The following is a 48,189-nucleotide window of genomic DNA, read 5'->3' as shown; positions in this document are numbered from 1 at the left end:
TGTCGAACTCGGGTGCTACGCGTGCGGCCGGCACAGTTGACGATCACCCGAGTTTCGGGATCGGGCACCAAGTCGTCGACCCTGAGCGTCAGTTCGGCACCCGGCACGCTCACGCCTCCCGGGATGCTCATGGTGTGATACTCATCGAAACGCCGGGCATCGAGGATCGCGATGTTTTCTCCCTCATCGATCAACCGCTTGACCTCGGCCGATAACGATTGCGTTCCTTGTTGATGCTCCACCAGTTCACCGAAGGCCTTGCTCGGGGCATTAACATCGCGGAACAACTCGCCTCCTGCTTCACGCCATCCCGCCACCCCACCCGCCAATATCGCGACGTTCCGATACCCAAAGTCGCGTAGTTTTCGCACCGCTCGCTCGGCCAACCCTTCGCCATCGTCGTAGAGAGTGATAGGCGTCTCCGATCGGGGAATACGCGCGTAGATGTCGAGTTCCAGTCGCGACAAGGGGATATTCACCGCAAACAACGGATGCCCCTCGGCATAGCTGGCTTCCTCGCGAACATCGATCAATGCCAGTTCCTGCTTGTCGAGCAAAGCCTGGCGAATCTGATGATAATGGCGTACGGGGTAAGACATGGAATAGAGCTCCTGAAAACAAGGCCGACTTATGACGCCTTTTTATTTTTATTAAATGACATATGACAATAACCAAGAAAAATTCATGACTCATCACCTATCGACCTTAACAAAGGCTCAACCAAATCATCTGCAAATATTTAGTATAAATTTATTTGGATTTCGATATTGATACTCTAAAAAATTCACTTTATTCAGCAGGGTAATAAGTTAATCGACAAAATGTCGGAGCCAGTAGCAACGGATGGCCGATCTACGCTACTCCTCCAGATTTTTTTCGAAAGTCCTCGATGCCATAAAATATTCAGCAGCATTCTTCACTGGCGAAATTTTCGACGTGGGACTGAGAAGTCTATACCACCATTCATCCCTGACATAGCCAGAATGACTTTGAATAAATACTGAATTACTTTTCATGAATTGCTATTTAGATCTAAAACCATCCGCTGTATATCCAATTCTTTATTTCTCATTTAGCCGGCGCTACCGGACGCTGTTATTTTTCCTCGAGCCTTCACGACATCATGACTCTGCATCGAGGAACACGCAGATGGTTTCGATCAATCGACGCACGCTGGATAGCGCCCTCCCCTGGCTTGTCCCAATCGCCATAGTGCTCATCTGGCAACTGGCGGTATCCTCCGGTTGGATCTCCAGCCGTGTCATGCCCGCCCCTTCCGCCGTCATCGAGGCAGGCTGGAGTCTCACCAAGAGCGGTGAGCTCATCCATCATCTCCTCATCAGCTTCCAGCGGGCAGCATTGGGGTTTCTCATTGGTGGTGGCATCGGCCTCATCCTCGGATTGATCAGCGGTCTCTCGTACTGGGGAGAAAAATTGCTCGATAGCACAGTGCAAATGATCAGGAACATTCCGCATCTGGCGCTGATTCCCCTGGTCATTCTGTGGTTTGGAATCGATGAGACGGCGAAGATATTTCTGGTCGTACTGGGCACGGCCTTCCCGATCTACCTCAATACTTTCCACGGTATCCGCAGCATCGATGCCAACCTCATGGAAATGGCCCGCAGCTACGGTCTATCCGGTTGGTCCCTATTCACCAACGTGGTTCTTCCCGGTGCCATGCCATCCATCCTCGTCGGCGTTCGCTACTCCTTGGGCTTGATGTGGTTGACTCTGATCGTCGCTGAAACGATTTCCGCCAATTCAGGGATCGGCTATCTGGCCATGAACGCACGCGAGTTTTTGCAGACCGATGTCGTGGTACTTGCCATCGTGCTCTACGCCATTCTCGGCAAACTCGCCGACGAGGCCGCGCGTTTCCTCGAACGCCGTTGGCTGCGCTGGAACCCCGCCTACTCTCAGGGAGCCGCCACATGAACGCCTACAGCGCGACGCGAGATCGTTTCCAAGCCACTGATGTTGCCATCGAGTCTTACCATCCACGTCGTCAGACAGAGAAGAACAACGCCACCACACTGGACCTTACCGATGTCGGCAAGCGCTTCGGCGAGCTCCAAGTTCTGCAAGGAATCGATCTGCATGTGCCCGCCGGACAGTTCGTCGCCATCGTGGGACGCAGTGGTTGCGGCAAGAGCACGCTGCTGCGGATGCTGGCCGGGCTCGAATCGGTCTCCAGCGGCAACATTGCCGCCGCAGGCATACGACTCGGCACGCACTCGGCCGATACGCGCCTGATGTTCCAGGATGCCCGGTTGTTGCCCTGGAAGAGTGTGCTGCACAACGTTGGCCTGGGCCTCAAAGGGGATTGGAAACCCCGTGCGCTGGATGCGCTTCGGGAAGTGGGACTGGCTGACAAGGCGAATGTCTGGCCGGCACAGCTATCGGGCGGCCAGAAACAGCGCGTGGCCCTGGCCAGGGCGCTGATTCATCAGCCCAGGCTTCTGTTACTCGACGAGCCCCTCGGCGCCTTGGATGCGCTGACGCGTCTCGAGATGCAGAGCCTGATCGAGCGGCTATGGCAGCAACACGGCTTCACGGTGCTGCTGGTGACCCACGACGTGCCGGAAGCGGTGCAATTGGCCGATCGCGTCATCGTGCTCGAGCAGGGTCACGTCGGCATGGATATCGAGGTTCCTCTCCCCCGGCCGCGCGAACCCTCTTCACCCGGCGTTTCCGAAATCGAGACGCGAGTGTTGCGCCGGGTACTGGGGAAGCCCGCGCCCGGTGACGAAACGACCGTCGATATTCCTCGCACGGCGACGGCGGGCGTGAAATGACCCCGATCCATACCCCCACTGCCGAGCACGTCGAAGCACGGTATTCTCGAATCGCACCGCTGACGGACTTCGTCCGCCATGCGACATCGATCGTCGAGCTCGAATCGAACGACACCGGGCGTGTTCGGCGCCTGGCACCGCTGCTATCGCGACTCATCGAACATGATGACTGGTTGCCGGATACATTCTCGCGCCCCCACCCGGAGCATTATCAGCAATATCTGCTCCACTGCGATCCGCTGGAGCGATTCTCGGTCGTCAGCTTCGTTTGGGGTCCCGGGCAAAAGACACCGATTCACGACCATACCGTCTGGGGTTTGATCGGCATGCTTCGAGGCAGCGAAATATCGACGCCTTATCGACTCGTCGACGGTGAATTGACACCGGGCGAGGCGGTTCGGTTGATGCCCGGTGACGTCGAAACGTTGTTGCCGGAACGTGGAGACATCCATCGGGTCGAGAATGCCTTTCGTGATCGCGTCTCCATTAGCGTGCACGTTTACGGTGCCAATATCGGCAAGGTGGAAAGACATGTCTTCGAGACTGGCTCGGGGAGCACGAAGACTTTCGTCTCCGGTTTTTCCGCCTCGGTCACCCCCAATCTCTGGGAATGACAGCCGTCATGTATCCCGAGTTCCCGTATCGCCCGGACAGCGTTTCGAATCCCTCTTCATTCCGACGACAATCCTCGAGAGGTTATCGCCCCCATGCGCGTTTCATTCCGGTCACTACTGGCCGGCCTTGTTGCCATTACCTTGACCACTACGGCGGTCTCCAGCCAGGCCGACGACGACACCGTCCGCATCGGCTACCAGCGTTCGTCCACCTTGATGGGGCTGATACGCGATAGCGGCGTGCTCGATGAGCGCCTCGCCGAGCAGGGCGTGGAGATCGACTGGCATGAGTTCACCAGTGGACTACCGATGCTGGAAGCGCTCAATCTCGGCGATCTCGATCTGAGCGCGGACGTGGCCGATACCGTGCCCATCTTCGCCCAGGCGGCCAACGCCGATCTGACGTTCTATGCCACTGAAACGCCCTCCCCGGCCGGCCAGGCGATGATCGTCCATGCCGACAGCGACATCGAGAACGTCGCCGATCTCAAGGGCAAGCGAGTGACGGTGACACGCGGTGCCGGCAACCACTACCTGCTGCTCGCCGCTCTCGACCGAGCGGGCCTGACGCTGGACGACATCCAGGTCGCCTATCTCACGCCGTCGGATGCCCGTGCCGCATTCGTGCAGCATAACGTGGATGCCTGGATCCCCTGGGAGCCCTATCTCTCCACGGCACGCGCCCAGGACGAGACCCGTACCATCGTGGACGGCAGCGACGGACTGGCAAGCTATACCCGTTTCTACCTTGCCTCTACTCCCTACGCCGAGTCCCATCCGGAAGTCGTGGCGACCGTCTATCGCACGTTGAAAGAGACCGGTGATTGGGTTCGCGCACACCGAAGCGAAGCGGCACAACGCCTGAGTCCGATCTGGGGCGGCATCGAGCCGCAAATCATCGAAGCGGCGCTCGGCAATCGCAGTTATCAGGTCGAACCGGTCACGCCGGCACAATTCGACGAGCAGCAGCGCATCGCCGATGCGTTTCTTGACGCCGGCATACTGCCGCGCGAGGTCGATACCCGCAATGCGCACATCTACGCCCCCTCGGGCGAGGAGCAATGATCATGCCTACACCTGCGAATACGACAGAGTCCAAGCTCAAGGTGCTCTGGTTCCTCCCGACCCATGGCGATGGCCATTATCTCGGCACCTCGAAAGGCGGTCGTAATGTCGACATCAACTATCTACGCCAGATTGCCCAATCCGCCGATCAGTTGGGCTACCACGGGGTGCTGCTGCCGACAGGCCGCAGCTGCGAGGACTCCTGGGTGGTTGCCTCGGCCCTCGCACCGTTGACGCAACGCCTGCGTTTTCTGGTCGCGGTCAGACCGGGACTGCAATCTCCCGCAGTCGCCGCCCGCATGACGGCAACGCTCGATCGCATCTCCGGTGGCCGTCTGCTGATCAACGTCGTCACCGGAGGCGATCCCGTCGAAAACAAAGGCGATGGTATCTTTCTCGATCACGACGAGCGCTACGAGGTGACCCGTGAGTTCCTCGACGTCTACCAGCGCCTTCTCGCCGGAGAAACCGTCAATCACAGCGGCAAGCATCTACGTATCGAGGATGGCAAGCTCATCTTCCAGCCACTGACGCCCAACGGCCCGCCGCTTTACTTCGGCGGCTCATCGGCATCGGCGATCGATGTGGCGGCCACCACCATCGACAAGTACCTGACCTGGGGCGAACCACCGGCGCAAGTCGCCGAAAAGATCGCCACCGTCCGCGAAGCGGCAGCCAAGGCGGGCCGCGAAGTCACGTTCGGCATTCGCCTGCATGTCATCGTCAGGGAAACCGACGAAGAAGCCTGGCGCGCGGCCGATAGATTGATCGAACATCTCGATGACGAGACGATCGCCGCCGCCCAAAAGGTATTCTCGCGCATGGACTCCGTTGGCCAGTCGCGCATGGCCGAACTGCACCGTGGCGATCGCAGCAAGCTGGAGATCAGCCCCAACCTGTGGGCCGGCGTGGGCCTGGTACGAGGCGGCGCCGGCACCGCACTGGTCGGCAGTCCCGAAACGGTTGCCGCTCGGATGCGAGAATATCAGCAACTCGGTATCGACACCTTCATCATGTCGGGCTATCCGCATCTGGAAGAAGCTTGGCGATTCGGCGAATCCGTGTTGCCGCTGCTGCCGTTGGAGACGCAGGTCGATACTCAGGATATCGTCGCGAACATGGGTCCCTTCGGGGAGACCATCGCCAATATGGAGCGCCCCAAAGAGGCCTCTTCTGGCTAGACTTTGTACGAGAACTATCTGCATGCATCGACTTTTTTCACACCCTTGATGGAAAACGGCGGTATGCCGGATACCTAAAAGACAAACGTGACGGGCGATGTTTTTTTGGCTGCCTCGGCAGCCTTTTTTTGTCCTTACGACGAATTGTTCTTGCGATGAATAAGGATGTTGCATCAAATGATTTCACTCCGGCACCGGGACACCTTACGGTCAATCTCCCGAACATGACCTGGCGATCCCAAGGAGTCGATGATGACCCGACATCAAACACAAAAATCCGACGACCATTACCATCCAACTGCTGCCATGAAACTCATGAACTCATTATTGAAATCCTTTGTTACCGCGAGCATCGTCATCGCTGTGACCAGCGAGATCGCCGTCGCAGAAGACAAGCCTGAAAGCGTGCAGATCGGCTTTCAGAAAGCCAGCATTCTCACTCTGCTGAAGGCTAGAGGCACCCTGGATGAGGCATTGAAAGCGCGCGGGATCGACGTACAGTGGATCGAGTTTCCCGCTGGCCCTCAAATGCTCGAGGCCTTGAATCTCGGTAGCATCGATTTCGCGACGGTGGGTGACGCTCCCCCTATCTTCGCCCAAGCCGCCAAGGCGGATCTCGTCTATGTGTCGAGAACCCCCGCCAATCCAAAAACGGAAGCGATCCTGGTACCCAAAGACTCGTCGATTCATTCGCTGAAGGACCTGGAAGGTAAATCCGTGGCGCTCAACAAGGGCTCCGACGTGAATTACCTGTTGGCAATCGCCCTGCAATCAGCTGGATTGGAATACTCGGATATCACACCCCGCTATCTCAAACCGGCCGATGCCCGTGCCGCGTTCCAACAAGGCTCGGTGGACGCTTGGGTCATCTGGGACCCGTACTATGCGGAGGCGGAAACGAATGCCGACGCTCGGCTTCTGTCGGACGCGACGGACTTGGTACCGCATTATAGTTTTTATCTTTCGAGTCGAAATTTCGCCGAGGAGTATCCCTCGATCATCGATCTTTTCAATCAACAGATCGATGACGTCAGCCAATGGACTACGTCCCATCCCGATGAGGCGGCCCAGATTCTCTCCCAGGCAACGGATCTCTCGGTACCGATCTGGAAGCGGTCCATAGAACGGACGAACTATGCGCTGGAACCCGTCACCGACGACATTCTGGCCGAGCAACAAACACTCGCGGATACTTTTTATTCCATCGGGCTGATACCGACCCAGGTCGATGCGAGCAGCGCCAAGTGGGAAAACGCCAGCGAACAGTAGCATTCATTCGACGCATCATCCTGCCACCAGGTCGAGGGATCGCGAGAATTGCGGCAACCGCCAGGCAACGACATAGGCCCCGCCAAAAAACGACCGACGGGGCCGGCCTCCCTCTGGCTAGACCAGGACTTAAACCAACGGCGCCTCGGTAATGACGCGCTCGATCCACTCACCGCTGACGAAATCCGGTTCGAAACGAGAGACTCGTCCAAGATCTCCCGGCTCATTGAGACCCGGCCACCATACCTCCAGCCCGCCACGCTTGGCATGGCGGGTCCACTCATCGAGCCTCGGAAAGCTCAGATTGCCTTCCCGGGCATTCGCCAAGGCATCGGACCCCGGCGAGACCCAACGTACACCGTGCTCATATAGCAAATGCCAGTCTCGCTCTGGCGTATCGGTGGCAACATCCGCCGCCAATAACGGATAGCCGCGCCGATGAAAGCTCTCGGCCGCATGGCGGGCGTGAGCATGATTGAGCAGCGCCTCCCCCTGAAGACGCAGAATGACCCGGTCCGGCGACATGCCTAGTCGCGCCAGCAAGCCTTCGTAGACTGCCCCATGAGAATCCTCGACGGCCTGGATATGGCGCCAATGCACGTCGACGATCAGGCGCTGCTTGGCTTCGGGATCGGCGCCGAGATGATTGAGTGCGTGGAGGACGCGTTGGAAACGATCGACGAAGACCACATCTTCCCGATCCCAGGCGAGAAAGTAGAGGGAATCGGCGATCAAGCGATCGCCAGTGGCGTCGCGAATCTCCGTATACGCCTCCCTGGCTTCGTGATCGAGACGGTTGAGGGAGTAAACGGTCCGTTGCCCAGGATGCAGTTGGCGATCGAGCAGCGTCCCCCATACGGCCCCACCCTGGTAATGAAAGCGTGCGTGATCGGACAGTGTCGATCGCGGATTGAAACTGTCGAGATGACGATTGAAGTAATCGATGACTTGAGTGAGCGGCATATGACGTTCTCCTGCAAATGAATCGGTAACAACGCTTCAGCCAGGGTTCTGCATCCCCCATCGACGCACGGTCATCTTTTCCAAGCTCTCGAAGACCAGATTCTCGGCCAACAAACCGATGAGAATGACGACGGCCAGACCCGCGAAGACGTTGTCGGTGTAGAGTTCGTTGCGGTTCTGGAAGATGTACCACCCCAGACCGCCACCGCCGGAAGACGCACCAAACACCAACTCGGCGGCAATCAGGGTCCGCCACGCAAAAGCCCAGCCAATTTTCAGCCCCGACAGAATCGACGGCAGCGCAGCGGGTATCAGCAGCAGGAACACGTAACGCAACCCGCGCAGACCATAGTTGCGTCCTGCCATCTTCAGCGTCTCGGAGACGCTCAGGAACCCGGCATGTATGTTGACCGCCATGGCCCACAGCACCGAGTGGATCAACACGAAGATAAGGCTCCCTTCCCCCAGGCCAAACCACAGGAGCGCCAGCGGCAGCAGCGCTATCGCCGGCAAGGGGCTGAACATCGATGTCAAGGTTCCAAGCAGATCACGCCCCAGGCGCGTCGAGACCGCCAGGGCCGTCAACGCCAGGGCACCCAAGGCCCCCAATGCGTAACCCTTGATCAGCACTGACAAGGAATTGGCCACTTTCGACGGCAAGGAGCCATCGAGCATGCCGGCCCCTAGCGCTCGCGCCGTATCCACGGCGCTCGGCAGCATCAACGGATTGTCCTGATAACGTGCCAGGATTTCCCATAACACGACCAGCACCAGCAGAATCATCCCCTTGCGAATGGCGGCACTGTCCCACAAGCGCTGCAAAATGGAACGGGGATGGATCAGTTCCCGCTCGTCCACGGGCGCCAGTTCGAAATAACGATCCTCACGTGACGTCGCACGTCCTGAGTTCTGCATCATATCGGTGTCTCGAACAGTAAACGGTGGATGCGCTGACCACGCTCCTGCGTCGCCGGACTCCCCAGGCTCTTCAGCGTATCGCCACTACAGTCGAGTTCCGCACGGACTCGCCCGGGATGCGGCGACAGCAGAAGCACCCGGTTTCCCACGATCTGGGCCTCCTCGATCGAGTGGGTGACGAAGAGCAGGGTCGATGACGTCTGGTCGCACAGCGCCAGAAGCTCCTCTTGCATCCTGCGTCGCGTCAGCGCATCCAGGGCAGCGAACGGCTCATCCATCAACAGAATCTTTGGCTCCATCGCCAGCGCCCGGGCAATCGCAACCCGCTGCTTCATGCCACCGGAGAGCGTGTGAGGATGGGCATCGGCGAATTGTCTCAACCCTACTTTCTCCAGCGTCAACAGAGCCCGCTCGATAGCCTCCCGGCGATCGAGACGCCGGGCGATCCGCAGCGGAAAAGTGACGTTCTGCAGCACGCTTTTCCATGGCATGAGCTGTTCGAAATCCTGGAACACCACCAGCCGATCCGGGCCAGGTCCACGAATGGATTCTCCGTCGAGCCGGATCTCTCCCGCGGCCGGTTTCAAGAATCCGGCCACGGCCTTGAGCAGGGTCGACTTGCCGCATCCGGACGGTCCAAGCAACACGAAGCGATCCGCCGGAAGAACATCGAAGCTGACCGACTGCGTCGCACGCACTCGCTGGCGCGGCGTCACATAGTCGATAGTCACTCCATCGACGGCGAGCCGGGGGATCAGAGTATCCTTCACGACATCGACGCCATGCACTTTCAACGGCTCGGCCAAGGTCTCCACTCAACTGCCCTCCCAGCGAGACGCATCCTCGATGAAGTAGTCCTGCCAACTCGTCGGCTCATGTCGGATCGCTCCCACCTGATGAAGAAACGTCGCCAGGGGATAGGTATTGCGGGGGATGGGCGTATAACGAATGTCGGGATCTTCAATGATCGACTGGAGCGTCGCCACATCGAGTTTCGAGTTCGTCACTCGGCGATAAATTTCAGCGGATTCCCGAGGATGTTCACTGATGAAATGGTCGGCTTCCTCCAGCGCCGCGAGGAACACCCGATATACCTCCGGCCGATCCTGATAGAAACGGCTCGTCGCGTAGATCAGCGTCGGCGTAAGCGGCCCCCCGACGATATCGTAGGAACTCAGGACGCGGTGTACGTCGGGATCCTGAAGCTCCTGGTATTGATAGGGAATATTGGAGAAGTGAGCCGTGATTTCCGTACCGCCGGATACCAGCGCCGCAGTCGCATCGGGATGCGGGAGTGACACGGTCAGGTCGTCGAGCCGATCGTATTGATCCTCGCCATGGATCTTCGCCACCGCCATTTGCAAAAGCCGCGACTGGACCGAAACCGTGACCGCGGGAACGGCAATTTTGTCTCCGGGACCAAAATCCTCGAGCGTCTTGACATCGGGGTCGTTGGTCACCAAGTCATTGGGAAACTCTCCCAGAGCCGCAAGCGCCCTCACGTCCAGACTGCCATAGGTACGATCCCAGGCAGTCAGCAGCGGCCCGACACCCGCACTGGCGATATCGATGCTATCAGACAACAGTGCACTATTGACATTGGCGCCTCCGGAAAGCTGCACCCAGTCGACATCGAGGTCGATGCCCGCCGCTTGCGCTTTCTCTTCGAGCAGGCCCTGGTCGCGGATGACATGAAGAGGCAGGTAGACGAGCCCATACTGCTCGGCGATTCTTAGCGTCTCCGCACCGGCCTCCTGGCTTTTGGCCATGCCGAGCACGCCAACGGCAAGCGCGACCGTCAGAACCGAATTTCGAAAAAACACTGAATTTCGCAGAAACATAGCACGGTGATGCAATGTCATCCTGGTCATCCTCATGCCATCGCTCAAGGAAATCATGGGGATGTCCCCAATTCATACATGTGGCCACGGTACGCAAGCACGATCGCCACCACCAATCAGAGTTTTGGCATTGCTAATCGGAAATACCGTTAAGAAGAACTCGTGCTTTTCTTCTCTGGAAAAGAGATTTAACAACCGGATTCGACTGATCGAACATATCGACCATCATCTTCCCGTACGATCTTCTCGCAAGGAGTTTCGCGATGGCCTACAAGACGTTGGACGTCCGGCCCGCTTCCGGCCACATCGGTGCCGAGATCGTCGGCCTGGATTTATCGAAATCGCTCTCTGCTCCGCAGTGGGACGAACTCAAGCGGGCCTTTCATGATCATCAGGTACTGTTCTTCCACGATCAGCACCTGACCCGCGATCAGCACATCGCGCTGGGGCGACGCTTCGGCGAGCTACACATTCATCCCATGACGCCTGGGCCCGAGGGCTATCCGGAGATTTTCCCGATTCATGCCGATGCCGGTTCCTCGGACGACGTGCGCGAGATTCGCCAGGGTAAACGGCGTGCCGTCAACGGCAACCACTGGCACTCCGATGTTTCCTGCGACGAGGAGCCGCCACTGGGCAGCCTGCTCTATTTGCGGGAAGTTCCTCCGGTCGGGGGAGATACGCTGTTCGCCAGTGGCTACGCGGCATTCGAGGCACTTTCTCCAGCCATGCAGCAATTCCTGTCGGGGCTACGGGCAAGGCATTCGGGAGAGGAGAACTACAAGTTTCGCTATGCCGGCTTGAAAGCACAGGATCGCAGCGCATTCGGTTTTTCCAACGACAGGGAGTATCCGGAAGCGATCCACCCGGTCGTGCGCACGCATCCTGAAACCGGACGCCAGGCGCTGTTCGTCAATCCCGGCTTCACCGCCGAGATCGTCGACCTCTCTCCGGAAGAGAGCCGCGCCGTACTCGATTTTCTCTATCGCCATCAAACGACGCCGGAATTCACGGTGCGGTTCCGCTGGCAGCCGAACTCGCTGGCACTGTGGGACAACCGCTGCGTGCTGCATCGAGCGATCTACGATTACGCTGGTCAGACACGCAGCGGCGAACGAGTCACCGTGAAAGGCGACAGACCTTTTCACTCAGCCACGAATTCGCAATGGTCGCCTGCCGATGTCGTCTGCGGTTGAGACGCTGAAACTCGGGGCCGAGATTCGTCATGACGTATTCGATATCAACGGTCTGGTGCTGTCCAACACCTCGAGCCCGCCTCGAGCCATGTTACAACAGCCACTCCACCGGCAATTTGGAGACGAACCACACCAGGCCGCGTTGCCACCAGTGTGAATTCGGCTCCTGAGTCAAGCGTCGTGTCGAATCGCCTTCCCGGGTTTCCCAGACCAATCGTCCATCCGGCGACAACTCGACATGGTAGGCCATTTGCGGCACGCGCTGGTCGAACGCCTCGCGAATCCTTGTGGCCAGGTCCGGATCATCGATGATGAATCCCTGCTCGGTATTGAGTCTGGCCGAACGCGGATCGAAGTTGAACGATCCGATGAAGACACGCCGATCGTCGATCGTAAACGTCTTGGCATGGAGGCTGGAGCCGGAACTACCCAAGGGACCGGCATTCCCGCCCGCCGTCGAGGTCGTCATCTTGAGTTCGTAGAGGTCGACACCCGCTTCCAGCAACGCCCGACGCTGGCGGACATAGCCGGCGTGAACCGCAAGCACGTCCGTCGCCGCCAGCGAGTTGGTCAATACCTGGCTCGCAACACCTCGCTTCGCCAGTTCGCGAAATGCCCGCGTACCGGCCTCGGTGGGGACGAAATAGGGCGATACCAGGCTGAACGCCTCGCTGCTGTCGCCAATGATGTCCTGAAGGTGCGAGGTCAGTAGATCCGCATCATCGGCCTTGCCCAGTCCTTTGGCAGGATCGTCGCTCAGCATGCGGACTCGCGACCAGCGTAGTTCCAACTCGCCTTGGGCCAGACTGTGAATCAGGTCGGTCTCCCGCAGCGCCGCCATATAGCTGGTCGCCCGGGGTTCGCGCTCGATTTTTTCCGCGCGCTGCGACAGTTCGACCAGTTTCCCTGTGCCTGCCGGATCGAGTAGACCGGCAACGGGATAGGCGGACTCGCTGGCCCAGTAGAGATCGAAATCCCGCGAAACGTCAGGTACCACGGCTCCCACCGCCATCACGTCGAGATCCGCGAACAGCACGCCGTCGGTAGCGCCAAAGTACTCATCACCGATATTGCGCCCTCCGATGATCGCGGCCTGGTTATCGGCGATAAAGGATTTGTTGTGCATGCGTCGATTGGCGCGTGAGAAATCGGTGACATAACCGAGCCATTTGGCACGGCGGTAGCGGAACGGGTTGAACAGCCGTACCTCGACATTGGGGTGAGAATCCAAGGCCGCCAGCGTCTCGTCCATGCCGCTGATGCCGTTGTCGTCCAGCAGCAGACGCACTCGAACCCCACGGTCTGCAGCGGTATGCAACGCTTCGAGCAACAGCGTCCCGGTCAGGTCGGGATGCCAGATATAGTATTGAATATCGAGAGTCCGCTCTGCCGTCTGGGCAAGGAGCATGCGCGAGGCAAAGGCTTCCCGGGGCTCAGGCAAGGGGCGAATGCCGCTGAGGCCGGAGTCTGCCTGGCGCAGGTACGGCAAGATGGCCCGGCCCAGCCACGTCTCCGCCGTCGCCTCCGGGGGTACGGCCCGGGATTCGGAGCGCTCTTCCAGGGAAGGCAACTCCTGGCACCCCATGATCAAGCTCATCACTACGCTCCCCATCAGCCAACGACCCATTCGTCCCCCGCCGCGGGAGGAACGGATAGTGCGAGTTCCATGTCGTGCCATTATCAGCGATCGATCCAAGTCAGCCCCATCAACCCCATGAGGTTGGTGAAGGTGGTGTCGGCCTTCAGAACGGCGGGCGCCCCCTGGTTCAGAGGGTGTTTACAAGCGTGAGGGTACCATCGTTGACGCGACGATGGGGGCGGTCGCGCCCTCCACCGGCTTCCTGGAGCCAATCCAGGCGTGCCGGGGCCTGTCAGTCATCATGGCCCGTCTGTCGGGCCATGATCTCGTCTGCCGCTCAGCGCTTGGCGTAGAGCCTTTCGGCGTGATAGCGCAGGTGCTCGTCGATGAAGCTGGCGATGAAGAAGTAGCTGTGGTCGTAGCCGGGGTGGCGACGCAATGTCAGCGGGTGATCATGCTCTTTGCACACAGCCTCCAGCCGCTCCGGCTTGAGCTGCTCGTCGAGAAAGTTGTCCGCCTCGCCCTGATCGATGAACAGCGGCTGACGCGACGAGCCCTTGGCCACCAGCTCGCAGGCGTCGTACTGGGTGCGTAGGCCGACGTCGTCGCCGAGATAGTTCTCGAACGCCTTCCGGCCCCAGGGCACCTGCGTCGGGTTGACGATCGGCGCGAACGCCGAGACCGCGGCATAGCGTCCCGGCTGACGCAGCGCCAGCACCAGCGCGCCGTGCCCGCCCATCGAATGTCCGCTGATCGACTCGCGACCGTTGACCGGGAAGTGCAGCCGCACCACCGAGGGCAATTCCTCGGTGACGTAGTCGTACATCCGGTAGTGACGCGACCACGGCTCGCGCTTGGCGTTCAGATAGAAACCGGCGCCGGAACCGAAGTCGTAGCTGTCGTGCTCGCCGGGAAGATCCAGACCGCGCGGGCTGGTATCCGGACAGACGATCGCCAGGCCGAGTTCGGCGGCCATGCGCTGGGCGCCGGCCTTCTGCATGAAGTTCTCGTCGTTGCAGGTCAGCCCCGACAACCACCACATCAGCGGCACCCGCCCCTCCTCGGCCTGCGGCGGGAGGTAGATCGCGAAGATCATGTCGCAATCCAGCGCCCGCGAGCGATGCTTGTAGCGCTTGACCCAGCCTCCGAAGCTCTTGGTGGCCGAGACCAGTTCCAGCTGCTCGCTCATCGACATGGCTCTCTCCTTCTCGTTAAGCGCCCCGGAACCGACGCCAGAAGTCTATGCGCCCCGAAACCGGCGCCTGAAATGCTCTATATGCGTCACGCAACCAACGCTCTCGCTTTTGATCTTCGCCCTTGGCTCGTAGCTCGTAGCTCGTAGCTCAATAATGCAATACGGTACGGATGCTCTTGCCCGCATGCAGCAGTTCGAAGGCTTCGTTGATCTGGTCGAACGGCATGTCGTGAGTCACGAATTCGTCGATCTTGATCTCGCCATCCATGTAGCGCTGCACGTAACCCGGCAGTTCGGTACGCCCCTTGACCCCACCGAAGGCAGAGCCTTTCCAGACGCGACCGGTGACCAGCTGGAACGGGCGGGTGGAAATCTCTTCGCCCGCACCGGCGACCCCAATGATGATCGACTCGCCCCAGCCTTTGTGGCAGCACTCCAGCGCCGAGCGCATCACGTTGACGTTGCCGATGCACTCGAAGGAGTAGTCGACGCCGCCATCGGTGAGATCGACGATGACCTGCTGGATCGGGTCGCTGTAGTCCTTCGGGTTGACGAACTCGGTGGCACCGAACTGGCGCGCCAGTTCGAACTTGTCCGGATTGACGTCGATGGCGATGATGCGCGAGGCCTTGGCCATCTGCGCGCCCTGGATCACCGCCAGGCCGATCGCGCCGAGACCGAACACGGCGACGGTGGCACCCGGCTCCACCTTGGCGGTATTGAGCACCGCGCCGATACCGGTGGTGACACCGCAGCCGAGCAGGCAGATCTTGTCCAGCGGCGCTTCCTTCGACACCTTGGCCAGCGAGACTTCCGGCAGCACGGTGTACTCGGAGAAGGTCGAAGTCCCCATGTAATGATGCAGCGCCTTGCCATCCTTGGAGAAACGGGTGGTGCCGTCCGGCATCAGCCCCTTGCCCTGGGTCGCACGCACCGCGCCGCACAGGTTGGTCTTGCCGGAAAGGCAGAACTTGCACTTGCCGCACTCGGCGGTATAGAGCGGAATGACATGGTCGCCCGGCTGCAGGCCGGTCACGCCCTCGCCCACTTCCTCGACGATACCGGCGCCCTCGTGGCCCAGAATCGAGGGAAACAACCCTTCCGGATCCTTGCCGGAGAGCGTGTAGGCATCGGTATGGCAGACGCTGGTGGCGACGATTCGTACCAGCACTTCACCGGCCTTGGGGCCTTCGACGTCGATCTCTTCGAGCGAAAGCGGCTTGCCTGCTTCCCAGGCCACGGCGGCACGCGATTTCATCATCTGGTCTCCTTGGGGATTGCTGGCCGCTCGCCACGCGAGCGTGACATGGCGGCTGGTTTTGGTTCAGTCTAGGCGCTCCCCGTCAGGCAATAAAGCAGGCGTCCGACACATGATTATTGCCATGCAGCAAAAATCGCTGCCGTCGAGATCGATGCCGCTGAAATCGGTTTCTTCGAAAAGAGGTCAATGATGTCGCGCTGGGATGGTATCGAGGCTTTCGTCGCCGTAGTCCGGCTGGGCACCTTCTCGCGAGCGGCGGCGGCGCTCAAGGTCTCCAGCTCGCACGTCAGCCGCCTCGTCAGCCAGCTGGAACAGCAACTCGGCACGCCGCTGCTCTACCGCACCACCCGCCAGATCCGGCTCACCGACAGCGGCGCGGTCTATTACGAGCATTGCCGCTCGTTGCTCGACGGCTTTCGCGAGGCCGAAGCGGCACTCAACGAACTGCAGTCGCAACCCCGGGGGCGCCTGGCGATCAGCTGCGCCACGACCTTCGGCGAGCGCTATATCGCGCCACTGGTCAACGAGTTCCATTGCCGCTACCCGCAGCTCGATGTGCGGCTGCACTTCACCAACCGCACCGTGGCGTTGATCGACGAAGGATTCGACATCGCCATCCGCATGGGCGTGCTGAAGGATTCCAGCCTGCTGGCACGCCGCCTGTGCGACCGGCGCGAATACGTGGTCGGTTCGCCGGCCTATTTCCAGCGTCTGCCGGCGCCCCACAGCCTGTCCGAGCTGGCCCACCACAACTGCCTGGTCGGCTCGCGGGACAGCTGGCTGTTTCAGGTCGACGGCCAACGACGGGAAATCCGGGTTTCCGGCAACTGGCGCGGCAATTCCGGTCCGGCACTATTGGATGCCGCCAGCAAGGGAATCGGCCTGGCACAGTTGCCGGATTACTACGTCGAAACGGCGATCGCCCGCGGCGAGTTGACGGCGGTGCTCGACCGCTACCAGTTCACCGATACTGCGGTATGGGCCGTCTATCCGCGCCACCGCCAGCTCTCGCCCAAGATTCGCCTGCTGGTGGACTTCCTCGCCGAACGCTTGCCGGCGACGATCGCCGCGTGGTGAGCGTGCCGCCGGCCACCGGATTCAGTGATTGAAGAAGTGGTCGACGCCGTCGTTGAGATAGGCATCGCCGAACTCCGCCTCCCGCGCCAGCGCATCGGGGTCCGGCAACTCGATGCGCTGGCGCGAGCGCAACACCAGTCCTTCCTCGCGGAAGGCGGTCAGCGTGCGGCTGACATGCACCGAGGAGAGTCCCAGGGCATCGCCGAGGTGTTGCTGCGAGAGAGGCAGGCGGATACTGTTGCCCTGGCGGGAGCTGGTGCGCTCCAGACGCACGTACATCTCGTAGATCAGATGGGCAAGGCGCTGGCGGGCGCTGCGTCGCGCGAGATTGACCAGGCGCTCGGTGAGCAGCGCCTGCTGGTGGGAAGCGATGGCGAAGAAGATCGTCGACAGCTTGAGCGATTCGCGGAAGACATTGACCAGACGGCGGTGAGGAAAATGACATACCACGCCGTCTTCCAGCATGGCGACACCGGTCAGACGTTCCCTGAAGGCGAATTCCCGCAGGCCGATGATGTCGCCGGGCAGGTAGATTTCGAGAATCTGGCGCGAGCCATCTTCCATGTGCCGAAACGAATAAGCCCAGCCCTTGCTCAAGGTGCAGAATTCCCGCGCGGGGTCCCCCTCCTGCCACAGCACGTGGTCGCCCTTGACCTCCGTAGGGCTCTGCTCCAGGTCCGCCAGCAACGACTCGTCATTCTTGGATAGTTCACCGTAATGCTTGAAGTGACGGATGATACAGCTGTCTTCGCTCATTTCCCTTGCCCTATCGTCCTGATGCGAATGCGTCGTGGCACCGATTAAGGAAATCGATATTGGCACAGCTTTTGAGCGCTGTCGTTATCCGCGGTAATGGTAGCCTCAGCATTCGATGGTGTTGACCGCCAACCCGCCGCGCGAGGTCTCCTTGTATTTGTCCTGCATGTCGCGCCCGGTGTCGCGCATGGTGCGAATCACCTTGTCGAGCGAGACGAAATGCTCGCCGTCACCGCGCAGCGCCATCTGTGCGGCATTGATCGCTTTCATCGAGGCGATCGCGTTGCGTTCGATGCAAGGCACCTGCACCAGGCCGGCGACCGGATCGCAGGTCAGCCCCAGGTTGTGTTCCAGACCGATTTCAGCGGCATTTTCCACCTGCGCCGGCGTGCCGCCCAGCAACTCCGCAAGACCGGCCGCCGCCATCGCGCAGGCCGAGCCCACTTCCCCCTGACAGCCGACCTCGGCGCCGGAGATCGAGGCGTTGGTCTTGCACAAGATCCCGATCGCGCCCGCCGTCAGCAAGAAGCGCACCACGTCCTTCTCGCAGGCCGCCGGTTCGAACTTCATGTAATAGTGCAGGACCGCCGGCACGATGCCCGCCGCGCCATTGGTGGGCGCCGTGACCATGCGCCGGCCGGCGGCGTTTTCCTCGTTGACCGCCAGGGCGAAGAGATTGACCCAATCCATCGCCGAGAAGGTGCTGGCGATCAGCCCCCGGTTGCCGTCCAGTGCCTGCAGATGGCGATATAACGACGGTGCCCGGCGGCGCACATTGAGTCCACCGGGCAGCACGCCGTGCTGGTCGAGCCCGCTGTCGACACACGCCTTCATCGCCTGCCAGATCCGCCACAGGCCGGCACGAATCTCCGCTTCGCTGCGCCAGGCTTGCTCGTTGGCGAGCATTACGTCGCTGATGGAAAGCCTCTCACGACGGCAGATATCGAGCAGTTCGACGGCATTCTTGAACGGGTAAGGCAACTCGACCGTCGGTGTCGCGGCCTCGCCTTGGGCGGCCCGTTCGGCATCGACGACGAAGCCGCCGCCGACGGAATAATAGGTGTTGGCATGGACCACGCCGTGGTCGTCGAAGGCTTCGAGGCGTAGCGCGTTGGCGTGGTAGTCGAGACTTTCGTCGCACCACGCGATGTCCCGCGCGACATCGAACGCCACCGCATGGACATCGGCAAGCCGCAACTGGCCGTCCCGCTCCAGCGCCGCCAGCTTCAACGCCAGTTCGTCGGGATCGACCGAGACCGGCCGCTCACCCATCAACCCGCCGAGCACGGCACGATCGGTATTGTGGCCCTTCCCGGTGGCGCTGAGGGAACCGTACAGCGTGACGGAAACCCGCGTCACGGCACCCAGCAGCTCCCGCTCGCGCAGTGACATGACGAAGTCGTACGCGGCCTGCATCGGCCCGACGGTGTGCGAACTGGACGGGCCGATGCCGATCTTGAATAGGTCGAACACACTGAGAGTCATGGCTCACCTCCATTCACGCTTCACGCTGTCGCTGACGAATCACCAGGAGTCGCTCTGTGAACAGGTGCTTGATGTAGTTTGACTTCAGTGTGCTGGGCGGTTACACCAGCCTCAATCGATTATATCTGCCAAGCGTTTTAGCCTGACTAAATCATGGTCCAATCACTCAATGCCCAGACCCATGCCTGGCTGAAGGTATTCGCGGTAAGCGCACGCCACCTTTCCTTCACGCGCGCGGCGGAAGAGCTTCACGTCACCACCGGCGCCGTCAGCCAGCAGATCAAACAGTTGGAGGAGCGTCTCGGGTTTCGTCTGTTCCGACGCCTGCCGCGTCAGTTGGCGCTCACCGAAGAGGGGCAACGTCTGGCCGACGTGGTCGCCCAGGCCTACGACGCGGTAGGAATGGAAGTCGACCGCCTGCGTGGCGGGGTCATGAGCGGTGTGCTGCGGCTGCGCTGCCTGCCCTCGTTCCTGGCCAAATGGCTGATGCCGCGATTGCCGCGCCTGCAGGCGCGGTTCCCCGATATCGAACTGCACTTGAGCGCCGAGGACAGCAATCTGTCGCTGCTCGATGGCGGCTTCGACCTGGCGATCGATCTCAACGACGGCCACTATCCCGGCCTGCAGACGACGGCGCTGATCGACGAGGAGATCTTCGCCGTCTGCTCACCGCAACTGCTGCGCCGGCGCCCGCCGCTCACGCACCCGGACGCACTGGGCTATTACCCCTTGCTGCACGATGTCACCGCCTGGCGCGGCAGCCATGATTACGCCGAATGGGAACATTACCTGCAGGCGATCGGCGGCGAGCGGGTCAATGTCCGTCGCGGCTATACCTTCAACCGCAACCAGCTCACGGTGGAAGCGGCAATCGCCGGCATGGGCGTGGCGATCGCCCGGCGCACCCTGATCGGCAATGAACTGGAGAGCGGCCGCCTGATCGCCCCCTTTGCCGGCTCGGTGGCTACCGGCAAGCGTTATGGCCTGGTCTATCAGCAGGGCGCGCTGGACGATCGCCGCGTCCAGGCGCTTCACGACTGGCTGGTGGAGGAGGCGCGGCGCTCGCTCGAGGTGGCGGCGCCGCAGGCGGCCGGGGATGAATGACGGCTCAACGGACGACACCGCGCTCGCGTAGCTCGGTCAGCTGCTCCCCCGCGACGCCCAGGGTCGCCAGCACCTCTTCGGTATGCTGGGCGAATATCGGCGCCGGCCGGCGAATCTGCGGCGGCGTCTGCGACAACTTGCTGGCGAATCCGATGGTCTGCATGCGTCCAATGATCGGATGCTCGAATTCCTGCACCATGCCCCGCTCGCGATAGTGAGGATCGTCCATCGCCTGGGCGAAATCGTTGATCGGCCCCGCCGGCACCCCGGCCTCGTCGCAGAGCGCCAGCCAGTGATCCATGTCCTGGCCGCCGAAAATCTCCTCGAGCAGGGTTTCCAGCGCCTCGACGTTACGGCCACGGTCGCTGTTGGTGACGAAGCGCGGATCCCGGGTCAGTTCCGGCCGCTCGAGCACGTCGTTGCACAGCCGTTCCCAGGTGCGCTGGTTGGCACAGCCGAGCATGATGTAGCCGTCCCTGACCTTGATCGCCTGATACGGCGCCGAGACGCGGTGGCGCCAACCCGTCGGTTGCGGCACCCGCCCCTCGGCGAAATAGGCCGCCGCTTCCCAGGTGAACCAGGGCAGACCGCATTCGGCGATCGCCACGTCGACCAGTTGCCCTTCGCCGCTCTTCTGCTTGTGGATATAGGCCGCCAGAATCGAGTAGATGGCGGTGATGCCGGCGCCGATGTCGTAGACGGCGACCCCGGTCTTCAACGGCCGGCGTCCCGGCTCGCCGGTCATCGACATCAATCCGGTCATCCCCTGGGCGACCAGATCGAAGCCGCCCTTGCGGCGGTAGGGTCCGGTCTGGCCGTAGCCCGAGATCGAGCAGTAGATGAGCCCCGGATTGAGTGCCTTGAGGGTGTCATAGTCGATCTTGAGCGACTGGGTCACGCCGGGGCGGTAATTCTCGACCACCACATCGGCATCGCGTGCCAATCGATAGAACAGCTCCAGCCCCTCGGGCTCCTTGAGGTTCAGCGAAATACTGCGTTTGTTGCGGTTGATCTGGGCGAAGCAGGTCGATTCGTCATTGACGTAGGGCCCCATCTGGCGGCTGTCGTCGCCCCCATTGGTCTTCTCGACCTTGATCACGTCGGCTCCCATGTCGCCGAGCACCATGGTGCAATACGGACCGGCCATGATCTGCGAGATATCGAGCACCTTCATGCCTTCCAGCGGTAACATGCGTGTCTCCTTACAGTCGTCGAGTCATCGGTTTTTCGAGACGCACCTTCCCTGTCACGCGCATACGAGGCGCGTGCTCTAATGCCAATAGATCCGGTGCGGCTATTTATTAAGGAGACACTGATTTATGTCGCGAGCGATGAGAGGTTGGTCGCCGCCGGAGCGCAAGAACCGGAGTTTACGCGGTGTTAAATGAGGATTCTGAGCACCGCCGGCGATCAAGATATCGAGCGCAGCAATAAATCAGCGTCTCCCTGGAGTCAGCGGCCCTGCCAGGTGTAGGGCGTCTTATCGACGAACCGCCGCACCGCGCCGCGGAAATCCTCGCTGGTGTAGCACTGGGCGATCAGGTCGTCCGCGGCATCATGAGCCGGCCGTCGCGCGTCGAGAATCCGGTTGATAGCGGTCTTGGCGGCCCGCATCGTCAACGGCGCATGCCCGGCCAGGCGCTCCGCCAGGGTTCTTGCCCGCTCGTCGAGTGCCGGACTCTCGACCACCTCGTCGACCAGGCCGATGGAGGCAGCCTCCTCGGCCTCGATCATGCGGGCGAGCATCAGCACGCGCTTGGTCCGCGCCACGCCGATCAGGTCGATCAGGCGCGCCACGTTGGTGATCGACAGGCAATTGCCGAGCGTCCTGGCGATGGGAATACCGAACTTGAAATCCGCGTTGGCATAGCGGAAATCGCAGGCCAGCGCGATGGCTGCGCCACCACCGACACAGTAGCCGTCGATCAGCGCCACGGTGGGTGTGGCCAGGCGCTCGAGACCGCCGATGACCCGGTCGATACGGCGTTCGTAGTCGATCCCGTCCTCGGGCCTGGCGAAGCCGACGAACTGCTTGATGTCGGTGCCGGCGACGAAAGCCTCGCCGCCCTCCCCGCGAAAGGCGATCAGCTTGACCTCGTCGTCCGCGTCGAACCGCTGGCTGGCCTGGGTCATGGTTTCGTACATGTGCCAGGTCATGGCGTTGCGTGCCTGCGGCCGATTGAACCGAATCCAGCCGATAGCGCCTTCCTTGCTGCAGATAATCTCGTCGTTCTGGGTCATGACGCCGGGTCTCCCTCGTCGAATTTCGAATCGATTTTCGCTATCAGCTGCCGTAGATCAGATGCACCAGGAGCAGCGCGAAATCGGGGACATAAGTGTTGAACAACAGCACGACGAACAGCACCCCAAGGAACCACAGATTGGTATGCGTGGTACGCCAGATATCGGCCTTGGCGATCGAGCAGGACGCGATGAGCACGCTGGCCACCGGTGGCGTCTGCTGACCGATGGCCAGATTGAGGGTGACGATCAGCCCGAAGTGCAACGGATCGATGCCGACTTCCGTGATCAGCGGCAGCACGATCGGCACGACCAGAATGATCGCCGCCGCCGAGTGCAGGAACACGCCCAGGATCAGGAAGATGATGTTGAGCAGCGCGAGAATGACGTACTTGTTGTCGGTCAGACCGCTGATCGAATTCGCCAGTTGCTGCGGCAGCTGCGACTCGGTGAGATAGAGCCCGACCAGTGCCGAGCTCGCCACCAGCAGCATCACCACCGCCGTCTGCACGCCGGCGTCGAGACACGCCTTCCACAGCGTCTTGAGCGTGAACTCGCGGTAGACCACGGCACTGATGAAGATCGCCACGACGACCGCCAGCGCCGCGCCTTCGGTGGCGGTGACGATACCGCCGAAGATGCCGCCGAGAATGATCACCGGGATCAACAGCGCCCAGATCGCCTCCTTGAAGGCTTTCCATACCCGGCTGGCCTGAAAGCGTCCTTCCGACGGGAAGTTGTGCTTGCGCGCCAGGAAATAGCAGACGATCGCCAGACCCAGCGCCCCCAGCAGGCCAGGAAAGATACCGGCGACGAACATCTTGACCACCGATTCGCCGGACATCACGGCATACAGGATCATCGGAATCGAAGGCGGCAGAATGATCGCCAGGCTGGCCGCGGAAGACGAGATCGCCGCCGCGAACTCCTTGGAGTAGCCGCGGTTCTTCATCGCCGGAATCAACAGGCTGCCCAGGGCGGAAACCCCAGCCACGGCGGAACCGGAGATCTCGGCGAAGAAGATCGACGAGCCGATGGTCACCATCGACAAGCCACCCTTGATGAACCCCACCAGCGACGAGGCGAAATCGATCAGGCGCCGCGAGATGCTCGACGCATTCATGATCGCGCCGGCCAGAATGAACAGCGGAATCGCGATCAGCGGAAAATTGGTCGCGCCTTCGAACATGGTCAGGCCGATGTTGGGCAATGCATAGCTGCCGTAGCTGCCATAGACGGCAACTGCGCCAACCAGTCCCAGGGCGATGGCGATCGGCACGTTGAGCACGATCAGCAGCAGCAGCCCGACGAACATTGCGGTCAGAATCATCGTACGGCACTCCTTGCCTCGAGTCGGTTGGCTGGATCGCTCTGGCTGGCAAGGTTCGGACTCAACCCCACTTCTTCCAGCTCATGATCGACGAAGCCCTCGCCTTTGGCCTGACGCATGACTTCCGGCAGACGCAGCAGCTCGGCGATGATAAACAGCACCGAAGCGATCGGCAGCGCCGACTGGGTCAATTGCAGCGAGACGCTCGGCAGGCTGATCAGCGTCGAGCCCTGCAGAATCTGGACGACCTGCCAGCCGGTGATGGTGAGCAGCACGAAAAAGGCGATGGTCACCAGTTCCCCCAGCAGCGCGACCGGCAGCCGCAATGCCGGCGGAAAGGCATTGACGATGCTGGGACAGGCGATGTGCGCGCCCTTGGCGGCAGCCAGCGCGGCGCCGTAGTAGGTCAGCCAGGCCAATCCGACCGAGGCGACCTCGTCATACCAGGTGAAGGGAGCCCCCACCAGCCGCGACAGAAAGCCAACGATCACGACGATCGCGAGCGCCAGCATATTGATGACGACGATGATTTCCAGTAAGCGACTGAAACCATCGCGCAAGGCATTGAAGGTTTTCACAGGCGGCTCCTGTCATTGACTACCGACGCCCCGCCCCGAGGGGACGAGGCGTCGGCACGTTCCTTAGAGAAACGCTGAATAAATCGGCGAGCAGGATGAAGCGCGAGGCGCACGCAGCGCAAAAACCGGAGCCTATGGGGTATAGGTGAGGATTTTGAGCAGCGCGCAACGAAGCGATATACCTGCGCAGACATTTATGCAGTGTTTCCTTAGCTGGCGGACTACAGCTCGCGGACCTTATCGAGCATCTCCTGTCCGCCGTCCACGTCCTTGATGAACTTGTCGTAGACCGGCTTGGAAGCGTCGATGAACGCCTGGCGGTCGACCTCGTTGATCTCGAGGCCCGCATCGCGCATCTTCTGCAGCGTTTCCTCGTCGAGCTTGGCGCCCTGCTCCAACGCATAGGACTCCATCTCTTCGGCGGTCTGCTTCAATACTTCGCGCACGTGCTCAGGCAGGCGGTTCCAGCTCATGCCGGCCGTAACGTACGCCGGGGTATAGACGTGGCCGGAAAGCGACAGATACTGCTGCACTTCCTGCAGCCGCGAAGCATAGGTCTGGACCAGCGGGTTCTCCTGGCCATCCATCGCGCCGGTCTGCAGCGCGACGAACACTTCCGAGAGCGCCATCGGCGACGGATTCGCGCCGTAACTCTTGAACATCTCCACCCGCCAGACGCCCTTGGGTACGCGCAGCTTGATTCCCTGCAGGTCAGCCGGCTTGTTGATCGGCCGCACGTTGTTGGTGATCTGGCGGAAGCCGTTCTCCCACACCCCGATGATGTGATAACCCCGACTCTCGGCGACCGGATACAACATGGGCCGCACGACCTCGTCCCTGACGCGCTTCATGTGGTCACGATCGGCGATCAGATAAGGCATTTCGAACAGCGCGAACTGGGGCGCGACGCTACTCATCACGGTGGAAGGCAGGGCCAGGTCGACGGTGCCCAGCTTGAGTTTCTTCAGTAGTTCCGAGTCCCCTCCCAACTGACTGGAACCGTAGACGGTAACCTTGGCTTCCCCTTCGAGCTGCTCGTTGGCCCGCTTGGCGAATTCCTGTGAAACATCAGCCATGAGCGAGCCCGGTTCGCCGACATGCCCGAACTTGATCTCGATCTCTTGTGCATTGGCTTGACTGATGCCGGCCATCAGCGCGAGTGCGAATAGGCCTGCTGTTAGTATCTTCATCACTGGCGTCCTTCATCCGTTCTTATATTGGCCCGCTTGAGCGATGTGTCCCGATGGCGTCCGGCCCTGTGTCGGAGCCGGCTTGGCTTCACCCGCCGCGCGAGCGTGACTGGATCTTGCACAAGAATTATGAATTCATAATTCATTATTGACTAACCCGACATTTGTCTATTGCCGGAAAGTTGAAGCCAACGGAAAGGGAAGAAGGAAGAACGAAGAAGGAAGAAAGAGGAAAGAGAGAAGAGAGAAGAGAGAAGAGAGAAGAGAGAAGAGAGAAGCAAAATCAAAACCCGACAACCGATTTTTCGCTTCCAGGCGCATGGCGCCGTCCTTCCCTCTTCTAGCCGCGCAGCGATGCTTACGCCTTCTAGGCGCGTAGCGCCGCTCTTACAGCTTAAGTCGCCGACGTGGCCGGGGATTCATCGATGACACCGCTCGCCGCGGCGACGACAAGCTTGTGACGCAGGTGCTCGCGCAGAATGCTGCCCAAGCGTTCGCCGTCCCTCGCCACCAGGCATTCGATCATCGCTTCGTGATCGGCAACGGCCTGGTCCCAGTACTCATCGATCATGGTGGTCGAATAGCGCACCCGCTGAATACGATAACTGAGGCTGCTGTACGTTTCTTTCAGCACCTCGTTGCGTGAGGCGGCCATGATGGCGTCATGGATCTGCTGGTTGAATTCGAAATAGGGACGGATTTCCCGGCGCTGGTAATGCGCCATCATCTGGTAATGCAGGGCCTGTATGTCGGCCACCTCCGCTTCCGTGGCGTAGCGGCAGGCAAGCTCACCGGACAATCCTTCCAGGGCGCCCATGACGTTGTAGGTTTCTTCCAGCATCTGGCGGGTCAGACGCATGACGCGGGCGCCACGGTTCGGCAACAACTCGACCATGCCCTCGGAGGCCAGCACCTTGAGCGCCTCGCGCAGCGGCGTGCGCGAAATACCGAAGTGCTCGCATAGCTGCTTTTCGGGAATCCTCGTGCCGGGCAACAGCTTACCCTCGTTGATCATGTCCCGGATTCTGGCGGCGGCTTCGCCATAGAGCGTGTTCTGCTGAATCTTGATCATGGGTCGCTCGATCAGAGGAGATTGGCGGTATTCTCCCAATGGGGCATGGAAGATGCCAGCCAAAATGAATTATGAATACAAAAACAGCCAGGAGAGCCGCCATGCCACGCAACGTTTATCTCACCACCCAACCGCTGCCACTCGAGTCGGCACGCAAGATCGTCGCGGGCGCCCTCGCCCACGCCGACTCCCACGACATGAACCCGATCACCGTCACTGTGCTCGATCATGGCGGACAACTCATCACCTGCGACCGCGCCGACGGCTGCGCCATGCTGCGTCTTGCGGTCTCCCGCGGCAAGGCGAAAGCGGCGCTCGGCTATGGGCTGTCGAGCCGCACCATTGGGGAACGCAACAGCGAGCGGCCGGCATTTCTTGCCGCCGTGGCCGCCGCCGCCGATGGTGAATTCGTCGCGGTGGCTGGCGGCGTACTGATCCTCGATACCGACGAGCGTGTCATCGGCGCCGTCGGCATCAGCGGAGACAGCTCCGACAACGATGAACGAGCGGCCATCGCGGGCATCGAACATGCGGGGTTGCGAGCCGGGCTGGCGCCAGAAACTTAAAGTAAGCTTAAATTTTTTCAAAACACCGTTTCTTAAGAAACTTAAGGCTGATATCTTAGCCGGCTATTGATTGCTGGAAAAGAAATCAGCCCATGTCATCGTCCAATCCCAAGGATGCAATGGCTTTTCGAGCCATTAGCATTCGCGCCTGCCTTTATATAGTCGTCCTGATCGGCCTCATGCAGGGCATCTTCCTGATTGATGCCCAACGTGCGGGAGGCCCTGACTTCAGCGAAGTCTCACTGACCGAGTTCGCCCAGGCGGCCCTGCTGTTCGCCTGTTCGGCGATGATGCTGTATGTCCGTCATCGCCTACGGACACTGCCCACCGTGGGCTTGCTGCTCTGGGGCTTCTTCGCCGCTTCGTTCGTGCGCGAGAACGACGCCTGGCTGGACCGATTCATCTTCGATGGAGCCTGGCAATTGCTGGTGGTGGTGATCGTGCTGCCTACCTTGTACATCGTGATTCGCCGGCGACATCGCTTTCTGAGCGAGTTCCGGAAAATGGCCAACACCCTTGGCTTCGGACTCTTTGCCAGCGGATTCCTGATTACCTATGTGTTCTCCAGGCTTTATGGCCGCAGCGTCTTCTGGCAAGCGTTGATGGGGGATCAGTACCTTTATGTCGTCAAAAGCGCTGCCGAGGAGGTGGCCGAGCTGGCTGGGTACAGTTTGCTGCTGTTTGCCTGTATCGAGATCGTTCTGCTGGCCAGGCGCCTGCGCCACGGCCAGCGTGGATGATCTTATAGGCGGGCCATGAAAAACACCGCCGATGCTGGCGTCATCGGCGGCATCGTTTCTGCCCGGCAGGCTCGCGGCTCAGTCATCCGTCACTTTTGGGGGGTCGATCTCGAGTTTCTGCGCGGCAATGACCGCCTGGGTGCGCGAGTGTACGCCGAGCTTGCGCAGAATGGCGGTCACGTGAGCCTTGATCGTCGCTTCCGAGACGTTCAATTCGTAGGCGATCTGCTTGTTGAGGAGCCCTTCCGTGAGCATGTTGAGGACGCGGAACTGCTGAGGCGTCAGCGACGCAATCGCCTCGGCGAAGCGTGCGTCCTCTTCATTGCCGTCGCCCATGGCGTCGGCCATCTCCGGCGGCAACCAGACTTCCCCTTTCAGGACTTCGCCGATCGCCTCGGCGATGGCGTCGAGCGAGGCTGACTTCGGAATGAATCCGGAAGCCCCGTAATCGATGGCCCGGCGTACCACATCCAGCTCCTCACTGCCGGAGATGACCGTGACCGGAATGTCCGGCATCTGGCCACGCAGTTGAATCAGGCCGGAAAAACCGTGGGCACCGGGCATGTGCAAGTCAAGCAGGATCAGATCGGCGTCGGGATGGCGTGTGACCACTTCGGTAGTGGCTTCCATGGTATCCGCCTCGACGATCTCCGCCTGTGGGGAGACCTGCCGCAATGCCTGATTGAGTGCCGCCCGGAAGAGTGGGTGGTCATCGGCAACGATGAATTTCTGGGCAAAAGCCATTGAATCTCCTCCGGCATTGTCGAGACGGTCGGCGAGATAGTCGGTGACTTCCCGCTCCTGGACAAGATGATTCTACGCGTAATTAACGGCATGTTACCCCATGCACTCAAGGATTCCCAAGCCCCAAGTCATCTGGATGGAAATAGTGTAAGAGTCAGCGAAAAAAACGCATCGATCAGGCGCAAAAAAGTTCGGTCGTCCCGGAAAGCTGGCGTACTTCCCTCCTTTTGGAGTGGCACGTAGAGCACCAGGAGGAAAGCCTCTTTTCAAGGCGACCGAACAGTAAACGTCAGGCGATTTCGGCAATCTTCAGCGAATCATGCATTCATATAGTCGATCGCTCATTACGCCATGATTTGCTCCCAGTCGTACGACTCACTCCTTAACATAGCGGTTTTCGATCAGATCCTCGACCACGCTGGGATCAGCCAGCGTCGAGGTATCTCCCAAGCCATTACACTCGTTGGCCGCGATCTTGCGCAGGATGCGACGCATGATCTTGCCCGACCGAGTCTTGGGCAATCCCGGCGCCCATTGAATGTAATCCGGCGTGGCAATTGGCCCGATGTCCTTGCGTACCCATTGTTTGAGTTCCTGCTTCAATTCATCGCTGGGTTCGACGTCATCGTTGAGCGTGACATAGACATAGATGCCCTGGCCCTTGATGTCATGGGGATAACCCACCACCGCAGCCTCGGCGATATCGTGATGGGCCACCAACGATGACTCAATTTCAGCGGTTCCCATGCGGTGTCCAGAGACATTCAGAACATCATCGATACGCCCCGTGATCCAGTAGTCACCGTCCTCGTCCCGGCGACAACCATCCCCGGTGAAGTAGACCCCTTCATAAGTCGAAAAATAAGTCTGAACGAAACGTTCATGGTTGTTCCAGATGGAACGGGCCTGTCCCGGCCAGGAGTCGAGAATCACCAGATTGCCGTCGGTCGCCCCCTCCAGCCGTTTGCCATCGTTGTCGACCAGTGCAGGCTGGACACCGAAGAAGGGCTTGGTGGCACAGCCCGGCTTGAGGTCGGTCGCCCCGGGGAGCGGCGTGATCATGTGGCCGCCGGTTTCGGTCTGCCACCAGGTATCCATGATCGGACAGCGGGAATTGCCGACGACCCGGTAGAACCAGTCCCAGGCTTCGGGGTTGATCGGCTCGCCGACCGACCCGAGGATGCGCAGCGAATCGCGCCTGCTGTCATCCATGATGTGTTCGCCGTGCGCCATCAAGGAGCGTATGGCGGTCGGCGAAGTATAGAGGATCGAGACGCGGTGCTTGTCGACGATCTGCCCGATACGGCCATGGCTCGGATAGGTCGGAACGCCTTCGAACATCAGCGTGATGGCGCCATTGGCCAGCGGACCATAGACGATATAGCTGTGCCCGGTGATCCAGCCGACGTCGGCGGCACACCAGTAGACTTCGCCGTCGTGGTAGTCGAAAACCGCATGATGGGTCAGCGCGGCGTAGAGCAAATATCCGCCGGAGGTATGCTTGAGCCCTTTCGGGGTGCCGGTGGAACCAGAGGTATAGAGGATGAACAGCGGATCCTCGGCGTTCATCGGTTCGACGGGACACTCCTCGGATTGCCCATCGACCAGCGCATCGAACCACTGATCGCGCCCGTCGTGCCACGCGATATCGCCACCGGTGCGCTTGACGACCAGAACGTTCTCGACCACGTCGGTCCCGTCACGCGTCAGCGCGGCATCGACGTTGTCCTTGAGCGGCACCTGCTTGCCCCCGCGCACCGATTCATCGGCGGTAATCACCACCCGGGACCGGGAGTCGACGATACGCCCCGCCAAAGCATCCGGCGAGAAGCCGCCGAACACCACCGAGTGGACCGCCCCGATGCGCGCGCAGGCCAGCATTGCCATCGCCGCTTCCGGGATCATCGGCATGTAGAGCGTGACGGTGTCTCCCTTGCCGATACCTAACGATTTCAGCGCGTTGGCGAGCTGCGAGACACGCCGATGCAGCTCGCGATAGGTGATGACCTTATCGTCCGCCGGATCGTCGCCTTCCCAGATGATCGCCGGTTGATCGCCGCGGGTTTCGAGATGGCGATCGATACAGTTGTAAGCGACATTGAGTTCGCCATCCTCGAACCACCGGATATCGACGTTGTCGGAGGCGAACGAAGTGTTCTTGATCCTGGTGGGTTGTCGACTCCAGCTCAGACGCTTTGCCTGTTCCCGCCAGAAGCTTTCCGGATCTTCGACCGATTGGCGATAGAGCGTTTCATAACGATCGCGATCGATCCAAGCTCCCGCCGCCAGACGATCGTCGACAGGATACACGCGCTGCTGTTCGCTCATTCCAGTCTCCCTGTACCTGACCCGGTTTATTTAGTTCGCAGATGAAAGCCTAGCCGACTCAACGTGATAGCAGATCGGCTTGCGATGCGGTCAGCATATAACGCTGGCGCTGGTACCCCCCTATTAGACCTTCGTCTCAACGCCATTCAGGGCAGCCGTGCACATCGCGTCGGAATGGCCCGGCCACTCATCCCCGGGCTTCGGTGCGCTCGAACGTCAAACGCTCCCGACAGCGCCGGCAGCGGTAGTGGGTACCCCTCAACGCCTGGGCATGACGGCGCGGGGTGAAGCGATGCGGCGTCTGGCAACGGCAGCGATAGAGGTAAGGCATGGGACTGGCGCGGGAGACATCGAAGCGATGCGTGGTATCGGGCGGCAAACCGTAGAGTCGGCGCATGACCGTCTGCCATTCGCGCCCGTGAGGACGTACACGACGGCCTTCTTCAAGATGGAACACCAGCCAGTGCGCCATTTCGTGCGGCACGATCTCATCCATGAACGCCTGGCGGTTCTCGCGCAGCAACGTACGATTGAAGCGCAGCCCTCCACGCCGATAGTGCGCCTGCCCGGCACTGCGTCCACGCAGGTCGAACCACACCCGCGGGCGCGGCAGGTCGGGATGCACTTCGCAAGCCAGGCACCAGGCTTCTTCGACACGCGCCAGCAGATGGCGCTGCAATGCCGTCTCGTCGAGCGCCTCCAGGGCCTGGGCGTTGCTGATACCAAGCGCTGGAGTCGTTGGGGAGTCAAGCGAGTCATTCATGGGTGGTAGAATGCAGTCAGCACGAGCAGGCGTCCAGCCCTGTTCACCGCCATTTTCCTTCACCTTACGGAGTCACGCATGTCCGTAGACCAACAAGACGCCATCGACAGCCGCCCGCCGCTGGATGACGAGGCATTGGCGCGGCTCGACGATTACCTGACGGCGGAGCGCCTCGGCGAAGAGACGCCCGACGTGATCGGCGTACATGGCTACCTGGTGGCGCTGGCAGTGGCACCGAGGACGATTGCCCCCCAGCGATGGGTTGCCGAGCTGTTCGAAGGCGAGCCGCCCTTCGCGGACGATGCCGAGCGCGACGATATTCTGGGTCTGCTGGACAGGCTGAAGTCCAATGCCGGCGACATTCTCGAGCTTGGCGACTGGATCGAACTGCCTTTCGATACCGAACTGGACGAAGATGGCGACACCGCCGTGGCGATCGAGGACTGGTGCGCCGGCTTCATGCAGGGCGTTTTCCTCGACGAAGCCGCCTGGTTCGCCCAGGACGAAGCCCATGTGGCTGCGTTATTGCTGCCTTTCATGGCGCTCTCCGGGCTGTTCGACGACGAACCGGAAATGGCCGAACTGGTGGCCGACGAGCAGCAGTTCGTTGCCCTGGCCAGCCAGCTCCCGGAATTGACCCTGGATCTCTATCTGCATTTCCGGGTACCGCCGGAGCCCAAGGCCCAATCCTCGAAAACCAAGTCGAACAATCCGGACAAATCTGCCAAGTCAGGCTCGCGCCGTCGTCGCGGTGGCAAGCGCTGAGGCGAGTGTCTTGGCTATTTTAGCCGCGTCACCCAGGCATTCAGGGTACCGAACAGCCATTCCCTCACCCGCTGCCACCACGGGCGACGGGCCCAGGATGCCGCATCGATACACCGGCTCGTGGCGAAATTGCGCTCGAACAGTCGCGCGACCTCGGCGGCAAAGCCGGCATCCTCGACTTCCTGGTTGGCCTCGAGATTCCACTGCAGGCTCCAGTGATCGAAATTGCAGGAGCCCAGCGACACCCAGTCGTCGACGACGCAGAACTTGGCATGGATGAAGTTGGGCTGGAATTCGTAGATTTTCACACCCGCCTTGAGCAGACGACCGTAGAAGCGCTGCCCCGCGTAGCGGATACCGGGATGATCGTGGTGGCCACCGGCCAGCAGCAGGCGGACATCGATGCCACGTCGCGCGGCACGGGCGAGCTGGCGCCGCAGGCTCAGCGTCGGCACGAAATAGGGGGTGCACAGCCACAGCCGGCGGCGCGCGGTGGCAACGCGCCCATGCAACGAGAGGCGGATCGCCTGGTAACGATGCCCGCGCCCCCAGATGACTCGGCCACGCGACGCGCCGGCGGCCTGCCCCTTTGCCGGCGGCAGCGATTGCAGCCACTGGGTCAGGCGTTCTCTCGGCTTGCCACCGCGAGTCAGTGGCGAGTCCCAGACGGCAGCGAACAGACGCATCCAGTCTTCGACGACGGGGCCCCGGATGCGTACCGCCACTTCGTACCAGGCCTCGATGAACTCGTCGACGACCCCGAACCCGCCGGTGAAGGCGATCTCTCCATCGACCACCACCAGCTTGCGATGGTCGCGCATCAGATTGCCGCCGAGGCGCGTCATCGCCAGCGGATTGAAGAAGCGTAGCTCGACCCCGCTCGCCCGCAGGCGCTGGCGGTCACTTCGCGACAGCCCCATGCTGCCCACACCGTCGAGCATCAGCTTGATCTGCACGCCGCGCGCAGCCGCCGTCTCCAGCACGGCGATGAAACGCTCGGCCAGCTCGCCGGATTCCATCAGGTAGAGTTCGATCCAGAGATAACGACGAGCGCCATCGATGGCTTCCTGCATCGCCGGCCAGAACCGCTTGCCTTCCGGCAGCAGATCGAACCGGTTGCCACTCTTCCATGTCGCTCGCATCACATGTCCCGTACCGAAATTACCTCGATTGACGCACGTTTTGTCATGGCTGAAAAGAGCCCCGTTGCCGACGTCGCCGCTGACTGGGGATGTCGCTATACTCATGGATTTGCGGGGAAATTCCGTCGATGCAGGCACTCAGTGGCGTACACCGGCTATGGCATCGCCTGGCCAGCGGCCTGCTCGGTCGCTGGCTCGCCTTCCGGCTGGTCGAGCCGGAAAGTCATGACCTCGACCCGAGCCGTCCGACGCTCTACGTCATCGCCCGCCCGTCAGTGACCGATGAACTCGCTGTCACGCGGCTGACCCGGAAACGCGGGCTGCCCGATGCCGGACGGCTCGTGGCGCTGGGCGAGCTCACGCTACCGGCCTGCTTCGCCCTGCCGAGACTACGGCGCACCTGGCGCGGGGTCCAGGGCCAGCACTCCCTGCCGCTACAGCAAATTCTGAGCGTCCTCGAGCGCGATCCGGCGCTGGACGTGCAGCTGGTTCCGGTGAGCGTCTTCTGGAGTCGCGCCCCGGCCAAGGACTTCGGTTTCTGGAAGATGCTGGCCGCCGACGACTGGGCCTGGAGCGGGCGCTTGCGCCGCCTGGTGTCGGTAATCGTCAACGGACGCCACCTGGAAATTCATCTCGGCGCCCCGATCCGCCTGCGTCCGCTGATCGACGACCCGAATACCCAGCTCACGCAGCGCAAGGTGGCTCGTGTCCTGCGCGTTCACTTCCGGCGCGTACGCGCGCGGGTTCTGGGCCCCGACATCTCCCACCACCGCACGCTGGTACGCGGCGTCATCGGCAGTCCGCCGGTACGCGAGGCAATCCAGGAAGCCGTGACCGCCAATGGCAGCTCCCTGGAACGCGAACGTCGCCGCGCCGAACGTTACGCCCGCGAAATCGCTTCCAACATGTCCTATCCGGTGCTGCGCTTCCTCTATGAATTGCTCAAACGGTTGTGGAACCGACTCTACGACGGCGTCGACGTCCACGGGCTCGATGCCGTCAAGGCGATCGCCGGCGAACGTACGCTGATCTATGTGCCCTGCCACCGCAGCCACATCGATTATCTGCTGCTTTCCTACGTGCTCTATCGCGAGGGACTGATGCCGCCGCACATCGCCGCCGGCCGCAACCTCGACATGCCGGTGATCGGCCCCCTGCTGCGACGCGGCGGTGCCTTTTTCCTGCGCCGCAGCTTCAAGGACAACCGGCTCTATGCCGCGGTCTTCAATGAGTATCTGCACCGGCTGATCGCTCGTGGCCATCCGCTCGAATACTTCATCGAAGGCGGGCGCTCGCGCACCGGACGCATGTTGTCGCCGCGCCCGGGAATGCTGGCGATGACGCTGCGCTCCTTCATGCGCGATGCCGCGCGCGATGTCGCCTTCGTACCGGTCCATATCGGCTACGAAAAGGTTCTCGAAAGCAATGCCTATCTGCGTGAACTGCGCGGCAGGACCAAGAAAAAGGAATCGCCACTCGATCTGCTGCACATGCTCAGGCACCTGCGCGAACCGCATGGACGCGTCACCGTCAGCGTGGGTGAACCGCTTTCACTGGCGGGATTTCTCGATGACGCAGCGCCCAACTGGGAAGCCGAACGCGGCAACTCACGCCCCGAATGGCTCAACCGCGCCGTGCCACGACTCGGCGAGACGCTGGCCCGGCGCATCAATGCCGCGGCCAGTCTCAATGCGGTTTCCCTGGTGGCGATGACACTGCTGGCAACGCCCCATCACACCATCGAGTCCGATCTGCTGGCCAATCACATCGCACTGCTGGCGCGGCTGCAACGCGCGCTGCCCGGCAGCGAGGGTTGCCAACTGCCCGATGGCGCACCCGGAGAATGGATCGACAAGGTAGTGACGCTGGGATTCGCCAATCGCCAGCCCCAGGCGCTGGGCGAGTTGATCACCGCCAGCCCCGAGCAGGCGACGCTTCTGACCTGGTATCGCAACAATGTGCTGCATCTGTTCATGCATCACGGCCTGGTGGCATTCGCTTTTCGCAACAACGCCGCCTTCACCCTCGATGAACTCGATACGCTGCTGGCGCCGGCCTGGCCACTACTCGCCCATGAGCTCTACTTCACGGCGCCGGAAAATCCGCGCGAGCGCCTGGCGGCCACGCTCGACGCGCTCGAGCAGGAAGGGCTATTGAAACCGAGCACGGACGGCTGGCGCCGACAGCCCGGTCATCTCGAATCCAGCGAACACTTGCGGCTACTGGGCCAGCCCGTACAACCGACACTCGAGCGTGCCTACCTGCTGTTGGCGTCGCTGCTGCGCTATCCCAGCGGCGAACTGACCCGGGAGACGCTCGAGGAGCACAGTCGCCAGCTGGCCGAGCGCCTGACGCTGCTGTCCGGCCTCAACGCGCCGGAGTTCTTCGACAAGCGGCTGTTCAGCGGCTTGCTGGAAACCCTGGAACGTCAAGGCTGGCTGCGCATCGAGAATGAACGCCTGCACTACGATGAAACGCTGCAACACGCCCAGAAACGCAGCCGGGCGCTGTTCGATCCGGAGCTGCGCCATCGTCTGGTTCGTTTGACCCGGCAGTGAAGTCGCTCAGGCAGGCCCGATCCGTTGGCGAGCGACGTTCGCCTCCCTTCGCCGCTTGATCTCGTAGATCATCGCCAGCCCCACGGTGAACAGGATCATCAGCAGCGCCAGCGCGTTGACCGCCGGAGTCAGGCCGGTGCGCACCTTGGAGGCGATGTAGATGGTCAAGGTCGTATCGTAGCCGGCGACGAACAGCGTGGTGTTGTAGTTCTCCAGGGATTGCAGGAAAGCCAGCACCGCCGCCGACAGGATCGCCGGTTTCAGATAGGGCAGCAGCACCCGCCGGAACATCTGCCACTGCGTCGCGCCCAGATCCAGCGCCGCCCGCTCCAGGGTGCGATCGAAGCGCTGCAGGCGCGCGGTGACCATCAACATGACGTAGGCCGCAATGAAGGCACTCTGGGCGATCACCGTCAGCAGGATACCGCCGTTCAGCCCCCAGCCACGCCAGAAGATCAGCGACGAGATACCGATGATGACGCCGGGAGTCAGCAGCGGCGACAGGATCAGCGTATAGATGAACGACTTGCCGCGCCCTTCGACGGTAGTGAGGAAGAGCGCGCTGGCCACCCCGATCGGCACGGCGAGACAGAGCACACCCGCAGCGACCAGGAGGCTGTTGGTCAGCGAGGACCACATCCCGCTATCCGCCCACAGCGCGGAGAACCACTTGAGCGTGGTGCCGGACCACGGCGTCACCGTGGGAAAACGGCTGTCGTTGAAGGTCGCCGCCGCCATGATGATCAACGGCAGGAACAGATAGACGAAGAAGATCGCCAGATAGGCCTTGAGCGCCCAGGAGAAGAATCTCGATGAAGTCATGGTCTCACGCTCACTTGGCGATATCGCCCAATCCAACCTTGAAAATACGCATGACCAAGGTCACGAACAGGATGCACAGCGCCAGCAGCAGAAAGGCATAGGCCGCCCCCTGGTTCCAGTCGCCGCCTTCGAAGAACCAGTTGTAGATGATCTGGGTGAACCAGCGGCTGCCGGGAGAGCCGAGCAGCGCCGGCACGGCGTAGCTGCCCGCCGCGAGCATGAAGGTCATGATGCAGCCGGTGGCGATACCGGGCTTGGCGTGGGGAATGACGATACGGCGGTGGGTCCGCAGCCAGCCGGCGCCGAGGTCCCGGGCGGCCCGGATCTGATTGCCGTCCAGGCTTTCGATGGCGTTGTAGAGCGGAAAGACCATGAACAGAATATAGGCGTATACCATGCCGACCAGAACGCCGGTGTCACCGTTGAGAAAGCGGATCGGACGGTCGATCAGGCCCAGCGCGAACAGCAGTTCGTTCAACGGCCCCCGGAACGCGAAGATGATGTACCAGGCAAAGGTACGCAGGATCTCGTTGATCCAGAACGGGACGATCAGCAGCAGCAGGCACAGCGCCGCCTGCCCCGGAGTCGCCACCTTGGCCAGATAATAGGCCAGCGGGTAACTGACGACGAGCGTCAGCGCCGTCACCAGCACGCTCGACCAGATCGTCTTGAAGAAGATCGCCAGGTGGATGTCGTTGTGGAAGAAGGTGACGTAGTTGGCCAGCGTCCAGACATCCTTCTCGCCACCCCGCTCGCTCGGCAACAGCGACGGATGGAACGAATAATCGATCATCTGCCATTGCGGCAGCAGCACCATCAGAATCAGCCAGACGCCCAGCAACCCGACGATGGCCATCGTCAGCGGCAGCCCGAAACGGTTATGCAGTTGCTGCCACATCGGCCACCTCCCCGGCTTCCGGCGACGGCTCGGCGCCCGGCAACACGACCGCCTCGCGGGGCGAATAATCCAGGCGACACGAGCCCCCCACCCGCAGCTGGGCATCGACACCGTCCCCGGTCACGACATGGGGCACCTGCACGCGCAACGTCGGCCCTGAATCGAGAGCCACTTCCAGGGTCAACCAGGCACCTTCGAAATGTTCCGCCTGGACGATGCCGGAAAACGGCAAGCGTAAATCGTCCGGCGTCCCGACACGCCACTGTTCGGGGCGAACGTAGAGTGACGCCGAATCGCCCACGGCGAGGGGCTGGCGGGCGCGGCCGCTGACCGCAACGGCGAGGCCGGCGTCCAGTGTCACCAGTTCCCCATCGGCGGCAGTGACATGTCCGGCGAGGCGGTTGTTCTCGCCCACGAAACCGGCGACGAAAGCGGTTGCCGGATCGCGATAGAGCGTCATCGGATCGGCTATCTGCTCGATCCGCCCCGCCGACATCACCGCCACGCGATCCGACATCGTCAGCGCTTCGCCCTGGTCATGCGTGATGTAGATGAAGGTGATCCCGGTCTGGCGTTGAATCGCCTTGAGCTCGGTACGCATATGCTGGCGGAGCTTGAGATCGAGCGCCGACAGCGGCTCGTCCAGCAGCAATACCCGCGGTTCCACCGCCAGCGCACGGGCAATGGCGATGCGCTGTTTCTGTCCGCCGGACAGCTCGGACACCGGCTTGTGGCCGCTGCCGCCGAGCGCCACCAGTTCGAGAAGCTCGTCGGCCTTGCGCCGGCGCGCGGAACGATCGACGCCTCGCACCTCGAGTCCGAACTCGATGTTGTCGTAGACGCTCATCAACGGAAACAGCGCCAGATTCTGAAAGATCATCGCCGTCGGCCGCCGGTTGACCGGCACTCGGATCATCTCCTCCCCACCGATGGAAACCTTGCCTTCGCTGGGGGTCAGAAAGCCGCTGATGATATTGAGCAACGTGGTCTTGCCGCAGCCGGAGGGGCCGAGAAAACTGAAGAACTCGCCGGACTGGATTTCCAGCGAAGTCGGCTGAATTGCCGTGAAATCGCCGAATCGCATGGCGACCCGGTCCAGGGAAACACGCCCGTCCATATGGCCTCGCTGATTGTTATCGGTAAAACGATAGAGATGGCGAATTTGAATTCAGAACCTACTTACGATCTCGCGAGCTAGAGCCAAACGAGGCGAGAACGAACGAGGCAGCGGAGTTTACTGGATGTTAAATGAGCATGCCGAGTTCGTTTTACTCGCTTCGCTCGCCCTATGGGCCAGCCTTCGGCTGTTGTCTCCGCTGCGCTCCGGCTCAACACTGTTTGGCCGACGCGCAGCAGATCGTGAACGAGTTATTAAGCGGACAGATAGCGGTCCTGATACTCATTACGCAACGAGACGTACCAGGGGTCCTGCACCGGCCACCACCACAGATTGTCCAGATCCTGCTTGGTGTAGGAATCCTGGAAGAACTTGCGCGTGGCTTCGGGCAGCAATTCCTCGGCGCCGACCGCAGTGGAGTTGATGCCGGTCGACTCGACGAACATGGCCCCGGCCTTGGGGGTGTAATACCAGTTGATCAACTCGTAGACGGCATCGACATTGCGCGCGTTCTGAGGGATCACGAAGCCCTCCATCCACGCCAGCGCCCCCTCTTTCGGCGCCCCGAAGGCGATCGGCTCGTCCTCGCTCTGCAGACGAAACGCCGTACTGTCCCAGGTCTGGCCGATCAGCGCACCGTTGGTTCGAAACGCTCCTTGGGCTTCGTTCTCGGTCGACCAGAACTGGATCACCATCTCCTTGTGCTTGATCGCCTCGGCCAGGATCACATCGAAGTTGGCGCGCATGGCCTCCTCGGTCTTGAACGAATCGAGCAGCGGACGCGGCAGCTTGCCCTGCGCCTCCAGCCACAGCCCGATACCGATCAATGCCGAGTGTGCGCGGACCGTCACGCCCTCGCCGATCTCGGGATTCCACAGGTCGCCATAACTGAGATTGGCGCGGTCGATATCGGTGTAGCGGGTATTGTAGGCGATCGCCTCGGTACCCCAGTCGGACGGGGCGATATAGCGCTTGCCCTCGATGACACCGCCGGTTTCCGAACCGCTTCTGGCGGACTCCAGGCAGCCGTCCCACTGGATGCGCGACTCGTCCAGCGGCTGAATCAACTGGTAATCGACATAACCCGGCACGCGATCGACGGTCGGCATGATGACATCGAAACCCGTGCCGTCGGTGGCCCGCAACGAATTCATCAATTCGTCGTTGGTGCCGTAAGGCGTGAATGTCGCCTGGATGCCGGTTTTCTCCGTGAAATCCGCCAGCATCTCGTCGGAAAAATAGCCCGCCCAGGCGTAGATACGCAGTGTCTGGTCCTGCGCGAAGGCACGATTGATATAGAAAGGTACCGAAGCAGCAGCGCCAGCCGCGGCCGCCCCCTGTAAGAAACGACGACGGGAAAGGGTCATCGAAGGTCTCCTGTTGTTCGTCGAGTCGCTGGTCTTCGACCGTGCGAGGCACTTTGTTATACGACAGACCTGTTACGACAGCGTGACATTCACGATATTGAACGTTCACTCAACAAAGAGATTACCAGCCTGTCACTAAAATGACATCTCGACGAAGGCGGGCTGCGGCCACATCGAAACGTTTCAGCCACCAGAAGCGAGAAGGCGCTTTCTCCACAAGGAGGTGGGAAGTGCATTAGTCCGCAGGCAACAGGCCTAGCGCTGTCGATTTTTCAGACAAGGCTTAAATTTCGAAGAAATGCTTCATTGGCTCCATCTGCCGATGGAGTATCCTGATGACAAAAATAACGTGCTTACGCCACCGGTAAAAAATGGCGTGTCGTTGGTGATCGTAACGACGAACCCCATCAGCGATCTCTTGGCACTCATACCCCATGAGTGGAGAGCTGGACAGAAGACGAAAGGTACTCTCCAAGCCATGAGTATAATCATCGGCCTGGCGGGCACCAAAGTTAAGCAAGGTATATTCGTAGATGGCCGCGAAATCCTCTGCCGCAAGATTGGAAAGCCTATACATGGTGTTTCTGTTTCACCTGAGCGGCAATGTCGCGCAGAGAAAAGTCACTTTCCCCGCTTCGTTCTCCAGCTTCTACAGCACTTCTCAATGCTGTCGTTTGATTTTCCTGGAGTTCGAGCAACCGCAAGGCTGAACGCACGACTTCACTGGTTGAGCCATAGCGCCCGGATTCAATCAACTTCCTTACAAAATCGTCTAGTTGTGCTCCGATAGTGACGCTTGTCGTCCTGGGCATGAGCCACCCCCTTTGTGTGGATAATCAACACAATTGTAGCACCCGTAGCCACCTCTTCAAAGGAAGCTAAATATGGATTTACGCCAAGCCGGTGCGTGGCAAGCCCTGTCGCAGCACGGCGCTCACGCAGCAGTTCATTGACTGACTGACGAGACACTCCCAGAGACCCAGCAAGCCCCGCAACTGTCAGGCCATAGTCCGGCATGAAATCCTCTCTCAGCATTCTCCCGGATGAGTCGGTTTCCGCTCTGCCTCATCATGGCGTCACCCGTAGACAGGTCCAAGTAGACCAACCTGTTAAAGCCCCATTCGGTCAGGATACTTCGGCAAGCGGTTCTACTTCCGGCTGATCACGGTGCTGTGCAACCCATACGTCATACTGCACCTGCATGCGCAGCCAGTGCTCGGCACGGCCAACACCAGCACGCTCGAGGCGTACAGCCAAGTCAGGTGAAATCGAAGCATGTTCGTTCAATATACGCGATAAATTGGCGCGAGTGATTTTCAGCCGGCGAGCAGCCTCGGTGACGCTCAAACCGAGCGCATTGATAACTTCTTCGCGAAGGATCTCTCCGGGATGGCACGGATTGAACATGGCTATCACCTCTCTGCTAAATATTATGAAACAAGCCTTAATGGTAATCTCGATAGTCGACCATCACGGCATCAACGCCTTCAAAGGCAAACGTCACACGCCAATTGCCGCTAACCCATACCGACCAGATCCCGTCCCGTTTCGGCTCCAGTAGATGTAGCTTGAACCCCGGCTGTGCCATGTCTTGCGCATCGTTTGCCGTATCCAGTACGGTCAGAATCCGGCGTAGCTTTTTGACATGCCCCTGATGCACTCCTTTTGTCTCGCCCCTCTCGTATAGAGCCTTCAACCCTTTGTGTTTGAAACTCTTGATCATCGCCACCAACCCACTCTATCGAGATGCTCAAACTGTATCGTGTATTGACTCGCAATACAACAGACAGCCAATTTGCCCCTCCCCAAGTCATCCGGCCAGCACCACCTGTACCGGAACAGCGCCAGGTATGGCGCTGCGCGCCATACCTGGCGCACCACAGAAAATCGCCGGAAGCGATTTTTGACGTCGCTCGGCGACGGCCCGGAGGGTGACTGCCGGGAATGGCAGTCACAAAAAAGCCGGCCCAAAGGCCGGCTTCGTTCGATGGAGCGGTCAGCGACCGCTCGAATCGGATTCGCTTAGAAAGCGTAGAGTGCACCCACGGCAACACCGTCGCCGGCATCATGGGAACGATCGTACTGCGCATACTCGATGTAGGTGTACATCGCCGGAGAGATGTTGTAGGTGGCACCAATGATAAATTCGTTGAAGGTATCGTCACCCACATAGTCACCAGCGCTGTTAACGCCACCAGAGTTGGCCAGAGCTGCTACTTCTTCATCAGCGTCGACGTACTGGTAAGAACCGTACACGTCACCCGCGAAGTTGTCGGACAGCGCGTAACCGTAACGAGCGCCCAACGCGTAGCGCATAATGTCGCCGTCTTCGCCTGCGTAAGTTGCGTCGGTATCTTCGACTTTAAGCGCGACACGCAGTGTGTCGATGGTGTACTGACCCAACAGACCATAGGCATTGGCTTCGTACTTATCGCCATTGACTCGAAGATCATAATTATTCAGATCGTCATAAACAGCGGCAAGAGAGAAGTTCTCGTAAGCGTACTTCAGACCGCCAAAGAAAGAGGCATTGGAGCCACCGCTGGAAACACCTTCACCCTCAAGGTGATGGTCAGCGTTGAACTCGCTCTCGGCATCGCCTTTGTACTGGGTGCCGATGGCAAACTGCAGGCCTGACCAGACCGGAGACATATACTGGAATTTGTCGCCTTCACGGTCGGTCGCGATATCTTCATCGGCATCCGCCAGCGAGTTACCGTACAGACCACCAATGTCAGTCGTGGAGTCTGAGTTATCGAAGTATTCGTTGTTGGAGATCGGATCTTGGGTCCAGTCATCGATCAGCGGATCCCAGGAGCCCAGTCGAACGTCACCGAAGTTACCTTTCAGGCCCATGTAGGCCTGGTCGCCACGGTCGATGCCTTTACCGGAGCCTTTCTGCTCATCGGCATCGAATTCGAACTCCGCCTTGAAGTAACCGGTCAGGCCCGGGTTGATGATGTGCTGACCGGAGAAGCCGATGGTAGAACCGTTGTCGAAGAGCTCGTCTTCCCAGTTACCACTTTCATTCTTGACGTTTTTGTAGGAAATCTGGAGGTTGCCGTAGATATCGAGTTGCGTGCCGTCCTGGTTGTAGACAGTCGCCGCCTGAGCCGCAGCGGAGGCGCCCAGGGCACCAGCAATAGCAGTCGCTAAGAGTGTCTTTTTCATCGCGATAGGTTCCTTAACTAGCTTACTGTTCGATCGTGTCTGCAGATGCAGTCGGCTTCGGTACCTTCAACCAGCCTCGTCACGCGAACGAATGAGGGCTGCGGAACTCGAAAGCCTTGTTATTGTCCAATGCTCGCCCGAAAACCATATACTGGACTTTCCTCGAACGCAACAAGAAAAAAACACTGTTTTCGTTGCCTGCGTATCGCCCTCATCCGCGATGTCGCCGAAGATCGACCCAACGATTTGCGTGCAGATGGCGCCAGTAAGCTAGCCCGGGCGTGTGTCAATCCGATGACATCACGGGACGGGAAACATCTCTAAGCTTCTGACTGTACTCCGACGGCGCGTGCATCGTTCATGCAAAAGCCTCACGAACACGACGAAAGTTGTAGTCAACGATCTGCTTGATGACACGCTCAGGTCACGAATGCCGTTGGCCGTGCTTCGCCAGCAAGGCGCCGATCTTGCGATCCAGTTGCTCGGAACGTTTCTGTGTTTCCCGATCCTTCTGCTTTTTCTGCAGCGCTTCCAGCTGGCGCTTGGCGTGCTTCGCCTCTTCCTGGGTAACGATCTCGCTGTCCGCGCCGAAGAGATCGACCCGCCGGGCGCCCTCGCGAACCGACTTGAGATAGCGCGGCAGGTGCACGTAACAGGCCAGGGCGCGACGGACCAGCTTCTCCGGCCACGGTTCGCGCTCGCAGAGATCGAGATGGATCCCGGTCTTCAGTGGTCGGGTATGTCCTTTGAAGAAGGTCTGTGGATACCGCTTGTACCACTGCGCCAGTAGCGCCTGGGGAGAGGGCGCCTCGTGTTCGGGACCAAAGGCAAGCGCGTTCTGCCCATGAGCATCCGGAGGCAGCGGGGTATCGGCACCGGGAGACTTTTCATTGGCACCGGGTGGAGACGAGTCAACCGAGGAGTCTGCAGCTTCGCGCTTCGGTTCGGCCGGAACGACTTCCTCGGCAACGGCGCTCACAGCGGTATCTTGCGAGCGCTTGCCATCGGCCTCGGGTACAGGCGTGGAAGGCGATGAGGTCAGACGCTGCAAGGGAGAAACGGCCCGTCTGGCACTGTCGCCCTCGGCGCCATCCGGCTTGTGCCGAGGCCGGCGAAACGCCAAATTACCCAGGCCTCGGGCGCGGGTACCGCCGTCCGGATCTTCGTTATGGACATGCCCCTTGACGACCATCGGGTCCAGCTCGGCCAATGCCAGCAAACGCTCCTTGAGCGCACGGTTCTCGGCCTCGAGCGACCTGACCCGATCCCTCTCGGCCTCCAGCGCGGCCTGGCTGGCATCGATCTGGTGCTCGATGGCCGCCAGAAGCGCCTGTGTTCGATCCGTCAACACGGCCCCCTCTCCTCTCATGCTTGCTGCGATTTGCTGCCGCTCATCCCAACGGCAGTTGTCCACTTCGTTCGATCACTCAGCCAGAGCCGAGCGATCGGCGATACTGGACGAAAGCATACTCCGGCTGCCCTGGCTGCGGCACGCCGGGAAGACGTTCGACTTCCCGCCACTGGCGCGCGTCGATTTCGGGGAAGTGCGCATCTCCCTCGACCTCGATCTCCACCTCGGTAAGATAAAGGCGAGTCGCCACCGGCAGCGCCTGGGCGTAGATCTCTCCGCCGCCCATGACCATGATCTCATCGGCATCGTCGATCAAGGCCTGCTGATCGGCAAGCTCCAAGGCTTCGCCCAACGAGTGACAGACCCGAATGCCGGAATGATGGCTTTGATAATGCTTATCGCGGGTAATGACGATATTGAGACGCCCCGGCAGCGGCCGGCCGATGGATTCGAAGGTCTTGCGCCCCATGACCAGCGGTTTGCCCTGTGTCGAGACCTTGAAGCGCTTGAGGTCTTCCGGCAGATACCAAGGCAAGCGGTTACCGATACCGATGGTTCGATTCTGAGCCAACGCCGCGATCATCGCTACAGGCGTTTCCGGCGCGGGCAGGGTCGGCATGTCACTCATACGGCAATCGGGGCCTTGATCGATGGATGAGCCTGGTAGTTCTCGATGGCGATGTCCTCGAAGCGGAAATCGAACAGGTCGTCGATCGCCGGATTGAGCCTGAGCGTGGGCAACGGCAACGGCTCCCGCGTCAGTTGCAGTTTGGCCTGTTCGAGGTGATTGAGATAGAGGTGGGCGTCTCCGAACGTGTGCACGAACTCGCCCGGCTCGAGATCACAGACCTGAGCGATCATATGGGTCAGCAGCGCATAGCTGGCGATGTTGAACGGCACCCCCAGAAAGATATCGGCGCTGCGCTGATAGAGCTGGCAGGAGAGCCTGCCGTTGGCGACGTAGAACTGAAACAGCGCGTGGCACGGCGGCAACGCCATTTCATCGACCAGCGCCGGATTCCAGGCCGAGACGATATGCCGGCGCGAGTCGGGATTGCGCCGAATCTGGTCGATCAGCTTGGCGATCTGGTCGACATGTTCGCCGTCCGGCGTCGGCCAACTGCGCCATTGATAACCGTAGACCGGCCCCAGATCGCCGTTGGCGTCCGCCCACTCGTCCCAGATCGTCACGTCATGCTCGTGCAGATAGGCGATGTTGGTGTCGCCGCGCAAGAACCACAACAGTTCATGGATGATCGAGCGCAGATGCAGCTTCTTGGTCGTCACCAGCGGGAATCCCGCGCTCAGATCGAAACGCATCTGGTGGCCGAAGACACTGAGCGTGCCGACGCCGGTGCGGTCGGCTTTTTCGACACCGCTATCCAGCACGCGCTGCATCAAGTCGAGATAAGGCCGCATGGCACACTCCTTTGAAAAAAACCAATGGCCAGTCGATAGGCCCCTATCTGAAAAGTACCCAGCATTCCTGCTAGCTAGAAGCCGGCTTCCTTCTGGTGACGAATGGCCAGTATCACAACGGTATCGTCGCTGTCGATACGGTATCGAGCGATATAGCCGCTATCGCCATAGCCGATCGGCCAGTCCCGATACTCCTCGGGCAAGTCGTCGATGGGGCGACCGACGTGTGGCAGCTCTCCGAGAGCCCGGACGTTCCGGATGATGACTTGCGCCGCCTTCTCGGCCGCTGCCGAGTTCTTCGGTTGCAAAAAATCACGCAGTCGCTCCAGATCCCTGATTGCAGCCGGGGCGAAGATCACTTGTGGCATATCGGGGCCGGCTCCTCGCTATCCGTCCCCCAACCGGTCAGCCACTTCTCCACTTCGTCCGCGGTCGCATGCAATCCGGTCGCCTGATAGTCCTCCCAGGCCCTGAGCGTGTCGTGTCTGAAAGACTCGCGTTTTTCCTCGCGCTCCACATACTGTTCGATGGCCTCACGCATGAGCCAGTGTGCCGAGCGCCGACGAGCATCGGCCAGATGCTGGACCCGCCGTTTCAGGTCATCGTCGAGTTTGATGGATGTTGGCGTTGCCATTCCGGTTTCCTCCGTAGCTAGAGGGTAGCCAAAGGTAATACCTGCGACTACCATAGCCCATCAACCCGGTATAGCCAATCGTCCCGGATACCCGAATACCCGAATATCCAATATCCGGTCGAGCTCAACCGGTTTGCCGGACACGGGCATCGTCGATGCCATTGTGCCGCGACCAGGCAATCAACGCGACACCCGCCAGGATCATCGGCAGCGACAATAGCTGTCCCATGGTCAGCCAGCCGAAGGCGATGAAACCCAACTGCGGGTCGGGTTGCCGGAAAAACTCCGAGACGAACCGGAACGCACCATAGCAGACCAGGAACAGGCCCGAGACGAAACCTCGCTGACGTGGGGTCGTCGACACGGTCCACAGCACCGCGAACAGCACCACCCCTTCGAGCAGGAACTGATAGAGCGACGACGGATGCCGCCCCTGCCCGCTCATCCCGGGAAAGACCAATGCCCAGGGTACGTCGGTAACCCGCCCCGGTAGCTCGTGGTTGATGAAATTGCCGATGCGACCCGCGCCGAGGCCGATCGGCACCAGTGGCGCGATGAAGTCGGTAAGCTGGAAGAATGCCAGTCGATGCTTGCGGGCAAACAGAAAAGCCGCCAGCAGCACGCCGAGCAGACCGCCGTGAAAACTCATGCCGCCATCCCAGATCTGGAATATCCACAGCGGATTCTCCAGCAGGCGATCGAGCCCGTAGAACAGCGCATAGCCGATGCGTCCGCCCAGCACCACGCCCAGTGCGCCGTAGAACAGCATGTCGCCGATATCGTCGGGCTTGAGTCCCAGGCGGTCGGCGCGCTTGCGCCCCAGCCACCAGGCACCGACGAAACCGATCACGTACATCAGCCCATACCAATGCACCTTGAGCGGACCCAGTGACACGGCGACCGGATCGATATTGGGGTAGGCCAGCATGCTTTCTCCTTGGGTACGATAAATGTCTGCGCAGGCGAATCGCTGCGTTGCGCGGTGCTCGGAATCCTCACATATAACCCATATGCTCCGGTTCCTGCGCCCCGTGCGCCTTGCGCTTCATCCTGCTCGACGATTTATTCAGCACTTCCCTAGTGTGGTGTTT

48 protein-coding genes are annotated in these 48,189 nt (G+C 60.5%); 13 read left to right on the top strand and 35 right to left on the bottom strand.

What is annotated here, in order from left to right:
* Nucleotides 1–599, bottom strand: a 599-nt coding sequence (locus tag DOM57_RS18895; RefSeq protein WP_275425989.1) for a rhodanese-like domain-containing protein, incomplete at its 3' end; no start/stop codon positions are given.
* Nucleotides 600–1,149: 550 nt separating this feature from the next.
* Between DOM57_RS18895 and ssuC the strand changes: the two genes are divergently transcribed.
* The 6 genes from ssuC (at nucleotide 1,150) to DOM57_RS18865 (ending at nucleotide 6,927) form a co-directional block, all read left to right on the top strand.
* Nucleotides 1,150–1,938 carry an aliphatic sulfonate ABC transporter permease SsuC gene (gene ssuC, locus DOM57_RS18890; RefSeq protein WP_110650730.1) on the top strand — a complete coding sequence of 263 codons (789 nt, stop codon included), beginning with the start codon at nucleotides 1,150–1,152 and terminating at the stop codon, nucleotides 1,936–1,938.
* On the top strand, nucleotides 1,935–2,798 hold the full coding sequence (locus tag DOM57_RS18885) for an ATP-binding cassette domain-containing protein (RefSeq protein ID WP_110650729.1): 864 nt from the start codon (nucleotides 1,935–1,937) through the stop codon (nucleotides 2,796–2,798). Before ssuC ends, DOM57_RS18885 begins: the two co-directional genes overlap by 4 nt.
* On the top strand, nucleotides 2,795–3,412 hold the full coding sequence (locus tag DOM57_RS18880; RefSeq protein ID WP_110650728.1) for a cysteine dioxygenase family protein: 618 nt from the start codon (nucleotides 2,795–2,797) through the stop codon (nucleotides 3,410–3,412). The genes DOM57_RS18885 and DOM57_RS18880 overlap by 4 nt, the downstream gene beginning before the upstream one ends.
* Before the next feature lie 93 nt (nucleotides 3,413–3,505).
* Nucleotides 3,506–4,477, top strand: coding sequence for an aliphatic sulfonate ABC transporter substrate-binding protein (locus DOM57_RS18875; protein ID WP_110650727.1), 972 nt, complete (start codon nucleotides 3,506–3,508; stop codon nucleotides 4,475–4,477).
* A 2-nt stretch (nucleotides 4,478–4,479) separates the two neighbouring features.
* Nucleotides 4,480–5,658 carry an FMNH2-dependent alkanesulfonate monooxygenase gene (ssuD, locus tag DOM57_RS18870; RefSeq protein WP_110650726.1) on the top strand — a complete coding sequence of 393 codons (1,179 nt, stop codon included), beginning with the start codon at nucleotides 4,480–4,482 and terminating at the stop codon, nucleotides 5,656–5,658.
* A 252-nt stretch (nucleotides 5,659–5,910) separates the two neighbouring features.
* A complete protein-coding gene (locus tag DOM57_RS18865) occupies nucleotides 5,911–6,927 on the top strand; it encodes a sulfonate ABC transporter substrate-binding protein (protein WP_204353037.1) in 1,017 nt (338 codons plus the stop codon).
* Between the two features lie 129 nt (nucleotides 6,928–7,056).
* On the opposite strand, the gene DOM57_RS18860 is transcribed toward DOM57_RS18865, so the two are convergent.
* From DOM57_RS18860 to DOM57_RS18845, 4 genes are read right to left on the bottom strand one after another with little or no spacing between them, the layout of a single operon-like run.
* A complete protein-coding gene (locus tag DOM57_RS18860) occupies nucleotides 7,057–7,890 on the bottom strand; it encodes a hypothetical protein (protein ID WP_110650725.1) in 834 nt (277 codons plus the stop codon).
* A gap of 36 nt (nucleotides 7,891–7,926) precedes the next feature.
* Nucleotides 7,927–8,808: an ABC transporter permease gene (locus DOM57_RS18855; RefSeq protein WP_204353036.1), complete on the bottom strand. Its 882-nt coding sequence runs from the start codon at nucleotides 8,806–8,808 to the stop codon at nucleotides 7,927–7,929.
* Nucleotides 8,805–9,623 carry an ABC transporter ATP-binding protein gene (locus DOM57_RS18850; RefSeq protein WP_204353035.1) on the bottom strand — a complete coding sequence of 273 codons (819 nt, stop codon included), beginning with the start codon at nucleotides 9,621–9,623 and terminating at the stop codon, nucleotides 8,805–8,807. Before DOM57_RS18850 ends, DOM57_RS18855 begins: the two co-directional genes overlap by 4 nt.
* Nucleotides 9,624–10,706: an ABC transporter substrate-binding protein gene (locus tag DOM57_RS18845; protein ID WP_239496323.1), complete on the bottom strand. Its 1,083-nt coding sequence runs from the start codon at nucleotides 10,704–10,706 to the stop codon at nucleotides 9,624–9,626. It lies immediately after the preceding gene.
* 206 nt (nucleotides 10,707–10,912) lie between these two features.
* On the opposite strand from DOM57_RS18845, the gene DOM57_RS18840 reads away from it, so the two are divergent.
* Nucleotides 10,913–11,845, top strand: coding sequence for a TauD/TfdA dioxygenase family protein (locus DOM57_RS18840; RefSeq protein WP_110650723.1), 933 nt, complete (start codon nucleotides 10,913–10,915; stop codon nucleotides 11,843–11,845).
* A 91-nt stretch (nucleotides 11,846–11,936) separates the two neighbouring features.
* Here the strand turns inward: DOM57_RS18840 and DOM57_RS18835 are convergent, their stop codons facing one another.
* The 3 genes from DOM57_RS18835 to DOM57_RS18825 all read right to left on the bottom strand — a co-directional run bounded on the left by DOM57_RS18835 (nucleotide 11,937) and on the right by DOM57_RS18825 (nucleotide 15,877).
* Nucleotides 11,937–13,442, bottom strand: coding sequence for a phospholipase D family protein (locus DOM57_RS18835; protein ID WP_239496322.1), 1,506 nt, complete (start codon nucleotides 13,440–13,442; stop codon nucleotides 11,937–11,939).
* Between the two features lie 319 nt (nucleotides 13,443–13,761).
* On the bottom strand, nucleotides 13,762–14,619 hold the full coding sequence (gene fghA / locus DOM57_RS18830; protein WP_110650721.1) for an S-formylglutathione hydrolase: 858 nt from the start codon (nucleotides 14,617–14,619) through the stop codon (nucleotides 13,762–13,764).
* Nucleotides 14,620–14,767: 148 nt separating this feature from the next.
* Nucleotides 14,768–15,877 carry an S-(hydroxymethyl)glutathione dehydrogenase/class III alcohol dehydrogenase gene (locus DOM57_RS18825; RefSeq protein ID WP_110650735.1) on the bottom strand — a complete coding sequence of 370 codons (1,110 nt, stop codon included), beginning with the start codon at nucleotides 15,875–15,877 and terminating at the stop codon, nucleotides 14,768–14,770.
* Nucleotides 15,878–16,069: 192 nt separating this feature from the next.
* On the opposite strand from DOM57_RS18825, the gene DOM57_RS18820 reads away from it, so the two are divergent.
* Nucleotides 16,070–16,957, top strand: a complete 888-nt coding sequence (locus DOM57_RS18820) for a LysR substrate-binding domain-containing protein (RefSeq protein ID WP_110650720.1) — start codon at nucleotides 16,070–16,072, stop codon at nucleotides 16,955–16,957.
* 21 nt (nucleotides 16,958–16,978) lie between these two features.
* Here the strand turns inward: DOM57_RS18820 and DOM57_RS18815 are convergent, their stop codons facing one another.
* The gene (locus DOM57_RS18815; protein WP_110650719.1) at nucleotides 16,979–17,713 is read right to left on the bottom strand and encodes a Crp/Fnr family transcriptional regulator; all 735 of its coding nucleotides are present in this window, start codon (nucleotides 17,711–17,713) and stop codon (nucleotides 16,979–16,981) included.
* 105 nt (nucleotides 17,714–17,818) lie between these two features.
* A complete protein-coding gene (locus tag DOM57_RS18810; RefSeq protein ID WP_110650718.1) occupies nucleotides 17,819–19,198 on the bottom strand; it encodes an L-serine ammonia-lyase in 1,380 nt (459 codons plus the stop codon).
* 153 nt (nucleotides 19,199–19,351) lie between these two features.
* Here DOM57_RS18810 and DOM57_RS18805 point away from each other — a divergent pair, with 153 nt between their 5' ends.
* Nucleotides 19,352–20,302: a LysR substrate-binding domain-containing protein gene (locus DOM57_RS18805; protein ID WP_110650717.1), complete on the top strand. Its 951-nt coding sequence runs from the start codon at nucleotides 19,352–19,354 to the stop codon at nucleotides 20,300–20,302.
* Between the two features lie 4 nt (nucleotides 20,303–20,306).
* Here DOM57_RS18805 and DOM57_RS18800 read toward each other — a convergent pair whose 3' ends face one another.
* The 6 genes from DOM57_RS18800 to DOM57_RS18770 all read right to left on the bottom strand — a co-directional run bounded on the left by DOM57_RS18800 (nucleotide 20,307) and on the right by DOM57_RS18770 (nucleotide 26,713).
* Nucleotides 20,307–21,494: a CaiB/BaiF CoA transferase family protein gene (locus tag DOM57_RS18800; RefSeq protein WP_110650716.1), complete on the bottom strand. Its 1,188-nt coding sequence runs from the start codon at nucleotides 21,492–21,494 to the stop codon at nucleotides 20,307–20,309.
* Between the two features lie 260 nt (nucleotides 21,495–21,754).
* On the bottom strand, nucleotides 21,755–22,543 hold the full coding sequence (locus DOM57_RS18795) for an enoyl-CoA hydratase/isomerase family protein (RefSeq protein WP_110650715.1): 789 nt from the start codon (nucleotides 22,541–22,543) through the stop codon (nucleotides 21,755–21,757).
* A gap of 43 nt (nucleotides 22,544–22,586) precedes the next feature.
* On the bottom strand, nucleotides 22,587–23,873 hold the full coding sequence (locus DOM57_RS18790) for a TRAP transporter large permease (protein WP_204353034.1): 1,287 nt from the start codon (nucleotides 23,871–23,873) through the stop codon (nucleotides 22,587–22,589).
* The gene (locus tag DOM57_RS18785) at nucleotides 23,870–24,451 is read right to left on the bottom strand and encodes a TRAP transporter small permease (protein WP_239496321.1); all 582 of its coding nucleotides are present in this window, start codon (nucleotides 24,449–24,451) and stop codon (nucleotides 23,870–23,872) included. Before DOM57_RS18785 ends, DOM57_RS18790 begins: the two co-directional genes overlap by 4 nt.
* Before the next feature lie 221 nt (nucleotides 24,452–24,672).
* Nucleotides 24,673–25,641 (bottom strand): TRAP transporter substrate-binding protein, encoded by a 969-nt coding sequence (locus tag DOM57_RS18780; protein ID WP_110650714.1) that lies wholly within the window; start codon nucleotides 25,639–25,641, stop codon nucleotides 24,673–24,675.
* Nucleotides 25,642–26,035: 394 nt separating this feature from the next.
* Nucleotides 26,036–26,713 (bottom strand): GntR family transcriptional regulator, encoded by a 678-nt coding sequence (locus DOM57_RS18770; protein WP_110650712.1) that lies wholly within the window; start codon nucleotides 26,711–26,713, stop codon nucleotides 26,036–26,038.
* Between the two features lie 101 nt (nucleotides 26,714–26,814).
* On the opposite strand from DOM57_RS18770, the gene DOM57_RS18765 reads away from it, so the two are divergent.
* Together DOM57_RS18765 and DOM57_RS18760 are read left to right on the top strand one after the other, a co-directional pair.
* Nucleotides 26,815–27,279, top strand: coding sequence for a GlcG/HbpS family heme-binding protein (locus DOM57_RS18765; RefSeq protein ID WP_110650711.1), 465 nt, complete (start codon nucleotides 26,815–26,817; stop codon nucleotides 27,277–27,279).
* 92 nt (nucleotides 27,280–27,371) lie between these two features.
* Nucleotides 27,372–28,019, top strand: a complete 648-nt coding sequence (locus DOM57_RS18760) for a hypothetical protein (RefSeq protein ID WP_110650710.1) — start codon at nucleotides 27,372–27,374, stop codon at nucleotides 28,017–28,019.
* A 78-nt stretch (nucleotides 28,020–28,097) separates the two neighbouring features.
* Here the strand turns inward: DOM57_RS18760 and DOM57_RS18755 are convergent, their stop codons facing one another.
* From DOM57_RS18755 to DOM57_RS18745, 3 genes are all read right to left on the bottom strand, one after another.
* Complete coding sequence (locus tag DOM57_RS18755) at nucleotides 28,098–28,763, bottom strand: response regulator (RefSeq protein WP_110650709.1); 666 nt, start codon at nucleotides 28,761–28,763, stop codon at nucleotides 28,098–28,100.
* Between the two features lie 375 nt (nucleotides 28,764–29,138).
* The gene (gene acs, locus DOM57_RS18750; protein WP_110650708.1) at nucleotides 29,139–31,091 is read right to left on the bottom strand and encodes an acetate--CoA ligase; all 1,953 of its coding nucleotides are present in this window, start codon (nucleotides 31,089–31,091) and stop codon (nucleotides 29,139–29,141) included.
* Between the two features lie 187 nt (nucleotides 31,092–31,278).
* On the bottom strand, nucleotides 31,279–31,854 hold the full coding sequence (locus DOM57_RS18745; RefSeq protein WP_110650707.1) for a SprT family zinc-dependent metalloprotease: 576 nt from the start codon (nucleotides 31,852–31,854) through the stop codon (nucleotides 31,279–31,281).
* A gap of 78 nt (nucleotides 31,855–31,932) precedes the next feature.
* Between DOM57_RS18745 and DOM57_RS18740 the strand changes: the two genes are divergently transcribed.
* Nucleotides 31,933–32,619, top strand: coding sequence for a YecA/YgfB family protein (locus DOM57_RS18740; RefSeq protein ID WP_110650706.1), 687 nt, complete (start codon nucleotides 31,933–31,935; stop codon nucleotides 32,617–32,619).
* Between the two features lie 14 nt (nucleotides 32,620–32,633).
* Here the strand turns inward: DOM57_RS18740 and DOM57_RS18735 are convergent, their stop codons facing one another.
* Nucleotides 32,634–33,761 (bottom strand): phospholipase D-like domain-containing protein, encoded by a 1,128-nt coding sequence (locus DOM57_RS18735; RefSeq protein ID WP_110650705.1) that lies wholly within the window; start codon nucleotides 33,759–33,761, stop codon nucleotides 32,634–32,636.
* A 128-nt stretch (nucleotides 33,762–33,889) separates the two neighbouring features.
* Between DOM57_RS18735 and plsB the strand changes: the two genes are divergently transcribed.
* Nucleotides 33,890–36,319, top strand: a complete 2,430-nt coding sequence (gene plsB, locus DOM57_RS18730; protein ID WP_239496320.1) for a glycerol-3-phosphate 1-O-acyltransferase PlsB — start codon at nucleotides 33,890–33,892, stop codon at nucleotides 36,317–36,319.
* Between the two features lie 6 nt (nucleotides 36,320–36,325).
* Here plsB and DOM57_RS18725 read toward each other — a convergent pair whose 3' ends face one another.
* The 15 genes from DOM57_RS18725 to lgt form a co-directional block, all read right to left on the bottom strand.
* Nucleotides 36,326–37,141 (bottom strand): ABC transporter permease, encoded by an 816-nt coding sequence (locus tag DOM57_RS18725; protein ID WP_110650703.1) that lies wholly within the window; start codon nucleotides 37,139–37,141, stop codon nucleotides 36,326–36,328.
* Between the two features lie 10 nt (nucleotides 37,142–37,151).
* Nucleotides 37,152–38,039: an ABC transporter permease gene (locus tag DOM57_RS18720; RefSeq protein WP_110650702.1), complete on the bottom strand. Its 888-nt coding sequence runs from the start codon at nucleotides 38,037–38,039 to the stop codon at nucleotides 37,152–37,154.
* Nucleotides 38,020–39,156 carry an ABC transporter ATP-binding protein gene (locus DOM57_RS18715; RefSeq protein ID WP_110650701.1) on the bottom strand — a complete coding sequence of 379 codons (1,137 nt, stop codon included), beginning with the start codon at nucleotides 39,154–39,156 and terminating at the stop codon, nucleotides 38,020–38,022. Before DOM57_RS18715 ends, DOM57_RS18720 begins: the two co-directional genes overlap by 20 nt.
* Before the next feature lie 254 nt (nucleotides 39,157–39,410).
* Complete coding sequence (locus DOM57_RS18710) at nucleotides 39,411–40,523, bottom strand: extracellular solute-binding protein (RefSeq protein WP_110650700.1); 1,113 nt, start codon at nucleotides 40,521–40,523, stop codon at nucleotides 39,411–39,413.
* A 283-nt stretch (nucleotides 40,524–40,806) separates the two neighbouring features.
* Nucleotides 40,807–41,100, bottom strand: coding sequence for a type II toxin-antitoxin system RelE/ParE family toxin (locus DOM57_RS18705; RefSeq protein ID WP_110650699.1), 294 nt, complete (start codon nucleotides 41,098–41,100; stop codon nucleotides 40,807–40,809).
* Nucleotides 41,093–41,335, bottom strand: a complete 243-nt coding sequence (locus tag DOM57_RS18700) for a type II toxin-antitoxin system ParD family antitoxin (protein WP_110650698.1) — start codon at nucleotides 41,333–41,335, stop codon at nucleotides 41,093–41,095. Before DOM57_RS18700 ends, DOM57_RS18705 begins: the two co-directional genes overlap by 8 nt.
* A gap of 313 nt (nucleotides 41,336–41,648) precedes the next feature.
* Nucleotides 41,649–41,930: a HigA family addiction module antitoxin gene (locus tag DOM57_RS18690; protein WP_275425988.1), complete on the bottom strand. Its 282-nt coding sequence runs from the start codon at nucleotides 41,928–41,930 to the stop codon at nucleotides 41,649–41,651.
* A 37-nt stretch (nucleotides 41,931–41,967) separates the two neighbouring features.
* Complete coding sequence (locus DOM57_RS18685; protein WP_110650697.1) at nucleotides 41,968–42,246, bottom strand: type II toxin-antitoxin system RelE/ParE family toxin; 279 nt, start codon at nucleotides 42,244–42,246, stop codon at nucleotides 41,968–41,970.
* A gap of 299 nt (nucleotides 42,247–42,545) precedes the next feature.
* Complete coding sequence (locus DOM57_RS18680; protein WP_110650696.1) at nucleotides 42,546–43,694, bottom strand: porin; 1,149 nt, start codon at nucleotides 43,692–43,694, stop codon at nucleotides 42,546–42,548.
* A gap of 424 nt (nucleotides 43,695–44,118) precedes the next feature.
* Nucleotides 44,119–45,045 (bottom strand): ProQ/FINO family protein, encoded by a 927-nt coding sequence (locus DOM57_RS18675; protein ID WP_239496319.1) that lies wholly within the window; start codon nucleotides 45,043–45,045, stop codon nucleotides 44,119–44,121.
* A 76-nt stretch (nucleotides 45,046–45,121) separates the two neighbouring features.
* Nucleotides 45,122–45,673, bottom strand: a complete 552-nt coding sequence (locus DOM57_RS18670; RefSeq protein WP_110650695.1) for a dihydrofolate reductase — start codon at nucleotides 45,671–45,673, stop codon at nucleotides 45,122–45,124.
* Nucleotides 45,670–46,464, bottom strand: coding sequence for a thymidylate synthase (locus DOM57_RS18665; protein ID WP_110650694.1), 795 nt, complete (start codon nucleotides 46,462–46,464; stop codon nucleotides 45,670–45,672). The genes DOM57_RS18670 and DOM57_RS18665 overlap by 4 nt, the downstream gene beginning before the upstream one ends.
* Before the next feature lie 74 nt (nucleotides 46,465–46,538).
* Nucleotides 46,539–46,832 carry a type II toxin-antitoxin system RelE/ParE family toxin gene (locus tag DOM57_RS18660; RefSeq protein ID WP_110650693.1) on the bottom strand — a complete coding sequence of 98 codons (294 nt, stop codon included), beginning with the start codon at nucleotides 46,830–46,832 and terminating at the stop codon, nucleotides 46,539–46,541.
* Entirely contained in the window at nucleotides 46,820–47,098 is a 279-nt protein-coding gene (locus tag DOM57_RS18655) for a CopG family ribbon-helix-helix protein (RefSeq protein WP_110650692.1), read from the bottom strand. Before DOM57_RS18655 ends, DOM57_RS18660 begins: the two co-directional genes overlap by 13 nt.
* A 124-nt stretch (nucleotides 47,099–47,222) precedes the next feature.
* Nucleotides 47,223–48,026 carry a prolipoprotein diacylglyceryl transferase gene (lgt, locus tag DOM57_RS18650; RefSeq protein ID WP_110650691.1) on the bottom strand — a complete coding sequence of 268 codons (804 nt, stop codon included), beginning with the start codon at nucleotides 48,024–48,026 and terminating at the stop codon, nucleotides 47,223–47,225.
* Nucleotides 48,027–48,189 lie beyond the last annotated feature (163 nt).

The organism is Salinicola peritrichatus (assembly GCF_003206715.1).
GTDB lineage: Bacteria > Pseudomonadota > Gammaproteobacteria > Pseudomonadales > Halomonadaceae > Salinicola > Salinicola peritrichatus.
This window is presented reverse-complemented; position numbering and strand designations above follow the sequence as displayed.

Coding starts and splice junctions, on each gene's coding strand:
- DOM57_RS18705 (WP_110650699.1), bottom strand. CDS start 41,100: ATGTATAGGCTTTCCAATCTTGCGGCAGAGGATTTCGCGGCCATCTAC.
- DOM57_RS18680 (WP_110650696.1), bottom strand. CDS start 43,694: ATGAAAAAGACACTCTTAGCGACTGCTATTGCTGGTGCCCTGGGCGCC.
- DOM57_RS18665 (WP_110650694.1), bottom strand. CDS start 46,464: ATGCGGCCTTATCTCGACTTGATGCAGCGCGTGCTGGATAGCGGTGTC.
- DOM57_RS18715 (WP_110650701.1), bottom strand. CDS start 39,156: ATGGACGGGCGTGTTTCCCTGGACCGGGTCGCCATGCGATTCGGCGAT.
- DOM57_RS18740 (WP_110650706.1), top strand. CDS start 31,933: ATGTCCGTAGACCAACAAGACGCCATCGACAGCCGCCCGCCGCTGGAT.
- DOM57_RS18810 (WP_110650718.1), bottom strand. CDS start 19,198: ATGACTCTCAGTGTGTTCGACCTATTCAAGATCGGCATCGGCCCGTCC.
- DOM57_RS18670 (WP_110650695.1), bottom strand. CDS start 45,673: ATGAGTGACATGCCGACCCTGCCCGCGCCGGAAACGCCTGTAGCGATG.
- DOM57_RS18755 (WP_110650709.1), bottom strand. CDS start 28,763: ATGGCTTTTGCCCAGAAATTCATCGTTGCCGATGACCACCCACTCTTC.
- DOM57_RS18860 (WP_110650725.1), bottom strand. CDS start 7,890: ATGCCGCTCACTCAAGTCATCGATTACTTCAATCGTCATCTCGACAGT.
- DOM57_RS18720 (WP_110650702.1), bottom strand. CDS start 38,039: ATGTGGCAGCAACTGCATAACCGTTTCGGGCTGCCGCTGACGATGGCC.
- DOM57_RS18835 (WP_239496322.1), bottom strand. CDS start 13,442: ATGAGCTTGATCATGGGGTGCCAGGAGTTGCCTTCCCTGGAAGAGCGC.
- ssuD (WP_110650726.1), top strand. CDS start 4,480: ATGCCTACACCTGCGAATACGACAGAGTCCAAGCTCAAGGTGCTCTGG.
- DOM57_RS18765 (WP_110650711.1), top strand. CDS start 26,815: ATGCCACGCAACGTTTATCTCACCACCCAACCGCTGCCACTCGAGTCG.
- DOM57_RS18825 (WP_110650735.1), bottom strand. CDS start 15,877: ATGAAATCGCGTGCCGCCGTGGCCTGGGAAGCAGGCAAGCCGCTTTCG.
- DOM57_RS18780 (WP_110650714.1), bottom strand. CDS start 25,641: ATGAAGATACTAACAGCAGGCCTATTCGCACTCGCGCTGATGGCCGGC.
- DOM57_RS18710 (WP_110650700.1), bottom strand. CDS start 40,523: ATGACCCTTTCCCGTCGTCGTTTCTTACAGGGGGCGGCCGCGGCTGGC.
- DOM57_RS18885 (WP_110650729.1), top strand. CDS start 1,935: ATGAACGCCTACAGCGCGACGCGAGATCGTTTCCAAGCCACTGATGTT.
- DOM57_RS18660 (WP_110650693.1), bottom strand. CDS start 46,832: ATGCCACAAGTGATCTTCGCCCCGGCTGCAATCAGGGATCTGGAGCGA.
- DOM57_RS18655 (WP_110650692.1), bottom strand. CDS start 47,098: ATGGCAACGCCAACATCCATCAAACTCGACGATGACCTGAAACGGCGG.
- DOM57_RS18880 (WP_110650728.1), top strand. CDS start 2,795: ATGACCCCGATCCATACCCCCACTGCCGAGCACGTCGAAGCACGGTAT.
- DOM57_RS18855 (WP_204353036.1), bottom strand. CDS start 8,808: ATGATGCAGAACTCAGGACGTGCGACGTCACGTGAGGATCGTTATTTC.
- DOM57_RS18820 (WP_110650720.1), top strand. CDS start 16,070: ATGTCGCGCTGGGATGGTATCGAGGCTTTCGTCGCCGTAGTCCGGCTG.
- fghA (WP_110650721.1), bottom strand. CDS start 14,619: ATGTCGATGAGCGAGCAGCTGGAACTGGTCTCGGCCACCAAGAGCTTC.
- DOM57_RS18690 (WP_275425988.1), bottom strand. CDS start 41,930: ATGTTCAATCCGTGCCATCCCGGAGAGATCCTTCGCGAAGAAGTTATC.
- DOM57_RS18725 (WP_110650703.1), bottom strand. CDS start 37,141: ATGACTTCATCGAGATTCTTCTCCTGGGCGCTCAAGGCCTATCTGGCG.
- DOM57_RS18875 (WP_110650727.1), top strand. CDS start 3,506: ATGCGCGTTTCATTCCGGTCACTACTGGCCGGCCTTGTTGCCATTACC.
- DOM57_RS18760 (WP_110650710.1), top strand. CDS start 27,372: ATGTCATCGTCCAATCCCAAGGATGCAATGGCTTTTCGAGCCATTAGC.
- DOM57_RS18735 (WP_110650705.1), bottom strand. CDS start 33,761: ATGCGAGCGACATGGAAGAGTGGCAACCGGTTCGATCTGCTGCCGGAA.
- DOM57_RS18845 (WP_239496323.1), bottom strand. CDS start 10,706: ATGATTTCCTTGAGCGATGGCATGAGGATGACCAGGATGACATTGCAT.
- ssuC (WP_110650730.1), top strand. CDS start 1,150: ATGGTTTCGATCAATCGACGCACGCTGGATAGCGCCCTCCCCTGGCTT.
- DOM57_RS18805 (WP_110650717.1), top strand. CDS start 19,352: ATGGTCCAATCACTCAATGCCCAGACCCATGCCTGGCTGAAGGTATTC.
- DOM57_RS18865 (WP_204353037.1), top strand. CDS start 5,911: ATGACCCGACATCAAACACAAAAATCCGACGACCATTACCATCCAACT.
- DOM57_RS18800 (WP_110650716.1), bottom strand. CDS start 21,494: ATGTTACCGCTGGAAGGCATGAAGGTGCTCGATATCTCGCAGATCATG.
- DOM57_RS18745 (WP_110650707.1), bottom strand. CDS start 31,854: ATGAATGACTCGCTTGACTCCCCAACGACTCCAGCGCTTGGTATCAGC.
- plsB (WP_239496320.1), top strand. CDS start 33,890: ATGCAGGCACTCAGTGGCGTACACCGGCTATGGCATCGCCTGGCCAGC.
- DOM57_RS18840 (WP_110650723.1), top strand. CDS start 10,913: ATGGCCTACAAGACGTTGGACGTCCGGCCCGCTTCCGGCCACATCGGT.
- lgt (WP_110650691.1), bottom strand. CDS start 48,026: ATGCTGGCCTACCCCAATATCGATCCGGTCGCCGTGTCACTGGGTCCG.
- DOM57_RS18770 (WP_110650712.1), bottom strand. CDS start 26,713: ATGATCAAGATTCAGCAGAACACGCTCTATGGCGAAGCCGCCGCCAGA.
- DOM57_RS18815 (WP_110650719.1), bottom strand. CDS start 17,713: ATGAGCGAAGACAGCTGTATCATCCGTCACTTCAAGCATTACGGTGAA.
- DOM57_RS18700 (WP_110650698.1), bottom strand. CDS start 41,335: ATGCCCAGGACGACAAGCGTCACTATCGGAGCACAACTAGACGATTTT.
- DOM57_RS18795 (WP_110650715.1), bottom strand. CDS start 22,543: ATGACCCAGAACGACGAGATTATCTGCAGCAAGGAAGGCGCTATCGGC.
- DOM57_RS18685 (WP_110650697.1), bottom strand. CDS start 42,246: ATGATCAAGAGTTTCAAACACAAAGGGTTGAAGGCTCTATACGAGAGG.
- acs (WP_110650708.1), bottom strand. CDS start 31,091: ATGAGCGAACAGCAGCGCGTGTATCCTGTCGACGATCGTCTGGCGGCG.
- DOM57_RS18790 (WP_204353034.1), bottom strand. CDS start 23,873: ATGATTCTGACCGCAATGTTCGTCGGGCTGCTGCTGCTGATCGTGCTC.